Here is a 57,671-nt window from a genome sequence, read left to right on the forward strand (position 1 = left end):
CGAATATGGACGAATTCGCAATGGGTTCTTCAACGGAACACTCGGCATTCGGTCCAACTCGGAACCCGTGGGATACCAACCGGATTCCCGGCGGTTCAGGCGGCGGATCTGCAGCTGCCGTCAGTGCATATCTTGCTCCGTGGGCGCTGGGTACCGATACTGGCGGTTCAATCCGGCAGCCATCCTCCGTCACTGGGACGGTCGGAGCGAAACCGACTTACGGTAAGATTTCCCGATACGGTGTAGTTGCAATGGCGTCATCACTTGATCAGGTCGGTCCGGTTGCCCGTTCAGTGGCAGACGCAGCAGCATTGCAGGAAATTCTCTCGGCATACGATCCTTTTGATTCCACTTCACTTCCGGAAAAGGATTTAGATTTACATACTGGTGTTGCTGCTGCCGGTTCTGCTTCTGATTTGGCGGGTAAACGCTTCGGCGTTGTCAAGGAACTCATCACTGGCGGATATGAGCCGGGTGTGATTGCTGTTTTCGAGCAGATCCGCGCCCAGCTTGCAGCGCGCGGTGCACAGATAGCGGAAGTTTCATGCCCGTCGTTCGAACACGCACTCGCGGCATACTACTTAATCATGCCGGCGGAAGTTTCTTCGAATCTTGCCCGATTCGACGGCGTACGTTACGGGAATCGAGTTCTCCCGCAGTCTGGTCCGATTACGGCTGAGACAATGATGAGCGCCACCCGTGAAGCGAACTTTGGTGCGGAAGCGAAACGCCGGATTATTCTCGGCACTCACGTCCTTTCGGCAGGATATTTTGACGCTTACTATGGTTCGGCACAGAAAGTACGCACGCTGGTACAGCGCGATTTCGCAGCTGCATTTGAACAATGCGACGTGCTGATTTCCCCAACCTCTCCGGTGGTTGCATTCCCGTTCGGGGCAAAAGCAGACCCGATGGCAATGTACATCAACGATATTGCAACAATTCCGGCAAATCTTGCTGGCGCACCGGCAATGAGCGTCCCCGGAGGTCTTTCGGAAGGCTTACCGGTGGGAGTGCAAGTGATTGCTCCGACACATCAAGATGCGCGGATGTATGAATATGCGGCAATGGTAGAGGCCGTGGCTGATCCCGCAGGTGCGCGGTGCCCGGCAGCGAAGCTGGAGGTGGCTGAATAATGGATGAACTTATGGAATATGCAGATGTTGTAAAGAATTATGATCCGGTTCTTGGTCTTGAAGTGCACGTCGAACTCGGTACAGAAACGAAAATGTTTGATGCTGCTCCAAATGCTTTCGGAGGCGAACCAAATACTTTCGTCACGCCGGTGTCGCTGGGGCTTCCTGGTGCGCTTCCCGTCGTTAATAAAAAAGCAATTGAATTCGCAATTCGTCTCGGTCTGGCGTTGAACTGCAGCATTGCTGAATCTTGCCGTTTTGCCCGGAAGAATTACTTCTATCCGGATTTGTGTAAGAACTTTCAAACTTCCCAGTCAGATGAGCCAATTGCATCCGACGGATATCTTGATGTGGAGTTGAGCGACGGCACGGTATTCCGTGTAAATATCGAACGCGCCCACGTTGAAGAGGATGCGGGAAAGAATACGCACGTCGGCGGTGCCGGGCGAATTCAAGGTGCGGATCATTCGCTTGTTGATTACAACCGCGCCGGTGTGCCGCTGGTCGAAATTGTAACCCGGCCGATTGAAGGTGCCGGTGCGCGTGCGCCGGAAGTTGCTGCCGCCTACGTGCAGGCGATTCGTGATATTGCCCGTGCAATTGGGGTGTCGGAAGCACGAATGGAGCGGGGAAACGTCCGGGCGGATGTGAATGTTTCACTGCGCAAGAGTCCGGATTCGCCGCTTGGTACTCGGACCGAGACCAAAAATGTGAATTCTTTCCGGTCGATTGCAAAGGCGGTCGAATTTGAAATGTGCCGGCAGGCTGCCGTACTTGAATCCGGTAAGTCAGTATTGCAGGAAACACGGCACTGGCAGGAATCGGACGGAACTACTTTGCCGGGCCGAATCAAGTCTGATGCGGACGATTACCGTTACTTCCCGGAACCAGATCTTGTTCCGCTTGCGCCGAGCCGTGAGTGGGTAGCAGAGATTCGTGCCGCGCTTCCTGAGCTTCCGGCAGTAAAACGTAAACGGTTAAAGGAAGAATGGAATATCTCCGATTTGGAGATGCGCGATATCGTTAATGCTGGCGCGTTAGGAATCATTGAAGACACTGTAAAAGCCGGAGCTACGGCAGCTGGCGCTCGAAAATGGTGGATGGGCGAGTTAGCGCGGTACGCAAAAGATAACGAGCTCGAGCTAGATTCTGTGCCCGTTACAATCGCGCAAGTAGCTGAGCTGGATCAGCTTGTGGTAAACGGTAAACTTACTGACAAGCTGGCGCGGCAAGCTCTTGAAGGTGTACTTGCAGGTGAGGGAAATCCAAGTGAAGTTGTGGCGGCGCGCGGTCTTGAGATTGTCTCAAACGACGATGAACTGCTTGCAATTATTGATACCGCCCTCGAAGCACAGCCTGATGTTGTGCAAAAGATTCGCGACGGCAAGCTGCAGGCGAGCCGGCGCAATTGTTGGAGCCGTTATGAAGGCTACCCATGGAAAAGCAGATGCAGCCCGCGCCCGCGAGCTAATTTTGGAGCGAGTAAATAAATAATGAAAAATGTCGTCCCCTCTTATTCAGTAACTATGCGCTGTAAGATTCCTTTTGAATCTCAAGCCACGCCGGAATTAATCAAATTAATTACCCAATACGGCGCTCTCGTTTATGGTGTTGACACTGTGAAAACGAGTGCGCATCATATCACGGTTGACGTTACGACCTACTGTGATGATTTGGCGCATGCGAAATTGATTCGTGATCGTTTGGAGAATCAGGATGATGTGTCCGTTCTTGGTCTTCACGACGCTGTTGCGCAAGTGCATCTTGGCGGGAAGATTGAAATCGGTTTGCGGCGTCCGTTAAAGACACGTCAGGATTTAGGCCGGATTTATACGCCGGGAGTGGCGCGCATATGTGAAGTGATTCAGGAAAATAAAGAAAAAGCGTATAAGTTTACATCAAAACGAAATACGGTTGCAGTAGTGACGGACGGTACAGCAGTACTTGGGCTTGGAGATATTGGTCCGGAAGCGGCAATGCCGGTGATGGAAGGAAAGCTGCGCTTTTCAAAAATTTTGCAAATGTGGATGCTTGGCCGATTTGTCTTGATACGAAAGATACTGAAGAAATTATCTCGATTGTGAAAGCGATTTCTCCAGGATTCGGCGGAATTAATCTTGAAGATATTTCTGCTCCGCGTTGTTTTGAAATCGAGCGGCGGCTGCGGGCGGAACTTGATATTCCTGTCTTCCATGACGACCAGCACGGCACTGCCGTCGTAACTCTTGCGGCGCTGTTTAATGCGTTAAAGGTTGTTGGCAAGAAAATCGAAGATGTGAAAATTGTGGTTTCCGGTGTGGGAGCGGCGGGTAATGCAATTATCCGGCTCTTGATTAAGGAAGGTGCAAAAGACATTATCGGCTGCGGCCGCGCAGGTGCGCTGGGGAGTTTCCGTCAGGAGAATGATCCGGATCGCCAGTGGCTGGCTGAGAATACTAATCCGCGTAATGTTGAAGGGTCGCTGAAAGAAGTTTTAGTCGGCGCAGATGTATTTATTGGTGTTTCTTCAGGAAATATCTTAGATCCGGAAGATATTGGGACTATGGCGTCTGATGCAATCGTTTTTGCGATGGCGAACCCGACTCCGGAAGTTGACCCGATTGCGGCAGCAAAGTACGCGAAAGTTGTTGCTACTGGGCGTTCGGATTTTCCGAATCAGATTAATAACGTGCTTGTATTCCCGGGGCTTTTCCGCGGGCTGCTTGATCTTCGCGCAAAGTCAATCGATATTGATTTGCTTTCGGTGGCTGCGCGTGCGATTGCGGATGAAGTTGAACCTGATCAGCTGAATTCGAATTACATTGTGCCTGGTGTGTTCCATCCTGATATGGCGTATCACGTTGCAGAGGCAATTAAGGGTGCGTTCGAAAAGGAAGAATAGGTTTCATTATTGTGATCTATTTTATTGCCGCATAATTTTGAAAGGTTTAACGGGTGGATGATTGCAATTTCGGTTTGTCGGAGGATTTATTTATGCTGCGGAGAATCGGATTTGCTGAAAGTGTTTCGCTTAGTTAGGACTTGAAAAAATAACCTTTTCTGTAGCCCCAGTCACTTTGGCTGGGGCTGCTAATTTTTATGACTCGATAAAACGGCGTATTTACAAGGTTTTCCGGGATTGAAATTTTCTTAAAAAATATGTGGTGGGGGTCATGTTGTTTTGGTTTGGTGTTTTGGTTTGTTTGTGTGTAGAGTATTTATTCGTTGCGAGGGCGATGGTGATTGGCTGTGATGGTGGTTTTGCTGCTTGAGTGGTTGTGATTGTTGTTTTTGTGATGTGTCTGACTGGGTTTTGATTTGACTTTTGTTGGTTGGGTTGGTAGGCTTGGTTGGGTTGCTGCTTTGGATGGCTGTCCTGGTTTTGGGGTGGTTGTTTGGGTGTTGGTGTGTTGTTTGGAATCTCAATAGTGTGTCAGCTTTTTATGATGATGTTTTTGGTTGACTGGCTTTTGATGTGGGCTCTTTTTGGGGTTTGTGTTTTTGGTTGGTTGATTGTTTTTGCCTGGCTGATTTTTTGGTTGGGTTTTTGTTTTGCCAGATTGTTCTGGTTTTTGTTGAGTCTGTTTTCGGGCTTTCCTTTTATGGATTGGATGCCTTTTTGGGTGTTTGGTTTTTGTTTGGAGAGTTTGATCCTGGCTCAGGACGAACGCTGGCGGCGTGCTTAACACATGCAAGTCGAACGATGAAGCGGAAAGTTTTCTTTTGTGGATTAGTGGCGAACGGGTGAGTAATACGTGAGTAACCTGCCCTCTTCTCTGGGATAAGCCTTGGAAACGGGGTCTAATACTGGATATTCTGCTTTAACCGCATGGTTTTTGTTGGAAAGGGTTTCTGGTGGGGGATGGGCTCACGGCCTATCAGCTTGTTGGTGGGGTGATGGCCTACCAAGGCTTCGACGGGTAGCCGGCCTGAGAGGGTGACCGGTCACATTGGGACTGAGATACGGCCCAGACTCCTACGGGAGGCAGCAGTGGGGAATATTGCACAATGGACGCAAGTCTGATGCAGCGACGCCGCGTGGGGGATGAAGGCTTTCGGGTTGTAAACTCCTTTCAGTACAGAAGAAGCGTAAGTGACGGTATGTGCAGAAGAAGCGCCGGCTAACTACGTGCCAGCAGCCGCGGTAATACGTAGGGCGCGAGCGTTGTCCGGAATTATTGGGCGTAAAGAGCTCGTAGGCGGTTTGTCGCGTCTGCTGTGTAAGACCGGGGCTTAACTCCGGGGCTGCAGTGGGTACGGGCAGGCTAGAGTGCGGTAGGGGTAACTGGAATTCCTGGTGTAGCGGTGGAATGCGCAGATATCAGGAGGAACACCGATGGCGAAGGCAGGTTACTGGGCTGTTACTGACGCTGAGGAGCGAAAGCATGGGGAGCGAACAGGATTAGATACCCTGGTAGTCCATGCCGTAAACGTTGGGCACTAGGTGTGGGGCCTTTCCACGGGTTCTGCGCCGTAGCTAACGCATTAAGTGCCCCGCCTGGGGAGTACGGCCGCAAGGTTAAAACTCAAAGGAATTGACGGGGGCCCGCACAAGCGGCGGAGCATGCGGATTAATTCGATGCAACGCGAAGAACCTTACCAAGGCTTGACATACACTGCGACATGCTAGAGATAGTGTGGCCTTCGGGGTGGTGTACAGGTGGTGCATGGTTGTCGTCAGCTCGTGTCGTGAGATGTTGGGTTAAGTCCCGCAACGAGCGCAACCCTTGTCTTGTGTTGCCAGCACGTTATGGTGGGGACTCACGAGAGACTGCCGGGGTTAACTCGGAGGAAGGTGGGGATGACGTCAAATCATCATGCCCCTTATGTCTTGGGCTTCACGCATGCTACAATGGCTGGTACAGAGGGATGCGATTCCGTGAGGTTGAGCGGATCCCTTAAAGCCAGTCTCAGTTCGGATTGGGGTCTGCAACTCGACCCCATGAAGTCGGAGTCGCTAGTAATCGCAGATCAGCAACGCTGCGGTGAATACGTTCTCGGGCCTTGTACACACCGCCCGTCACGTCACGAAAGTTGGTAACACCCGAAGCCCGTGGCCTAACTTTTGGGGGAGCGGTCGAAGGTGGGATTAGCGATTGGGACGAAGTCGTAACAAGGTAGCCGTACCGGAAGGTGCGGCTGGATCACCTCCTTTCTAGGGAGCCTTTTGGTCGCTGTTTTTGTCTAGTTTGGTGGCCGGCTTTGGATTTTTGTTCAGGGTTTTGGTTTTCTTTTTGTGGGCGTCATTGTTTTTGGTTGGCATGCTGTTGGGTTTCGGGGTAACACCTGGTTTTTGCTGCCTGGGCTGATGGATGCTTTTTGGTGTTTGTTGGTTTGGTGTTGGTTTGGTGGTTGAGAATTGTATAGTGGACGCGAGCATCTTTGGTTTGTTGAAGAAGCATGTTTTTATGTTTTTTGATTTAATTGTTTTTTGTTTTGTAAGTGTTTAAGGGCGTTCGGTGGATGCCTTGGCACGCATGGCCGATGAAAGACGTTGTAGCCTGCGATATGCCTCGGGGAGTTGGCAAACGAGCTGTGATCCGAGGATTTCTGAATGGGGGAACCTGGCTGGAGTTGTGTCCAGTTACCGGCATCTGAATGTATAGGGTGTTTGGGGGTAACGCGGGGAAGTGAAACATCTTAGTACCCGCAGGAAAAGATATTGCGTTAGTAGTGGCGAGCGAAAGCGTAGGAGGCTAAACCGGGTGTGTGTGATAGCATCGGGCGTTGCATACTCGGGGTTGTGGGACCGTCTTAGACCTTCCGATAAGGGTCTGGCGAGTTATAAAACCAGGGCATAGATGAAAAGGCTGGGAAGTCTTACCGTAGAGCGTGATAGTCGTGTAGTTGAAATGTTTTGGTCTTGTTGGCGTGTTTTCCCAAGTAGCACGGGACTCGTGAAATTTCGTGTGAATCTGCAAAGACCACTTTGTAAGCCTAAATACTGTGCGTGACCGATAGTGGATTAGTACCGTGAGGGAATGGTGAAAAGTACCCCGGGAGGGAGTGAAATAGTACCTGAAACCGGACGCTTACAATCCGTCAGAGCCTTCTTGGTGGGGGTGATGGCGTGCCTTTTGAAGAATGAGCCTGAGAGTTAGTGGCATGTAGCGAGGTTAACCCGTGTGGGGAGTCGTAGCGAAAGCGAGTTTTAAAAAGCGTTTAGTTGCATGTTCTAGACCCGAAGCGGGGTGATCTACCCATGGCCAGTGTGAAGCACGTGTAAGAGCGTGTGGAGGCGCGAACCCACTTCAGTTGAAAATGGAGGGGATGAGCTGTGGGTAGGGGTGAAAGGCCAATCAAACTCCGTGATAGCTGGTTCTCCCCGAAATGCATTTAGGTGCAGCGTTGCGTTTGCTTGCTGGAGGTAGAGCTACTGGATGGCTGATGGCCCTTATCGGGGTACTGAGGTCAGCCAAACTCCGAATGCCGGTTTAAGTTTAGCGTGGCAGTGAGACTGCGGGGGATAAGCTCCGTAGTCGAGAGGAAACAGCCCAGATCATCGGTTAAGGCCCCTAAGCGTGTGCTGAGTGGGAAAGGATGTGGAGTTGCTGTGACAACCAGGAGGTTGGCTTAGAAGCAGCCATCCTTGAAAGAGTGCGTAATAGCTCACTGGTCAAGTGATTCTGCGCCGACAATGTAGCGGGGCTAAGTACACCGCCGAAACCGTGGCAGCAATTTTTTATTGTTGGGTAGGGGAGCGTCGTGCATGAGGTGAAGCAGCCAAGTGATTGTGTTGTGGATTGTGTGCGAGTGAGAATTCAGGCATGAGTAACGAATGAGGGGTGGGAATCCCCTCCGCCGTATGACCAAGGGTTCCAGGGCCAGGTTGTTCCGCCCTGGGTTAGTCGGGTCCTAAGGCGAGGCCGACAGGCGTAGTCGATGGGCAACCAGTTGTTATTCTGGTACCGGCGAAGAACCGTCCGTGCTGAAGCTTGTGATACTAACCATCCAATCCTGGCTTTCTTCCTTTTGGGTTGAGAGTTTTGGTGCGCGTGGGAACTGATCTTGTTGTAGGCAAGCGTGTTAACAGGGGTGACGCACAGTGGTAGCTTCCGCGTGGCTTATGGCTTGCCACGTTTAACAGCGCAGCCCGTTTCTTAGGTAAATCCGGGAGACTTTGTGGGTGAGGCTGGATGATGACCGTTTTTACGGGAAGTAGGGTGATCCTGTGGTGCCAAGAAAAGCCTCGACGTTAGGTTCTAGCCGCCCGTACCCTAAACCGACACAGGTGGTCGAGTAGAGTATACTAAGGCGTTCGAGTGAATCGTGGTTAAGGAACTCGGCAAAATACCTCCGTAACTTTGGAAGAAGGAGGACCAGAGACTTGAAGCTCTTTTACGGGCTAGGGTTGATGGTGGCACAAACCAGGGAGAAGCGACTGTTTATCAAAAACATAGGTCTGTGCGAACACGTAAGTGGATGTATACGGACTGACGCCTGCCCGGTGCTGGAAGGTTAAGAGGACTGGTTAACCCTTTTTTGGGTGAAGCTGAGAATTTAAGCCCCAGTAAACGGCGGTGGTAACTATAACCATCCTAAGGTAGCGAAATTCCTTGTCGGGTAAGTTCCGACCTGCACGAATGGCGTAACGACTTCTCCACTGTCTCAACCGCGAACTCGGTGAAATTGCATTACGAGTAAAGATGCTCGTTACGCGCAGAAGGACGGAAAGACCCCGGGACCTTTACTATAGCTTGGTATTGGTGTTTGGTACGGTTTGTGTAGGATAGGTGGGAGACTTTGAAGCATTGACGCTAGTTAGTGTGGAGTCATTGTTGAAATACCACTCTGATCGTGCTGGATGTCTAACCTTGGACCATGATCTGGTTCAGGGACAGTGCCTGGTGGGTAGTTTAACTGGGGCGGTTGCCTCCTAAAATGTAACGGAGGCGCTCAAAGGTTCCCTCAGCCTGGTTGGCAATCAGGTGTTGAGTGTAAGTGTACAAGGGAGCTTGACTGTGAGACCGACAGGTCGAGCAGGTACGAAAGTAGGAACTAGTGATCCGGCGGTGGCTTGTGGAAGCGCCGTCGCTCAACGGATAAAAGGTACCCCGGGGATAACAGGCTGATCCTGCCCAAGAGTTCATATCGACGGCATGGTTTGGCACCTCGATGTCGGCTCGTCGCATCCTGGGGCTGGAGTAGGTCCCAAGGGTTGGGCTGTTCGCCCATTAAAGCGGCACGCGAGCTGGGTTCAGAACGTCGTGAGACAGTTCGGTCCCTATCCTCTGCGCGCGTTGGAGAATTGAGAAGGGCTGTCCCTAGTACGAGAGGACCGGGATGGACGAACCTCTGGTGTGCCAGTTGTACCGCCAGGTGCATGGCTGGTTAGCTACGTTCGGGAAGGATAACCGCTGAAAGCATCTAAGTGGGAAGCCTGCTTCAAGATAAATTCTCCCGGACACATTAGTGTTGAAAGGTCCCCGGCAGACTACCGGGTTGATAGGCCAGAAGTGGAAGCATGGTAACGTGTGTAGAGCTGACTGGTACTAATGACCGATCACTTAAAAACAATAAATCATAAACATTTTGTCCTCGCGTCTGCTATACATATCTGGACCACCACAACCAGTAAAAAACACACACATACAGCAAAAACACAACACACAAGAAGACTTGTTCTCATGTTGTTACTCCAAAGCTTTGACGGTGGTCATAGCGGTAGGGAAACGCCCAGCATCCATCCCGAACCTGGAAGCTAAGCCTACCAACGCCAATGGTACTGCCCCCGCGAGGGAGTGGGAGAGTAGGAAACCGCCGTCACCAAACCAAAAAACAATTTTAAAGCCTTAACCCACAAAAAACAGGGTTAAGGCTTTAAAACAACACAAAAACAAAAATCTGTTTTTTAAAGCTGGTCATATTGCGAATATCAGGTTTCCAAGTTACACCTTTATTTGCAGTGCTCAAACAGCAGAATATATTTTTTTGTTTACATTTTTTTATTCGCCTGTGCCTTGTAATAACACATTCCGGAAATTTGATTCAAACTTGCGTTATACAAAGATTGGTTTCACGCTTGAATAAAAACAACCCATATACCCATATCGGAGCTGCGCGGCAGGCGTATATTGACGTACGCCCGCAATATCCTGAATCATTGATTGATTCTCTTGAAATTAATTCCGATTCCACAGTTTTAGATGTTGGGGCAGGAACTGGAAAACTTACCGCACAGTTGTATTCCCGCACAAAAAAATATGGGCACTTGAACCAGCTGCAGAATTTGCGAAAGCCTTTTTTCAAGTTTTACCATATTTTCCACGTGAAAAATTTATTACCGCAATTGCGGAAGAAACCACACTTCCGCGTAGAATATTTGATTGCATAACTTACGGACAATGCTGGCACTGGCTTGATGCACCCGCAGCAAGCCGAGAAGCCGCACGAATTTTACGTCCGCATGGAAAAATAGGAATATTCTACAATCAACTCGATGTATCTGTACCATGGGTACTGCAGCTTACACGGATTATGCGTTCAGGTGATGTCCAAAAGATTGCGAAACCGCCGCAGCTCACCCGTGATTTTTTCAAACCTCAGCTCAATCTGGAAACCTGGACTGACGAACTTACAGTTGAAGAAATACTGCAGCTTGGAACCACCCGCACATCTTGGCTTAAGTCGAGTTTGGAAAATCGCCAAAAAATGCAAAACAACTTGCGTTTCTACCTTTATGACGAACTCGGATACGGAGCAGGCGATTTGGTAAAATTACCGTATCAAACTCAACTTTGGACAGCAGAAAAACGGTATTAAATTCAGCGCGTCCGCTTTCGGCAGCCTGCTGAATATGCTATTTCTGCAGAGCAGATGACGTTTAACTGTTTAAGTTTGCAGAAATCCCACGAAAATTTTGTTCCGGGAATTAATATTAATTTCACTCTTTGAACGCGAAAAAATTTCAGATAACGCAGATATAGGATAGTTGCAATAAAAATTATAAGGAGAAAAAATGGTGCAGCTTCGATCCGCAACTTCCACTTCTGGAAGAAATATGGCTGGTGCACGTGCCCTTTGGCGGGCTACAGGCATGAAATCTGAAGATTTTGGAAAACCAATTATCGCCGTCGCCAATTCTTTTACCCAGTTTGTTCCCGGACATGTGCATTTGAAAGATTTAGGGCAGCTAGTAATTACCGCCATCGAAGAAGCTGGCGGTATCGGAAAAGAGTTCAACACTATTGCCGTAGATGACGGAATCGCGATGGGACACGGCGGCATGCTTTACTCCCTTCCGTCACGTGAATTGATTGCTGACTCCGTAGAATATATGGTTAATGCGCACTGTGCAGATGCCCTTGTATGCATTTCAAATTGCGATAAAATCACTCCTGGAATGTTAATGGCTGCGATGCGCCTCAATATTCCAGTAGTATTTGTTTCCGGCGGACCGATGGAAGCTGGAAAAGCAGTTTCTGGAGTACTGAATCATAAAATCGATCTTGTTGATGCAATGGCAATTTCTGCTAATGAGAATATTAGCGATACAGAACTTGATCGGGTGGAGATGAATGCCTGCCCAACTTGCGGATCTTGCTCCGGGATGTTTACTGCAAATTCGATGAATTGTTTAACTGAAGCACTTGGTCTTTCGCTGCCGGGAAATGGATCTGCTTTAGCTACCGCCAAGCGGCGAAAACAGCTTTTCCAAGACGCTGGAAAACTGATCGTCGAGTTATGCAGGCGCTACTATGAAAATGATGATGAATCTGTACTTCCGCGTTCAATTGCCACTCGTGAAGCATTTTTGAATGCGATGGCGATGGATATTGCCATGGGCGGATCTACCAATACTGTGCTGCACACACTTGCTGCAGCGCATGAAGGCAAAGTTGATTTCACAATGGCAGATATTGATGCAATTTCTCGTCGTGTCCCATGCTTGGCAAAAGTCGCACCAAACAGCACTCAGTATCATATGGAAGATTTCCATCGTGCCGGCGGGATTCCAGCAATCCTTGGTGAGCTTTATCGTGCCGGTCTGTTAAACAATAACGTTCATTCGATTCATGCCGGCGATTTAAAAACTTGGCTTGAAAATTGGGATATTCGCGGCACTGCACCGAAAAAGCCGCTTTCGATCTGTTTAGTGTGGCTCCTGGCGGTGTGCGTACCACGGAAGCTTTTTCACAGGATAATCGCTTTCACGAGCTTGATACCGATACCGAAAATGGGTGTATTCGCTCTGTGAAACACGCTTATACCAAAGACGGCGGGCTGTGTATGCTCTTCGGCAATCTTGCGGAAGACGGTGCAGTGATTAAAACAGCTGGTATCAGTGCGGAACTTTTCCATTTTTCAGGTCCGGCACGTGTGCTTGACTCACAGGAACAGGCGATAGAGTACATTCTCGGAAACAAAGTGAATCATGGAGACGTAATCGTGATCCGCTATGAAGGCCCTAAAGGCGGCCCAGGAATGCAAGAAATGCTCTACCCGACATCTTTCTTAAAAGGGATGGGGTACGGCAAAACTTGTGCCCTAATTACCGACGGCCGTTTTTCTGGAGGTACCTCTGGTTTAAGTATTGGACATATCTCGCCTGAAGCTGCTGCCGGCGGATTGATTGGCCTAATTGAAGACGGCGACACAATCGTGATTGATGTTCCCAGCCGGAAACTTGAGCTGAAAGTTTCAACGGAAGAAATTTCCCGGCGCCGGAAAGAAAAAGGCGCATTGCCGTGGTCTGGTAAACGAGAGCGGAATGTTTCAAATGCGCTCAAAGCCTATGCGGCAATGGCTACTTCAGCAGCCTTTGGCGCGATTCGGAAACTTCCAGAGTGAAGCAGCCGCTTGATTCGGAAATTGTTTAGCGCATAGTTCCGCTCATTTTAATGCTGCAGTATATTCGGCGGAATTAAAATAAGCTGTGAACACAACATCCGGAATTGAAAATAGTGCTGCGTGATACTAGATTCAAAGGTCTTTGTACTTATGAAATTCTTGAGTTTGTGCTATAAACTCGTGAGCGGTAAAAGCAGGCGCAAACTTCCGGAGTTAAACCAGAAAATGAACGAAAAAGAAGTAGAAACAATAGCGGAAAACCGAGAGACACTTCGTGAGAAGTCGCAGGTGCTTTTGCTTCTCGGAACAATGTTGCTGAACTGCGGTGCCGGTGCATACCGTGTCAAATCAGCGATGGCACGGGCAGCAAAAGCACTCGGGCTGACAAAACACGAATCACATGTTTCACTCTACGCAATAACCACGATGTCCTGGCAAAATAAAGAATCGTGTGCAGGATTCGCTGAACAGCACTTTATCGGGGTTAATTCTGAAAAATTAGATCGGGTCGCAAATCTTGTATCAACACTTGGAGAAAAGGTTACAGCTTCAGATTTGCGTTCTCGCCTGCAAAATATTTCAAAGCACGATTGGCATTATGGTCTTTGGAAAACCGTTTTTGCATCCGCAATTGCTTGTGCCGGGTTTTGCTTTTTAAATAATGGCCGGATTATTGAATGCGCACTAGTGTTTCTCGCTGCAGGGTTCGGACAGCTCGTGCGGAAACTTTTACTCCAACGCCATGCGGCTCATTTCTTAATTTGGGTAATCTGCGGTGTAGTTTCCACGATACTTTATGTTGCCGGGCTTGCGATTATTGTTCACACGGGGCTGGGAGAGGCTGGAATGCATGAGTATGGAATTATTTCCTCAGTGCTCTATCTTATTCCCGGATTCCCGCTTACTACCGCGATGCTTGATTTTGTACGCGGAGATTTTCAATCAGCAATTAATCGATTTGCATACTGCTTCATGGTTCTCGGTTCAGCGGGACTCGCAATTTGGTTTGTGGCGCATATTTTTGCCTGGAACGTAAATGAAATCGCTTCTGATCCGCTCAGCACACCGGTGCTTTACGGCTTACGAATTCTTACTTCTTTTGTTGCAGCGTATGGTTTCGCAGTTTTATTCAACGCAACTTGGAAAGTTTGTTTAGCAGCGGCAACAGTAGGAGCGTTTGCAAACACCGGGCGGCTATTCTTGCAAGAATTTGCAAATGTTCCATGGCAGATCGCCGTTGGAATCGCCGCTTTCGTTATCGGTGTAATTGCGACTACTATTGCTTGGCGAACTGCGCATTCGCGTGTTTCACTATCTGTGCCTGCCGTTGTCATTATGATTCCGGGTGTGCCGTTTTACCGCGGGCTTGTTGCAATGAATGAGGGAGCAATTAACTTCGCTTTACAAAATATTTCCGAAGTTATTTTCGTGGTATTGGCAATTGGCATGGGGCTGGCTTTCTCACGAGTGCTGCTTGACGACGGATGGCGTAAAGACATGGATACGTCGAAATTGCCGGAAAAACTGGAAATAACTCGTTCTGATAATGTTTAAATCATTTCAGCTGCGAAATCGAAAATTTAATATTGGAACAGCATAAATAGATTTGCTGTTTTCACGTGCGGCGCAAAATCGGGATAGCCTTGATTTTGCGCCGCACACGAATATGCTGTGCAGTGATTTCTGCTGGAATCCGGAAGCTCTATCAGTCAAGAACTTTCAGAAAAATCGTTTTCCGATTCTGGTAAGAGTGCTGATTTTAACTAGGCATCTTAACCGGCTGGATGACTACATTGCACCGAACGATCCAAGAATTTGGGCGATAAAGATTTTCGCAATCATCGCAACCGGGTATACCATCGCATAACCCAAGGCAACCTGCGGATTAAACTTGGTGCGGTCATTAGCAAAAGCAAGCACTGCTGGTTGAGTTTGCGTTCCGCCTAGCGCTCCAGCAATCTGCATTGCGGGAACACGTGTGAACATTCGCAGCGAGAAGTAGAGAGCTGCGCCAACAATTGTCGTAATAATTGCTCCGAGGACAAAGATTTGCAGCCATGCCCCGCCGGTAAAAGCATTCAAAATCTGCGAACCGGCCGTCGTTCCGGCATACGCCAAAAAATCAGTAATCCAAGTTCGGAAAGTACCTGACAGGTGGTGAATGGAATTGTTGTAACAAGCTTTCCGATTCGTCCAATCCGCCCCATTATCAACCCAATAATTAATGTGCCGGCGGCAGAGCCAATCGAGAAAGTCAATCCGGATGGAGTGAGGAATTTGAACTCACCAATTAAAATCCCCAGTGCCATCCCGATACCGAGAGCAAAAGGATTGATATCTGTAAGACCGCGTGAAGAATCTCCAAAATATGCAGAAATTTTCTTCATAGAATCTGTTGGAGCGATTACGCGAAGACGGTCGCCGATATATACAGGTTCATCGCGTGTTGCAATAATATCAGTATCGCCACGGCGAATTCGTGAAATTGTACCGCCGAACTTCTTTTCTAAACTGAGTTCTCCCACTGTTAAACCAGAGAGTTTCCCATTAGAAAGCGTAATTCGGCGAAAATCAATATAATGGCGATTTTCGAGAAGCGAATGGCTCGATCCATGTCCCATTAACTCGACTGCGCGTTTCACATTATTTTCCGGACCAACTACGGTAATTAAATCGTCCTCGAATAAGATATCGTCTTCCGTCGGAATATAAATTGGCCCAACTTCACCGTGGCGGATACGGGAAACTTTCAAATCTGACCCGAGTTTTGCCAAAATATCAGAAATCTTTGGATTATCTTTGCGTTCCACACGGATTGTGCGGTTCTTGATTTCCTGCTGCGCAGCGATGTCTGCTTTCGCTTTTGAAAGTGCAATTGCGGACCAAATCAGCATCCCAATTACTCCAAAGAGATAGGCGATTGCATATCCGACGGTAGCAGCTGCAGGATTGCCTGAAGCTGAACCGGCAGCCGAGAGCGCAGGCGTATTTGTGGTAGCTCCGGCGAAAGTTCCGGCAATCATTGCCCAATTCATTCCCATTGCTTTTCCAATACCTGCGGCGGCACCGGCAGCAACCGCAAAGGCGGCAATCATGAAGAGTACGGGTTTGAGGGCTGAACGAAGCGTATTAAAAAATCGCGGACCTGAAGAAATACCGATAGCGAAAGCAAAGAGCGCCAGCCCAAGAACTCCAAGATCATGTTCGACTTTCAGTTCGTATCCGTCAGCTAAAGCCCAGGCCGTGAGGAGAATTGAAAAGAAAAGAACGGCTGCTGCACCTAAAGATACGCCTTTAATCCGGATCCAAGAGAAAACAATACCGATGCCGATTAAAACAAACAGCAGGAGGACTTGGTTTTCAGCAAGCGTTTTAAAAATTAAGGACATTTCTTTCCTTTGTTTTAATTTGGGAGATTCCAACTTCGTTGTAGGAATGCGGGCATTCGAAGTAAAAATAACGTGCGTGATATTTCCATGCCCGCATATTTAATCTACTCCATTCTATACTGTTCTGTGCCCTATTGTGCAGCCGATTCTAATCCGGATAATTAATGGTTCTGCGGAGTCAACCTGATTTAAACTTTATTGCAAATTAAATGCTGGAAAAGAGCAGGCGTGTTTATATTCCACGTTAAACTCATTGATTCGCTGTATGCCGGAAAGTGCGAAAGAAATTAGTTTTGGCGGAAGCAGAAGTATCTGCATCACAGACGAGATATCCACAATATAAGACAAATCAAGATTAGCTTTTCAGGTAATAAAAAACCGGATATTCTAAGTAGCATGGAAACTAAGAATCTAGTCGTCGTCATTATCTAGCGCATCAGCAGATGTGACGATTGCTGGTGCGCTGCCCCTCGAACCATATCGAGGGGTTTTTGCTACCCGAAGGAATTCTGCTTATTGCTGGATAATCTCTCGAATATCTCAGTTGCAAAAGTGTTTTATCGGCACTTCTGGAGAACCTAAGCGGTGGTTTTAGTAAGGCGTAACAGCGTTACCGCGCACTTATTGCTGCGAGCAGCGAGAAAGGAAAAGCTATGGCACTGGCTGAAACCGCGAATGAAAAGAATAAATACAGTATGTTTGCGCAGATTGCTGCGGCGCTTGCGAAACCTGAAATCCGTGAGCCAGCTACCGGTGCACGCGCAATTATCCGCTCTCTTGAAGAACTTGGGGTGACTGATGTTTTCGGATTACCTGGCGGAGCAATCCTGCCAACTTACGATCCGCTGTTAGATTCGAATCAGATTCGCCATATTCTTGTACGGCATGAACAAGGCGCTGGCCATGCCGCACAAGGTTACGCAGTTTCTACTGGAAAAGTTGGTGTTTGTTTTGCCACTTCTGGTCCGGGTGCAACTAACCTTGTTACCGCATTACTTGACGCAAATTTAGATTCGGTGCCAATCGTGGCAATTACCGGGCAGGTTGCAGCTTCTTCAATCGGCACCGACGCTTTCCAGGAAGCAGATATTGTTGGGGCATCGCTGCCGGTTACAAAACATTCCTATCTGATTACCGAAGCTGCGGATATTCCACGGTGTATTGCGGAAGCATTTTACATTGCGCAATCAGGGCGTCCAGGGCCAGTGCTTGTGGATATTACAAAGTCGGCACAAAACGCTGAATGTGATTTCGTTTGGCCGCCAAAATTCGTTTTACCTGGGTATCGCCCGAACTATCACGTTTTAGATTCGAAAGTCGAAACAGCAGCGGCAGCGGTTGCTGCTGCGCGGAAACCTGTGATTTATGCAGGCGGAGGTGTAATTCGTGCTGGAGCTTTCCGGGAGCTCCGTGAATTCGTGGAATTAACCAACATTCCAGTTGTGACGACGCTCAATGCGCGGGGCGCATTTCCGGATAACGATTCACGATGTCTGGGAATGCCCGGTATGCACGGCACTGTACCTGCTGTTGCGGCACTGCAAAAGTCTGATCTCATTATTTCTTTTGGGGCCCGATTTGATGACCGCGTAACTGGAAAAATTGACACTTTCGCTCCGCGGGCAAAAGTCATTCACGCTGATATTGATCCGGCTGAGATTAACAAAATTCGCCATGCTGATTATCCGATTCTTGGTGATATCCGTGAGACAATATCTGCGCTGAATCGGGTTTACCCGCGTGCCGTCGAAAAATTTGGCACGCCTGACCTCAAAAAATGGTGGGATTTTATCGACAGGCTGAAAGAAACTTATCCAATCGGATATGAGCTTCCCGAAGACGGCCTGATGAGTCCGCAGTTCGTAATCGAACGTTTAGGGATGCACGCTCCGAATGCAATTTTTACTACGGGAGTAGGGCAGCATCAGATGTGGGCGCAGCAGTATCTTAGCTGCAATAATCCGCGCAGCTTTATCACTTCCTGCGGTGCGGGAACGATGGGGTTTGGGATTCCGGCGGCGATGGGTGCGCAGGCAGGAAATCCAGACAAAGTTGTGTGGTGTATCGACGGCGACGGATCATTCCAAATGACTAATCAGGAATTGGCAACCTGCCGTTTGAACAATATCCCAATAAAAGTTGCGTTAATTAACAATTCATCACTCGGGATGGTCCGGCAATGGCAGAAGCTATTTTATAATGAGCGTTACTCGAATACAGATTTGAATACGGGGCGAACACTTTACGAATTCCAAATTTTGAAAAACTTGCGGAATCGTACGATTGTGCAGGAATTCTGGTCGAAAGTCCAGATGCGGTTGACAGCGCCATCCAGCGTGCAATGGAAATCAATGACCGTCCAGTAGTGGTTGAATTTGTGGTCTCGCCAGATGCGATGATTTGGCCGATGGTACCGGCAGGTGTTTCGAATGACGAAATCTATTACGCACGGGATATGCGGCCCGATTTCGGTGCAGAGGAAGAATAAAGGAACTGAGAAATGAGTACACGTCATACTTTCACAGTGTTGGTAGAAAACAAACCAGGTGTACTGGCACGCGTCTCCGGGCTTTTTGCCCGGCGTGCTTTAACATCCACTCGCTTGCTGTCGGTCCGACGGAAAATCCGGCATTATCCCGAATTACGCTCGTGGTTGATGCGGCGCAGATTCCGTTGGAACAACTCAAACATCAGCTGAATAAGCTGATTAATATAATTCACATTGAAGAACTCGCGTCAGACACATCGGTACTGCGCCGGCTGCTGCTGGTGAAAGTCAGTGCAAATGATCAGAATCGGACACAGGTGATGCAGGTAGTGGAGATGTTCCGAGCACACATTGTTGATGTGGTACCTGACGCGGTGACGATTGAAGCAACCGGTTCCGAGCAGAAGATTAAAGCATTCTTGACCGCACTTAGTCCATACGGTGTGAAAGAAATTGTCCAATCGGGCAGCGTTGCAATTGGGCGCGGATCACGTTCAGTTTCGGAACAGGTTTCGGCTGAGATTCATGGTGAAGAGTGAAATTATTTACTGATTCCGCAGCGATATGCGGAGAAGAAAATCAAACTAAAAAATCCGATTAGCGCTTTCCGGCTGCTAATCCAAAAATTTCAAAACAAACACACAAGGAGATGTAAAATGGCGAAAGTTTATTATGATCAGGATGCGAATCTGGAAGTGCTGCAAGGTAAGAAAGTTGCAGTTATCGGATACGGGTCGCAAGGCCATGCACATGCCCTGAATCTGCGTGATTCAGGTGTGAGCGTGGTAGTGGGCTTGCGGGAAGGATCAAAGTCGATTCCGAAAGCTGTTGAACAGGGCTTGGAAGTTGCCTCCGTTGAGGAAGCTGTAAAACAGGCAGATGTGGTGATGATTCTGGCTCCGGATCAATATCAGCGCACTATTTATACTGAGCAGATTGAACCGAATCTGAAACCGAACGCCGCGCTGTTCTTTGCCCACGGTTTCAATATCCGCTTTGGTTATATCAAACCCGGTGCCGGTCATGATGTGTGCATGGTAGCTCCAAAAGGTCCGGGGCATACGGTTCGGCGGCAATTCGTGGAAGGCCGAGGTGTGCCCAATATTGTGGCCGTCGAGCAAGATGCGTCCGGAAATGCTTGGGATTTGGCTTTTGCATATGCAAAAGCAATCGGCGGCACTCGGGCCGGCGTAATTAAGACTACTTTCACTGAGGAGACGGAAACAGATCTCTTCGGTGAGCAAACAGTGCTTTGCGGCGGCATTTCGAAGCTGATTCAGTATGGTTTTGAGACTTTGACGGAAGCTGGTTATCAACCGGAAATCGCATATTTTGAGGTGCTCCACGAAATGAAGCTTATCGTTGATTTGATTAACGAGGGCGGGCTTTCAAAGATGCGGTGGTCGATTTCTGACACAGCGGAATATGGTGATTACGTTTCCGGTCCGCGTGTGATTACTCCGGATGTGAAAGAAAATATGAAAGCTGTGCTGGATGACATTCAAAATGGGGTATTCGCGAAGCGTTTCATTGATGATCAAAATGCCGGCGCGCCGGAGTTTAAAGATTTGCGCAGCGCAGGTGAGGGACATGAAATTGAGAAAGTTGGTGTGGAGCTGCGCAAGATGTTCGCGTGGGAAGCCAAGGATGAAGATTATACCGACGGGCAGGCGGCACGGTAATTTTTATTCGTATTTTTCTCAGCTTCGGATTTCGAGCTGAGAGGAATCTTTCCTGAGAAATATTTCAGGAGCAACAGCGGTGATTGCAGCGGCTGCTGAGTTTACTTCGGTGCGCTTGGCAGCCGTCGGCAGATTTTCAAAATGCTCTTGCCGTCATATGCTGGTAAAACGCAGAACTTTGCAGAGCTTGAGGATATTAAAGGCATGAATAAAAAGAATCGGAATGAAGTTGAGTTTAAAAACCGTCGCTTCAACGCAAACTGGTGGCATGGATGCTGATTTTTGCGCTTGCCGGGTCGGCATTGATTAGTGCTGTTGCGCTGCTAGTAAACTAAGAGCGGCACTCACCGGAAATCATGTGCTGCGCGCAACGCTTTCTGTGAGCACTCGCGATACAGTTTCCGCAAGGAATTCACAGGAGAGCTGCGCTAATTTCTTTCGAAAAGATCTCTGCTTTACAGCACACTTCGCGAAACTGCAGATTAGATGCGTTCTTTGCATAACGCTTGCCATTTGTTTGCTGCTGTGAGCGGATTAAGGAGCGGCAGATGAAAGGTATTCCGCAAAATACTGATGGAAGAAAATCGGTAAGCCAGCTCATAATGTGGTGCAAAAAATGCTAAGCAAAGCAAATAGTTAGAATCGCGGTATGGAAAAAGATGAATTGCCAAATAATACTGGAAATGGTGCCGGGAAGATAATTGCGCTGGCAGTTATTCCCGGAGACGGAATTGGGCCGGAAGTAATAGCTGAAGGGGTAAAAGTGCTGAAAAAGTCAGCACGAACTCAGAAGTTCTTTTTAACCTGGAATATTACGATTTCGGAGCGAAACGTTTTCGCGAAACGGGAGACGTTCTCCCAGAAGCTGAGCTTGCCCAAATCAAGGAAAAGGATGCGATTTTGCTTGGCGCCGTCGGTGATCCGGCAATGCCTTCGGGCGTGCTCGAACGCGGATTGCTCTTGAAACTGCGGTTTGATCTTGACCACTATGTGAATCTGCGCCCGGCGAAATATTATCCGGGTGTTTCCTCACCTTTACGCTCTCCGGAGGGTACAGATTTTGTGGTGGTACGTGAAGGTACGGAAGGACTATATTGCGGAAACGGCGGGGTGATTCGTGTTAATACGCCGCATGAAGTCGCGACGGAAGTTTCAGTTAATACCGCGTATGGCGTAGAGCGGGTAGTGCGTTTTGCTTTCGCACAGGCAATGAATCGGCGGAAAAAACTCACGCTGGTACACAAACATAATGTGTTAGTAAATGCAGGGCACCTTTGGCGGCGCACCGTTGAGCGTGTCGGATTTGAATACCCTGAGGTGACAGTGGATTATTGCCATGTGGATGCAGCAACGATTTATCTTGTAACAAATCCGCAGCGCTTCGATGTGATTGTTACCGATAATCTTTTTGGTGATATTTTGACTGACGAAGCCGGTGCGATTACTGGCGGAATCGGGCTGGCGGCTTCAGCAAATTTGAATCCGAGCCGTGAATATCCGTCGATGTTTGAGCCGGTACATGGATCGGCTCCCGATATTGCGGGGAAGCAGACAGCCGATCCGACGGCAGCGATTCTCTCGGTCGCTTTAATGCTTGATTTCCTCGGATTTACCGAACTTGCGCAGCGGGTGGAGCAAGCCGTCGAACAGGATATGCAAACACGCGCCCAGGCGCAAGCAGCGAAGAAACCGCTAATTCGGAGGACTAGCGAAATCGGTGATGCGATTGCCGGGTTAATCTGATTCTCCGGTTTCCACGCTTTTCCGAAGTTTCCGGATGTGTTTTCGCGGTATAGTTTTCGTTGTAAACAGCGCAGCTATTTTCGGTTTGGCACATGAAAATAGTTTTCTTGAAAACTGATATTCGGAAATATCGTTTGAAAAATATTTAAAAACTGCAACGAGGAATTTTCGATTCAGCTCTCATCATGAAAACATATTCGGAATCGGATTTATTGGGACTAAACTTAATGGCAATCCGATAATAGGTTTATCTGTTTTGCAAAAACCTAAAGATTTATAAAAGTGAAGAAGGGTGAAAATGGCACACGAAACCACTGAACTAGAGCAACTGGCACGTCAGCCGCTGCAAAGTGCGGCCGAAGCAGCGCAGCGCTTCCCGTAGCGCCGAATGTGCAGCGGAAAAGCGACGCAGAATATCAGCGAATTATGCGCGAACTCGGCTTTGGTGCAGATTTCACAGACCATATGGCACATGCTGTTTGGACTCCGGAAACTGGGTGGAGCCAAAAGAAATCGCGGAATATGGTCCGCTTTCACTCGATCCGGCAGCTGCTGTATTGCATTATGGGCAGGAAGTTTTTGAAGGAATTAAAGCTTATCGCCATGCCGACGGATCAGTTTGGACTTTCCGCCCGGCATATAATTCGGCGCGGTTAAATATGTCGAATCGCCGCCTTGCAATCCCGCAGCTTCCGCTTGAAGATTTCTTAGGTTCAATCGCTGCTTTGATTCGTGCCGATAAGAAGTGGGTTCCGGAAAAAGAAGGATCTTCGCTCTACTTGCGTCCGTTTATTGTCGCTACCGAAGCTTTTCTTGGTGTCCGTGCAGCGAAGAAATATGACTATTTAGTAATCGCTTCACCGTCGGGTCCGTACTTTAAAGATGGTTTTACTCCGATTAACGTTTGGGTGGATCAAAAATATCATCGCGCCGGCCCAGGCGGTATGGGGAATGTAAAGACTGGCGGTAATTATGCAGCTTCGCTGCTGCCGAAGGTGGCGGCGCATGAAGCTGGTTATGATGAGGTACTTTTCCTTGACGCAGCAACAAATACTAATCTCGACGAACTCGGCGGAATGAATGTATTTGTGGTGATGGCAGATGGGAGCGTGCGTACTCCGCAGCTTAATGGAAATATTCTTCCCGGCGGTACGCGTGCTTCGATTATCGAATTTCTCGAAGATGAAGGCGTGCAAGTGGAGGAAACCACGATTTCACTTTCACAATTACTTGCACAGCTCCAGAGCGGGGAGGCTGTTGAAATGTTTGCTTGCGGTACAGCTGCTGTGGTCACTCCAATCGGTTCACTTTCTGGAAATGATTTTCAGGTTGCGGTTCCGACGGGAGAGCTGACGCGCCATGTATATGATGAGCTGACTTTAATCCAACTTGGAAAAAGGAAGACCGATTCGGCTGGCTATACAAATTAGCCGACTGAGGAAATAATTGGATTCCGAAATATCTGCGGATTAGCGCGGCATATATTTTGTGCAACAGTGCCGTACTGCGGGAAAGCGCGGTTTTTAGTGGCGGCGGACTTAATTTACAAGTTCGCCGCCATCTTTCTTTGTGCAGCTGTGGGAATTGCACGATTAAAACGGGACGTTAGGCTCATGTCGTGTGTGAAGCGTATCGCGTCTGGCGAACTCGCACGGAAACATGCCGGATACTGGATGTGAACTGCGTCGGATTAATGCTACTAGTCGGTAATTTTGTATAGACTTAAGTTATTCGAATCAACGAACGCTTTCAACATCGTGGCGAGAGCGGATTTTACGAATAATTGCTGCGAAATTTTTAAAGCGCCTGCTGGTTCAATACAGATTCGACGATAACTCGAAGATGAATTACACGAAGATATTAAGGAGCGATGCTCGTGACTGACGTAGCAGCTGCCGAGGCTTCCCAGGAATTTGCCGGATGGGCAGAATTTAAGGGTGAAGCTTGGAAGAACGCAATTGATGTGCGTGATTTTATCCAGCAGAATTACACCCCATACGAGGGTGATGATTCTTTCCTTGCAGGTCCGACTGAAAAGACTCTGAACCTGTGGAAAGCACTTGATGAAAAGTATCTTTCCGTAGAGCGTAAACAGCGCGTTTATGATGTAGATACTGAAATTCCGGCTGATGTAGACTCATTTGGTCCCGGATACATTTCCGAAGATGACGATGTAATCGTCGGTCTGCAAACAGATGTTCCGCTAAAGCGTGCAATGATGCCTAACGGCGGTTGGCGCATGGTGAAACAAGCAATTCACGAAGCTGGGAAAGAAGTAAATCCGGAAGTCGAAAAGATTTTCACCCAGTACCGCAAGACCCACAACGATGCTGTCTTCGATATTTACACTCCGCGAATTCGCGCGGCACGTTCCTCCCATATCATCACTGGTTTGCCGGATGCGTACGGCCGCGGTCGGATTATCGGCGATTACCGCCGTGTGGCACTTTACGGTGTTGATTACCTGATTGAAGAGAAACAGGCTGCGAAAGATTCGATTGCAAACCGGCCGTTTTCTGAGCATTGGGCACGCTTCCGTGAAGAACATGCCGAGCAGATTAAAGCTCTGAAGAAACTAAAGAATATGGCAGCGAGCTATGGCTTTGATATTTCTCAGCCGGCAACTACCGCGAAAGAAGCCGTGCAATGGACTTATTTCGCTTACCTTGGTTCAGTAAAGAGTCAAGATGGCGCTGCAATGAGCTTTGGACGTCTTTCCGGATTCTTTGATTGCTACTTTGAGCGGGATTTGCGCAATGGAGTGATTACTGAAGAAGAAGCTCAGGAAATCATTGACGCATTGGTAATTAAGCTCCGAATCGTACGCTTCCTCCGCACAATCGATTACGATCAGATTTTCTCCGGCGATCCGTACTGGGCTACTTGGTCCGACGGCGGTATGGGTGAAGACGGCCGAACACTCGTAACAAAGACTTCGTTCCGTTTGCTGCAGACGCTCCGGAACCTTGGTCCGGCTCCGGAACCGAATATCACTATTTTCTGGAATGAAGATTTACCGGACGGATACAAGCGTTTCTGTGCGGAAATTTCAATCCTCACTTCTTCAGTTCAGTATGAAGCCGACGAGCAGATTCGCTGCCATTGGGGTGACGATGCGGCAATTGCTTGCTGTGTTTCCCCGATGCGGGTGGGCAAGCAGATGCAGTTCTTCGGTGCACGTGTTAATACCGCGAAAGCACTGCTCTATGCAATCAACGGCGGCCGTGATGAAGTTTCCGGCAAGCAGATTGTTACCGGTTATACGCCGATTGAAGGCGACGGGCCGCTTGATTTCGATGAGGTCTGGCAGAAATATGAGGAAATGCTTGACTGGGTGGTCGGCACTTATGTAGAAGCGCTCAATATCATCCATTACTGCCATGATCGTTATGCTTATGAAGCAATCGAAATGGCACTTCATGATTCCGATATTATGCGCACTATGGGCTGCGGAATTGCAGGTCTTTCGATTGTTGCCGATTCGCTTTCGGCAATTAAGTATGCAACCGTCACACCCGTGCGGGATGAAACCGGTCTTGTTGTTGATTACAAGACGGAAGGTGAGTTCCCGCGTTACGGCAATGATGATGATCGTGCAGATGATATTGCTGCAACGATTGTGCATACTGTAATGGACAAGATTAAGCAGATTCCGATGTATCGCGATGCAGTCCCAACTCAGTCTGTGCTTACAATCACTTCAAATGTGGTGTACGGAAAGGCAACCGGTTCATTCCCATCCGGGCACCTCGCAGGTACACCATTTGCTCCAGGTGCAAACCCGGAAAATGGAGCAGATACGCACGGAATGCTTGCTTCGATGCTTTCTGTAGGGAAACTTGATTATGATGATGCACTCGACGGTATCTCGCTGACAAACACTATTGTTCCATCTTCCCTCGGCCGTAATCTCGACGAACAGATTACGAATCTTGTTGGAATCATGGACGCTGGTTTCGTTCCGGAGAACTAATCCAGTTTATTAGCTGAAACTTGCGGTAACGAATCTGCTGCTAATAAAGGGAGATCCGCAAACGGGGGCAGATTCGTTATCCAAAACTAATAACTTAATACAACAAACACAGAGAAATAAACAGGACGCTGCTCAGGATACTGAGGAGTGCGGGGTTTCCCGAAAGGGAAACAGAAAACAGGAGTAAGAAAATGACTATGACCTATGCAGAGCGCGAAGCATCGATGAAAGCTGCACGCGAAGAAAAAGACGGAACCAAGGGTCTGTACCACGCAAACATTAATGTGCTGAACCGTGAAACTCTCGAAGATGCAATGGAACACCCAGAGAAATATCCGCAGCTTACTGTGCGCGTTTCCGGGTATGCTGTAAACTTCGTGCGGCTCACTCGTGAGCAGCAGCTTGATGTAATCTCACGTACCTTCCATCAAGGTATGTAATTTCGTTTGCTTTCCGTCGGGGAAATCTGCAATACGTTGCGCTTGCAGATTCGTCTCGGTTAAGAAATGAAAATTTAACTTTCATAGTGGCTAGTGCGGCGGCAAATATGCCGTCGCACTAACTATTCTGACGGCAACAATCTCTTGCACAATAAATAGTTTGCAGGCTGTATCTAGGCAAACTCAGGTGCAGCAGTTTTATAACGACTTACATCAATAAATAAAACTGCGCACCATTTGAATGCATCTGCAGCACACAAAGATGAGCAGAGAAATCTTTGATTCTGCAAAGCTGTTGCCGTTTATGAATAAGTAGCAGAAATGAATAATTTGGAGTGAGACGATATGAGTAAAGTGCCGATTCGATTTTCGTCAGAAGGTTCTACAGGTGAATATCGTCCAGAACCATCTGAAATTGAAGTTCCGCGTCTTGATGGAGCAGGTATTGATGGGATTACACCTGCTGAAGATCTTGGCCGGAAAGAGCATTTACGAGCAGTACGTGCTGGAGAAATTGGATCAATCCACTCTTGGGAATTGGTAACGGCGGTAGACGGCCCTGGCACACGGATGACCACATTTTTTCCGGTTGTCCGTTACGGTGTGTATACTGTCATAACCCGGACACGCTGCGGATGCGTGATGGGAACGCCGTAACTGCACAAGCACTGATGGAAAAGATTAAACGTTACCGTGCTGTTTTCCGTGCAAGCGGCGGAGGCGTGACTTTTTCAGGCGGCGAGCCATTATTCCAACCAGCTTTCTTAGCACGGCTATTGCGGGAATGCAAAGAAAATGGTATTCATACGGCAATCGATACCTCTGGTTTCCTTGGTGCTGCGCTTACTGATGAGATGATGGAAAATCTTGATTTGGTGCTGCTTGATGTGAAGAGCGGTATCCCGGAGGTATATAAGCGGACGACTGATCAAGAACTCGCGCCGACACTTCGCTTCGGGAAACGGCTTGCAGATGCAGGAAAGCCGATGTGGATTCGTTTTGTTGCAGTTCCCGGCTGGACTGATGCGCCAGAAAATGTGGAGGCGGTCGCCGATATTGTTGCAAAGTGGGGAAGCGTAGAGCGAGTAGAAGTACTGCCATTTCACCAGATGGCTCGCGACAAATGGGACAATCTTGGGCTCGAATATCAACTGGACGATGTGGAGCCGCCGTCGAAAGAAGCGGTGGAAAAAATACGTGAAGTGTTCCGTTCCCGTGGAATTTTAACGTTCTGATTCTTCTTTGATTTAAATATTTTATCGCACTGAATTCGCAGCTGACGGTATATCGGAAAATAAGCAGCACGGGCAAATGGGCATTGAATAATCCGGTTCACTGCCCATTTTGCTCATCTTTTGCTTATTGTTTTGGGCGCGCACCAAAAATGGCGGTGCCGATGCGGATAAGCGTCGAACCGGATGCAATAGCTAAATCAAGATCAGCACTCATTCCCATCGAAACTTCGCGTGCATTTTTGAGACCAGGAATTTCCTGCAGCTGCTGCGAGAGCTTCCGTGTAAGTTCAAAGAACGGATAATTGCTTCGCGTTCAGGAGTGTGCGCACCGATAGTCATCACTCCTTCAATTTTCAACTCCGGAAGGTCAATGATTTTATTCGCCAATTCAATCAAGGCAGTTGGTTCACAACCGAATTGCGACTCAGATCCGGAAGAGTTTACCTGCAGCAAAATCGGGTAAGGGGCGTTTTCTTTTCCTTCCTGGATTCTTGCCGCTTGCCGGCGTGCAATACGCTGCGCAAGTTTCAACGAATCAACAGTGTCGATTCGGGAAGCAAAGTCCATCGCTGCTGACAGCTTGTTTGACTGTACATGCCCGATCATTGTTGTAGTGTGCGGGAAATCAGCGATTTCTGATTCTGCCGACTGGAGCTGCTGTACCATATTGTGCCCAAAAGCGTCGCTCCGGCAGCAATGGCTGCGCGTAAATTTTCACCTGGCTGATATTTTGCGGCAAGCATTAATTTGATTTCGTTTTGGCGTCGTCCTGAATTTTCGGACGCGGCAGCAATCTTTTGCGGACTTTTTCGATATTTTCGGCAATTAACTCTGCCGGAAGTATCGGACTCAGCTGTGCAGAGCTCGCATTTAAGGGAGCTGAAATTTGCCGCGGCAGGTTCGATTGCGATTTATGGTTATTTTGTAATTTCGTCATTTTAAGCGCCTAAATTTGGAACAAGATAGTTTATATTCCGGAAAAAATAGCAAGTAATTTTAAAATTTCTGGAAAATTCTAGAGATGCAGTAAGCCTTTCGCAAGCGTAATTCACTGCCGTCGAACATAATTCAGATTAGCTCATTCCGGATCGAATCAGATAACGATAATCCCTGCAGTTTCATTTTTGTTTTCTGCCGGAAGTATTTCGAAAACCCAAGCTTAACGCGGTCCAAAGTTAACCAGTTCTAATACAAGTTTCCCGGCCGCATCAGAAGCATCCAAATCTGCATAAGCCCAAAGCGCCCAAGCCAAATCGTTTTCTCCGTCGTCAAGCACTTGAATCACAAGCCAAACCCTGCCGCTTTGATGTGTTTCAAGAAGTGTGACTGCCGCTTCATCTTCCATCCCGGCCTGCAGCAAATCTGCAAGCGAAGGATCCGTGAGTACCTGAAAGTAGTTCTCTGAACGGGCAGCTGTATCAATGCCAAGATAGTCGTATTCGGCAAAATAGTCATCGGCAGCGTCCGCCCATCGGTCGAGGTTCCAGCCTTGCGGCGAATTAAGTGCGGCAAGATATTCAAGGTCATCGCGCTCAATAGCTTCCACAAACGAAAACATTTTATTTCGCACAGCACGCCGGAAACTGTGTTTATTGCGGGAAAAACTGATTTCCCCGTTAGAATCCGCACCGAACACCAGCTCTGTACCCAACGCACTCTCATCCGCAGCATAAAGCTCGGCGCCGTCAACTAAATCGAATACTTCTGTATCTGATTCGCTGCGGGCGAGCGCTTCCCATTCACTGAGCAGTGAAGAATCGATTGAACGTACAAGCCGGCTGAGCCAATCAATAATCGCCTCGACCTCAGCGGTGCGCACATCACTTGGTAAAATCTGGCGCAGCGCCCGGTAAGTATCGGTGAGGTACCGCAGCAGTATCCCCTCAGAACGTGCCAAATCATAGCGTGAAACGAACTCGGTAAAAGTCATCGCCTCCTCCACCATTTGGCGGACGATTGATTTTGGCGAAAGCTCATGCCCGTGTACCCACGGATTTGTTTGCGCATAAATATTCAGTGCTGGTTCAAGCAGTTCTGCTAATGGTTTCGGATGTGTTACATCGTCAGCAATCCGCATCCGCTCATAATAATCAACCCCTTCATTTTTTAAGCGGTTAATCATTTTTGCACGTTCAGATTTTTGCTGTGCAATCAGCACTTGCAGCGGATCTTCCTGCACGGATTCAATAACGGAAACAACGTCGAGCGCATATGCGGGCGCCTCACGATCAAGTAAATCGAGTGCTGAAAGCGCAAACGGAGAAAGCGGAGTGTTAAGCGCGAAATCGCTTGGCACATCTTTCGTAAAATGAATTGCGCTGGTAAATGCGCTGCCGCGGGAGGGAAGAATACCGTCGGCAGATTGCGGATTTTGTGCAAACGGGACGCCGTATTCATCGCACGCATATTCCTTGCGCCAATTCCGATTTTCATGATGAATCACCGCGGCTCGGCGCAGTGAAGAATATATTTCAAGCGCCTGGCGAATCAAAAGATTACGTTCTGTGTTCGGTTCATGGTTTTGTGTGAGTAAACGCTGCGCTGCGCGAACTGGATTTGGACGCTGCAGCAAATTGAGTATTGTCGCGTGATTTATCCGAAGTTGTGATTTAAGTACTTCCGGTGCTTTAGTTTGGAGCGTCTGAAAAGTTTTTTCAGACCAAATTATTTTCCCTTCCTCAGGTTTAACTTTTTGTACCCGCTTAAGTTTTGCCGGATCATCACCAGCATTGCGGATCCGCCGGGCATTCTCAATTTCATGCTCCGGTGCCTGTGCTACTACATATCCGACGGTATCGAATCCGGCACGTCCAGCTCTCCCCGCAATCTGATGAAATTCGCGTGCGGTAAGATGCCGCATTTTAGTACCGTCGAATTTCGTTAAACTGGTAATCAGCACGGTACGTATCGGCACGTTAATTCCCACACCCAAAGTATCCGTCCCGCAAATAACGTTAAGCAGCCCGGCTTGGGTGAGCTGCTCAACAAGCCGTCGATACCGTGGAAGCAGCCCGGCATGATGCACGCCAATGCCTTTGCGCAGCAGCTTTGAAAGCATCTTGCCAAATCCGGCACCGAATTTGAAACCATCTAGTGCAGTTTCAATTTTCGACTTCTGTTCTTTCGAAATCAGACTCATAGAAAGTAGTTCCTGCGCAGCAGCGACGGCTTCTCGCTGCGAAAAATGTACGACATAAACAGGAGCCATATGGGTTGCCACAAGATCTTGAATAACTTCGTTAACTGGCATCACCGACCAGCTGTAATGTAACGGAACCGGGCGGATAGCATCATTTACAAGCATTACGGAACGTCCCGTTCTGGCACTGAGATCTTTTTCCAGCCATTGCGTATCGCCAAGTGTTGCTGAAAGGAGGACCTGCTGGGCTTGCGGGAGTTCAAGCAGCGGAACCTGCCATGCCCAGCCGCGCTGCGGGTCAGCGTAGAAATGGAACTCATCCATCACAACCATTTCGCAGTCAGCTGTTTCTGCCTCGCGCAGAGCAATATTTGCAAGGATTTCTGCCGTCGCGCAGACGATTGGCGCATTAGAATTAATTGATGAATCACCAGTTATCATCCCCACGTTATGCGCACCGAAGTATTTAATCAATTCGAAGAATTTCTCAGAAACAAGAGCTTTTAATGGCGCCGTATAATAGGCGGTACGGCCAGTGGCGAGTGCTGTGAAAAGCGCCTGCATTGCGATTAATGATTTGCCTGATCCTGTCGGTGTAGAAACAATCACATGATCCCCGGCAACAATTCCAAACAAAGCTTCGGCTTGGTGCGGATACATCGTTTTTCCAGTGTTTTCGACCCAAGCGGTGAAAGCCGCTTCGATTGCTTCCGGCGGAGGATTCATCCCATATGTGTCTTCAAGCTCATCAAGAGCAAGATTTAATGTTGGGGTATTTGCGGATTTATTCAGATTTGTCGATTCCATCTTCTTGATTCTATCGGCTGCAGTAATATTTTTCGTCAGTTAGTGCGATATGGTGCGTTTGCGGAAAACATTTTCAGGTTGATTTTTCTGATGCTGTAAGCGGAATAATTTCTCATTCTAACGTGGCTTTGGTCTGATAAGTATTCATCTTTCTGCGGTAATGTGAGAGTTAAGTTATCCGACGGCTGGCGACGGAGCCGACCGTCGGACAACGAAATAACAATTTTGGATTACTTGTGTCGTGTTCCGTCGTACAAGAATCGGTGTTTTACCCTGTAACTAAACCCGATTTCTAAGTACAGGAAAATATGATTGCAAAGAAATGAGAAAAGCTTTAAACCAAGCAAACAAATTTATTTCAGGTATTTATGCCGGAAAATATTCCAGACAAAGAAGCGGAGTAAAAATGAGTAATATTGAATCTGATTACAAACCATTCGTGGTAGGTGCTTATGCGGCGCTGCCTGATGGACGGCAAGCGCAGGAAATGTTTTACACGGCGCTCGCGGATACCGGATACGTGACTGGGATTGAGATTCCGGTTCGTGCAGGAAGCCTTGATTTTGACAGTCCGGAATGGCTTGCGAAAACATTAGCTGGGCGGTTTCCGGATTCGGTGATTACAGCAATTCCGGATACGATGCGAAATTTAGGAACTGATCCAAATTTTGGGATTGCTTCGCCTGATAAAGACGGGCGTGCCCGCGGTATTGCATATATTCGGGAAGTTATTAATCTTGGTGATAATTTCAACGAAACGGCCGGGACACAAGTGATTAATCGCCTTGAACTGCATTCTGCTCCTTCAAAGATTGCGCAGGAAGAATGGCTTGTAAAATCACTTGAAGAATTATTGGATGATGCGAAACGCTCTGGAATCGAACTCGTTCTTGAACATTGCGACGCGCGCGAGGGAAATTGTATCGGGTGCGGAGTCGGCCCTGGGGAAAAACAGTTCCTTCCGTTCGCAGCTGAAGTCGCAGCATGCAGTGCCGTCGGTATCCCAATCACAATTAATTGGGGGCGTTCAGTGGTGGAATCGCACGATCCGGATACGCCGGCGCAGCAGGTTGCAGAACTCAGAAAACATGGGATACTTGGCGGAATAATGTGTTCGGGTGCTGGTGCGGAAGCCACACAGTACGGTCCGGTCTGGGGTGATGCGCATTTGCCGCTGCAAGATGATGAGCCAACTTCATGGATGAACGCTGAACGTGCGGCAAAGTTTATCGCTGCCGCGGAAGGTGCTGAACTTTATCGCGGGATTAAAATTCAGACTCCGCGTAATTTTGATGTGCCTGCACGTATTGCGGCGATTAATCGGGTTTATCAGGCGATGGTGCAATAAACGAAACGGAAATATGCGTTCGTCTGGTTTAGTTTTTCAGATTAAGGGAATCGCCTTGACGAATACTTGCGCAAACTTCTAACATTGAACCATAACTGATTCTCAGTAAGCCTTACCATGTTTGTAAGGTTGAATGCTCCGCCGGTTCGCCGGTAATTTCAAATTGGCTTGTGTGATTCTGCACAAGCCAATTTATTTTTTGGCATAATTGCTTTATGAATGCAGATATAAATTTTCGAGTTGGTGTTGACGTCGGTACTAATTCTGTTGGGCTTTCGGCGATTGAAATTGGAAGTGACGGACTTCCATCACGAATATTAGATTCGGTGGTGATGGTGCATGATTCAGGTGTTGATCCGGATAAACAAAAATACTCTATTACACGGCTAGCTAATTCGGGTGTTGCACGCCGCACGCGGCGGATGGTTCGCCGGCGGAAACGTCGGCTGCAAGCACTTGATGCTTTCTTAACGAATAACGGCTATCCGATTGTGAATCTTGAAGAGTTTGCAGATCCTTATGCACCTTGGGATATTCGAGCGGAATTGGCTGTTAAGAAAGTTTCTGCTGCAGAACTTCCAGAGCTGCTTTCGGTGGCGGTTCGCCACATTGCACGGCATCGCGGCTGGAGAAGCCCATATATGCGGGTTGAAGCGCTGCATAATCCTGCTCCTGCGTCTGATGAGATGGCAGCACTAAAACAGCGTATAGCGGAAGTTACTGGTGTTTCGTACCCGCAAGATGCGACCCCTGCAGAATTATTAATGGATGTAATGCGTCCAGCTACGAAGATTCGCGGACCAGAGGGAATCCTGCGTGGAAAACTCAGACAAAGTGACTATGCGAACGAATTGCGGAAAATTGCGCAGCGGCAAGATATTAGTTCTGAATTTTTAAATAAACTTATTGACCATGTGTTTTATGCTGAATCACCGAAAGGATCGGCTGCAAAACGAGTGGGATTTGATGAGCTTCCCGGGCAGAAGAAATATCGGCGTGCGGAGAAAGCTTCACTAACATTTCAAAAGTTCCGCATTATTTCTGTCGCGATGAATTTGCGTATTGCCGATAGCGATACAGGAGAAATTCGGCAGCTTAACCGCGGTGAACTTGATAAAGTAGTTTCTTTTCTGATGAAAGCATCTTCTGAGGACGCTGTTACGTGGGAAGATATTTCTGACTTGCTAGATGTGGAACGCGATCAGCTCAGCGGAACTGCGGCAGCGAGTGTTGAAGGAGAGCGTCCATACTCTAATCCGCCGGTAAATGTGACGAATCAACGTATTTATGATTCAAATATTAAGCCCTTAATTCAGTTCTGGAATGCGGCAGATGACGATGTGCGCAGCGCACTGATTCGTGAACTTTCTAATGCTGAAGAACAAGACGATACCGCAGCTGGATTTGAAACAGTGCAGGATTTTCTTTCAAATCTTGACGACGGAACTCTCGAGAAGCTTTCAAATATCAATCTTCCTGCAGGGCGGGCTGCATATTCTGAAGATTCGATGAATCAGCTCAATTCACGGATGCTTGAGTATGCGGAGGATCTTTTCACAGCGCGGAAAAATGTGTTTGGAGTAGCTGATGATTGGAAGCCAAGCCCTGACCCAATCGGATTACCGGTTGGGAATCCAGGAGTCGATCGAGTACTCAAAATTGTGAACCGCTGGTTAATGGGAATCGAAGCTAAATATGGCATACCTGAAGCAGTGAATATTGAACATATTCGCGGTGGATTTAGCTCAGAACTTATGGTTCGTGAATATGAGAAGGAAAATAATCGACGATATGAACGAAATCAGAAAGTTGTTGAAAAGATTTTGGAGGAGAATGGTGCTCCAAAACGAGTACGGCGTTCAGATGTGTTGCGCTATCTCGCAGTCAGCCGGCAGGACTGTAAATGCGCGTACTGCGGTGAACCTATTACTTTCACGAGTTGTGAAATGGATCATGTAATTCCGCGGAAGGGTGTTGGATCGACAAATACTCGAGATAACCTTTTGGCAGTTTGCCGTCGGTGTAATCATTCGAAAGGAAATTTGCCGTTTGCAGTGTGGGCGCGGCAGCAAGCTAATCCGGAAATTTCGCTTGAGAAAGCAAAAGAACGAGTGCATTTCTGGAAACAGGATGATGGATATAAACCCAAACAGTGGCAGAATTTTAAGCGTGATGTTGTTATCCGGCTTTCACGAACTGCTGCGGACGAGGAGCTTGATACTCGGTCAATTGAAGCAGTCGCATGGATGGCGCGAGAATTGGCTAATCGGATTTTCGGGCATTACCGAGAACAGGGAGCTGATACTTCGGTGAATGTCTTCCGCGGTGCAATCACTGCGGAAGCGAGAAAAGCGTCTGGTTTGGAACGAAAAATCGAGATGCTTGGCGAGCGCGGAAAAACGCGGTTAGATCGCCGACATCATGCTATGGATGCGAGTGTAATTGCATTGATGCACCCTTATGCGGCTCAAGTTCTCGCTGAGCGGATCAATATTCGTGATGCGCAGCGCTATGCTGGTGAAGCAGAAACTTGGAGAGAATATCGCGGTTCTGACTCGGCCCATCGTATCGGCTATGGAAAATGGTTGAATTCAATGAACCGCTTGGTTGTGGTGTTTAATGATGCGCTGCGTAGTGATTCGATTCCAGTGATGGAAAATCTGCGGCTGCGCTTAGGGAATTCTGCTGCGCATGATGCCAAAATTAGGAAGCTGAAACAGAAACGATTGGGAGATGCTTGGTCGCTCACGGAGATTGATCGCGCGTCGACGCCGCAGATGTATGCAGCTCTCACACGATGTGAGGATTTTGATTTAAAAGTTGGTTTACCAGACAATTCAAATCGAAAAATTCGTGTGAAAGGTGAATGGTTTAACGCTGACGATCGGCTTGGGATATTTGGATCTGGCGCTGCCGCTATCGCTGTACGCGGCGGATATGCGGAGATTGGCGGAACGATTCACCATGCACGAGTGTATCGGATTAATGGGAAGAAACCCGTTTTTGCAATGATACGAGTATTTTCTTGTGATCTTTCCGGTGCCCGGGATGAGGATTTATTTACGGTACCGTTAGCGGAGTGTTCGATTTCGTTGCGTACGGCAGAACCGAAACTGCGAAAGGCTCTTGCTGATGGCGCTGCTGAATATCTTGGATGGATTGTCGTTGGAGATGAACTGGAACTTGATTTAACTGACACCAAGTTCTCAACGGGAGGTGTTGGAGAGTTAAGAAGAGATTTTCCTGAGATTAATAGATTTAAGGTTGATGGATTCTCTGATAAAGACAAATTAAGATTACGACCAATCTTATTGTCTGCCGAAGGTATTAAGGAAACTCATTCCAAGGGAACTGTTGATATTGTCGCTAAATCGGGTTGGCGTCCTGCAGTAAATGTTTTATTTAGCTACGGAAAAGTGCAAGTGGTTCGCCGTAATGCACTTGGAGAGATTCGTGAAGCTTCTAACGCGCATCTGCCTATTTCTTGGCGGGTGTAAAAGATGGCGGGGTACTACGCTGAAAAGTGGCGGGTTTTAGATTTTTCCGGATTTCAAGGAGAGATTCGTGCTGAGCGTGGTGCGCTAAGCGTTGAGTCTGATGGTGCTGATGCTGAAGTAAAAGTGCCTGTTGCTGATGTTGGAGTAGTGCTTATTGGAGTGAATACGCGGTTTTCAGCTGGAGTGATTCATCGGCTTGTTGAAAATGATGTTGCCGTAATTTTCTGTGATTGGAAAGGGTGCCCGTATGGAGGTGCGTACGGGTGGAGTGATCATTCACGTGTTGGGGCAAGGCATCTTGCGCAAGCTCAGCTTTCGTTGCCGCGGAAGAAAGCTGCTTGGACCCAGCTAGTGAAAGCTAAAATTCACGGGCAAGCTAATGTGCTTGCATGTTTATCTGAAACTGGTGCAGGATTCTTGAACCAGATTGCGAAAGCTGTGAAATCTGGTGATATTTCAAATAGTGAGGGGCAAGCTGCTCGTTATTATTGGAGTAAACTCTGGGGAGAAACTGGTTTTAGGCGTAATCCTGGTATTCGTGATCAGGAAAATCCGCAGAATTCTCTTTTGGATTATGGATATACGGTACTGCGCGGGCATGCGATGAGAGCAGTATGTGCTGCTGGGCTTTCTCCTGCTATTGGGGTGTTTCATCATGGACGGTCAAATTATTTTGCTTTGGCGGATGATCTGATTGAGCCATTTCGTCCGGCGATAGATTTTTGTGTTGCCAAGCTAGGAACAGATACGAGTCGCGATAGCAGGGCTGTAAAATCTGCTCTGGTGGAAGCTGCTGGAGGTGCTTTTAATGGTGTGGGTGATTCGATTCCGACGGAGATGACGGCACTTGCGCAGCGTCTTGGGATGTATGTGGAAGGGGAGAAGCAGAAGTTAAAAGTTAATATTTGGGATTCTGTTGGGTTAGAAGCACGGAGACTGTGGTGAGTATTCCGATGTGGTGCCTCGTTATGTTTGATTTACCGACGAAAACTAAGGCACAGAAGCGTGAATACTCAAATTTTAGAAATGCTTTATTAGATTTGGGTTTTTCAAAAGTGCAGTACAGTGTGTATGCCTACTATTCACCATCCGGGCTCGTGGGGACTCGTATCGTGAAAGCAATTAAACTTCAGCTTCCGCCTGGCGGAGAAGTAAGAATTTATCATATGACGGATAATCAATGGGCAAAAGCTTTTCGGTTTCGCAACGCTTTAGAGGAAAAATCGGAATCTGAACCGAAACAGCTGATGATTTTTAATGAGTTTGTGGCTATATTTAGGCTAAATATAGCCACAAACTCATATTCCCTAAGTATATCAGGGAAATGTATAACTGATTCCCAGCGAACCCGATTTCACTATTTACGGATGGGTTAAGTATATCAGGGAAATGTATAACTGATTCCCAGCAGTTCAGCCGACGCCTAGTGCAAGTGTGTAAGTATATCAGGGAAATGTATAACTGATTCCCAGCACCAAACGGGGGATAAAGACGCGCAGAATAAGTATATCAGGGAAATGTATAACTGATTCCCAGCGCGTAGCTACTACAGGTGTATTGGCGGCTTAAGTATATCAGGGAAATGTATAACTGATTCCCAGCCTGAGGCTTATCTATACGGCGCCGTGGGTAAGTATATCAGGGAAATGTATAACTGATTCCCAGCTCAGTATAAGTCTTATCAGGAAAAGGACTAAGTATATCAGGGAAATGTATAACTGATTCCCAGCACGATGCCTGATGAGGTGCGCGAAAAGTTAAGTATATCAGGGAAATGTATAACTGATTCCCAGCTTATCCGACGTGACATAAACACTCACCTTTAAGTATATCAGGGAAATGTATAACTGATTCCCAGCAGACCGGCTCTATGTTTTCTCCACATCCTAAGTATATCAGGGAAATGTATAACTGATTCCCAGCGCGTAACATCCACATCCAGAAAACTGGCTAAGTATATCAGGGAAATGTATAACTGATTCCCAGCGGTGCGTGATGCTTTTGAGAAATATTTTTAAGTATATCAGGGAAATGTATAACTGATTCCCAGCGCGTAACATCCACATCCAGAAAACTGGCTAAGTATATCAGGGAAATGTATAACTGATTCCCAGCGGTGCGTGATGCTTTTGAGAAATATTTTTAAGTATATCAGGGAAATGTATAACTGATTCCCAGCAACCAATCGAGCACTGGCACCTAGCCGATAAGTATATCAGGGAAATGTATAACTGATTCCCAGCGATTAACGTTTTAGACACACTGTGATATTAAGTATATCAGGGAAATGTATAACTGATTCCCAGCCTATACGAAACTCGCTAAAGACTATCCGGTAAGTATATCAGGGAAATGTATAACTGATTCCCAGCTGGTGCGGTAAGCAGCTGAATATTCTTGTAAGTATATCAGGGAAATGTATAACTGATTCCCAGCTGTGGGACACCGTGAAAAACAGTCTTTCTAAGTATATCAGGGAAATGTATAACTGATTCCCAGCTAAGTGCGAGCATTGTTTGAGCACACGTTAAGTATATCAGGGAAATGTATAACTGATTCCCAGCTCAAGCGCATATCGTAGGTTGTGTTGTTTAAGTATATCAGGGAAATGTATAACTGATTCCCAGCTCTCATAGACTGCCTAGGAAGGTTAGAGTAAGTATATCAGGGAAATGTATAACTGATTCCCAGCTCTCATAGACTGCCTAGGAAGGTTAGAGTAAGTATATCAGGGAAATGTATAACTGATTCCCAGCGACCACGGTCGGTGCGTAAAGCTGCGCATAAGTATATCAGGGAAATGTATAACTGATTCCCAGCTAAGGCTCATTCGGTTGAGGTGAATAAGTAAGTATATCAGGGAAATGTATAACTGATTCCCAGCCTGTTCAATACCAAGAATATTCGCTGGTTAAGTATATCAGGGAAATGTATAACTGATTCCCAGCCCGCGTCGTGGGGTGGGTGGGATGGTTGTAAGTATATCAGGGAAATGTATAACTGATTCCCAGCCTTTCCCAAAAACCTAAGCGGCACTGAATTTGCTATGCTGAATGGGTGAATAATTTCTCTGCACAGAATAATCCGATTGTCTGGATCGATTGTGAAATGACCGGTCTAAATCTTGAAGTTGATGAGCTTTGCGAGATTGCCGTCGTTGTTACTGATTCGGAACTTAACCCTTTCGATACCGGACTTGACCTCGTTATTAAGCCAAGCGAAGCTGCCGCTGCGCAGATGAACTCATTTGTCCGGCAGATGCATACCAAAACTCATCTTATTGACGAATGGGATGATGGCTTTAGCGTAGAAGACGCCCAGAAACAAGTGCTTGAATACATACAACGCTTTGTTCCGGAAAGCGGTAAGGCACATCTTGGCGGAAATTCCGTCGGTACTGACAAGACTTTTCTGATGAAGCAGATGCCGGATCTGGTGGATTATCTCCACTATCGAATTATTGATGTTTCATCAATCAAAGAGCTTGCAAAGCGTTGGTATCCGCGCGTTTATTTCGCTGCTCCGGAAAAAACAGGCGGACATCGTGCTCTCGGTGATATTTACGATTCTATTGATGAACTTCGTTATTACCGTGGTGTACTGATGCCGGCAGGAGAAGGGCCGAGTACTGATGAAGCGAAAGCTATTGCCGACGATATTCTTGCTAATCTCACTAAAGCCCGTGCCGAAAAAGCGCATTCACAACTATCTTCGGCCTCGGATGACGAAGCTGCAGATTAGATAAATATATTTTTAGACAAATGTATTTTGAAATGGTCTAGATTTTTTCCGTTTGGGTGGATGGGAAAGTCTGGGTTATGCCGAAGAAGTTTGATCAGGATGCTAGGGATTGGGTTGTCCGGTTAGTTTAGAATCGGATTCTTGCTGAAGGGATTTCGATTCAACGGGCGTGTATGGTTGTGTCTCCTATGCTTGGGGTTTCCTGGCACACAGCTCGTCAGTGGCTGAAAGAGGCTCGCAAGACGGGTCCGAATCGTGCGTGCTGAGGAATACGTGATTGCGGAGAACGCCCGGCTGCGCCGGGAGAACCAGGAGCTGCGTGAGACGAACGAGTTATTGAAAGCCGCTTCGGCTTTTTCGCCTCCGTTCTCGACCCGAAGCGTCGGAAATGATCGCTTTTACCGACCACTATCGTGATCGTTTCACAATCGAGTTCATCTGCACGACGCTGAGCCGAGAGCGTGAGGGAGGGGTTTTCACCTCGCGTGGTTAGCAGGAGGCGAAGAGGCGTGCCCGTCGGCTCGCCAGGTACGGGACCGTGAGCTGGTCGAGATTGTTCGCGAGATACACGCTGAAAACTATGGGGTCTATGGGGTGCGGAAGATGTGGCACGCCCTGAAAAGTCGCGAGATTGTAATCGGGTGTGAGCAGACCAGACGAATTATGGCCCTCGCTGGTGTCAGGGGTAAACGTAAGTGGTAAGAACCCCGTCACGACAGGCAAAGGTAAGGACGTCGGTACTCGCCCGGATTTGGTTCAACGCGATTTTACCGCTACAACTCCGAACCGGTTGCGGGTCGCTGGCATTGCCTACGTACGGACTGCCAAGGGTTTCGTGTATGCGGCGTTTGCCACTGACGTGTTCTCGCGTCGTATTGCTGTCTGGCCTCTCTCGGATTCCATGAAAACTGGGCCCTTACCGTTACAGACGTTGAAGCGAGCGATCTGGAACACTCGCTTCAACAACGGGCCTGGTTCATCATAGTGACCACAGGTCTCAATACGTGTCTTTGACCTATCATCAGTATTTGGTTGATGCTGGGATCGCTGAATCCACGGGAAGCGTGGGTGACAGCTACGATAATGCTTTGGCAGAGAATGTGAATTGCTCGTACAAGAACGAGGTCATCCGCACCCGTGCCTGGGCTGATGTTCTCGAAGTAGAAATCGCTACCTTCGAATGAGTGAATTGTTGGAACATCAAGTACCTCAATGAGGCTCTGGGTTACCGCACGCCAGAAGAAGTAGAAATCGAGTATTGGCAGCAACACCAGCTGTCAATAATAAGAAGAAGCAGGGTAAACACCTAGGAAGAAAACCCGGAGCATTTCGATGGATGTGCTTTCCGAAGCTGCGGTCAAATTCCTCGAAGAACTCTGCCGCGATCTCTGCAAGAACAGCGGGAGAGACTGACTTCTCCATCGTCCCGATTTGGATAAGCGATTCTTCCGGACAGGTATTCTTGTCTTCCCAGAGATCTTTCGTTGATTGGCCGCAGCTAGTGTGTCCGGTTTTATGGTTTCGCTCATGCTGTGCTTTGCAGAAATCGTCATATTAACTCCGCCAAGGGGAACCGCGTTCCCCTTGACCCCTTGCTCCGGCATTCTTGAATCTCCCGTTTGCCCGACGGCTTTTTCAGTTCTTCCGGTTTTGCGGAACCGTTCGCAGGACGTTCCCACCAAAATAGCCGCTGATCGTTTCGCTGCCATCCGCAAATGAGCGGCGAGCGAAGTCTCAACGGCTTCCTCATCTGACTCAGCCAGGGCGGCAGCCTAAGCTGAGTCAGATGAGGTTTTCACGGATCGCTGCGCGACCGATCCTGTTTGATGGGCAAAACAAAAGCCCTCAATTTTTTACGGTTGAGAGCCTTTGGTTTGCTCACTATTGCACTTATGGCAGAAGAGATCCCATACCTGCCATACATAGAAGAAACAGTATCACCATTCCGATAAATCGCCGTATCATAATTCCCCTACCCATCGCATTCTTATTAAACAATGCGGCAAAGAAATTACCGATACATTTGAACGGTGAGGCCAAGTCGCTTCCTAAGCATCGAAAAAAGATGTAACAGGTGATTGCGCCTGATGAACCGCGGCGAACTGGCCGTTTTTCCTGATGTGCGCTACCGAAATCAGTACAAGAATCAGATATAAGATTGGCGAAACAAGGAAAAAGATGCTGAAGATACCAGCCATACTATTGTGCGCCATTGCTAAATCAAGCATGGTTTTGCCGCCAATTCCAAATAAGAACAAGCTTAACAAAAGAGAAACAAACCCGCCAAGGAAAAATCTTCGAAGTACTGACAATACTCTGGTCATACTTCCCCCCCTATAGATGTTATCCAAAAATCACTCGCCGTAAGCGATGATAGTTTTCAAGAAATCAACTGAAACAAAATAAGGATTGTTTTTATCTCCGACCTTCTCAATAAGAATAGCATCGTCGGCAGACTCAAGAACACGAATCTTATCACCTGTTTTAAAAACAAGACCTTGTTCGTCCGTTCCATCGTTTACAACTGTATATCCCTTAATCTTAGCCTTATTGTCGGCTCTGACCTTTTTGACTTTCTTGTAAATGATTTTTCCGCCGGCTTCGACTGCACGTAATATTACATAGCCTCCACCAGCAATTGCTGGAACCAACTTGCCCGGGCCGCCAACCTTTTTGCAAATGTTGTTAGAAGCTGATATCCCCCAAGATTACTCATAATGCATCCTACAGTTCCTCTTCGGTATGCCCAAACATATAGTCCTCATCCTTGCTGTTAGATGCCCAAATCAAAGCAGCATCATATACGCTGATTGATTCACTTTCATCAGAATCATCGTCATCATCATCGAGTCCGGCATGACAATCGTTGCACCACTAATCACTGTAACTGTAGCGTTTGGTCATAGGTTGTCCACAGCGAGGACAAGTCATGGAATCACTTCCATCCCATGCGTACTTTTCGTCCCAGCTTAATTCTTTCTCTTTCTTTTTCTAAATCCAAACAATCCCATCTCGTACTTCCGCTCAGTCTCCCGAATTAAACTCTACCAGTTTCTTCCAATCAATACTTCCATCTTCCTTACAGAAGTCATTGGAAAACTACCTGACCAGTCTATTGAACGCTTTGTGTAGCTTTCTTTGTCAGAGCAACATACTGCTCGGGAAGGGTGCCCATGAAGCTGATGATTTTGATATAGAAGTTTCCATCACCTGTTAGCTCTGTCGGTTGCAGTGAAATCAGTTCCTGCCAAAATATGTATGGGGTTTCGCCGGCATGTTGAATGAATTTGACACTATTTTCCATGATTTCGACGGTAATGGATGGTTGCTGAAGCGGCGCAGTGGTGAGCGGCGCAGTGACGCAGGAGCACAATAGCGAATCAGAAAACCTGTTTTGATTCTTCAGAAGTATCTACCTGCTTCGCAAATCAAGAAACATCCGCCGGTTTTGCGGACTGAGAAACACGTGCCTGCCTGCCGCGCTCGGCTAAACCTAGCCAATCAAATCCTGAGCAGATATTGAATACAACCGGGATGAAACCAGAACGAAATCATGCCGAGTAAAATATTCTTCACAAAACAATGGTTGCCGCATACTCGCCGTGTACTAGCTGTGCATCCGCCGCATACTTGCTGTCCCGTCAGTCCCGCGCAAACAAACGAAGATGCGGAGAAATGTGTAAGTGTAAAAGAATCGCAACCAGAAAATGGCCGCGATTCTTTCAGGTATTAAGGATTATCTGACAATGATGAATATTGTAAACAAGTCATTGCAAAAATGGGGGTGGCTAACGGGACTTGAACCCGCGACCCCCTGGACCACAACCAGGTGCTCTGCCAACTGAGCTATAGCCACCACGTTTGCTGCAGAAATTCTCTCCAGCAACGAATAGAAACTATATCAAATGCGATGCCGTCCCGCCTAATTAGCAAGACGGGAGGTACGGGTGAAAGTCGTCACCAAAAGACGCGGGTTTGAATCGCGTCAGCAAAACGGTTCAAATGTTCTTCGTTAGCAGAAAGGTATAGCGAAGAGTCGATGAGTGATATTTCCATTACGTAGAAATCTGACTCTGAATCTGTGTCCCCGCGAACAATGTCAACTCGATTGAAGAGGAGCAGTTCATCGTGTCCGGAAATTTCTTTGATGTAAGAGTGAAGTGCGGAACGGATCTTTTCACCCCAGCGCCATGTTTCCTCGGAAGCATTTCCGATATGTGTAATTTCATCAACCACATTTGTCTCTTCAACAGTGCGGAAGCGCGGGTGGAGCATTGGCTCTTTTTCAACCTGATAGGAAGCTAAACCGTTAAGGTAAATTAAGGAAGTTTCACCTTGGCGGTCGATTACGTCGAGATAACGCTGAATCATTACTGTGCGGCCGTGGCGGAGCTCGTGCATTGCGTGGTTAATCGCTTCGCCGCGGGAACGCGGATCGGTTGCCGTGTATCGGCCTGTTCCGCGTCCGCCAGACGAAATTGCTGGTTTTACTACGAAGTCGCCAGAGGCTGGGAAACGTGAGTGAATTTGTTGCTTTGAAAGATTCTGTTCGGGTTCGAGCCAAAGTGTGGGGATGGTTGGTAGGCCGTGTTTTTGCAGTGCTTGCAGGTAGTGCTTGTCGGTATTCCACGCCATTGTGTCGGCAGAGTTGAGGATGCGCGGTACGGAACGTGCCCACTGTACAAACTTGTTTCGGTCGCGGGCGTAATCGCGCACAGAGCGAACCACTACCGTGCCCGCATCGTTCCAATTTACCGACGGGTCGTCCCATATGGCAATGCGTGGTTCGATGCCGCGTTCACGCAGCGCGTCTGGGAGATTTTCCTCATCCTTGTCGAGGTTAGGGAACTGTGAACTTGTTGCGAGAGTAACGATTGGAGTGGTCACGTTGCCTATGCACCTACCTGTTTTATGTTCATGGCATCTCAATATTTGAATTAAGATCCTGTCGATTGAAAGCTGACTTAATGCCTTGTGAAAAGGTAATTTGATTTTATTCTACAGTGCTTATTTTTGTGTTTATGCGATTAACGCACGTTAATATTTTCCAGATTTTTGAATATGTGCAATTTTTTTGGTTTTACGTGATGACTTTTGGTTTAACGTAAAGGTGTTAGTGTATTTCTCGTTTCTCGTTTCTCGTGCAATAGTGTCTTGTTTGGTTTTACTTTCGCACGGCTGCTTTGGCGGTTTTCTGTATCTGCTCGTCTGGATGATTGCTGAATTGTATCCCACAACAAGTATCTACGTGTTTGAAATCACGTTTCATTTTGGGTTGGGAATTTGCGAAAGTTTGTTCTGTTTATTAAAGTATCTTTTTGTTGCGCACCGCTAGCTCAACTGGCAGAGCATCTGACTCTTAATCAGAGGGTTCTGGGTTCGAGTCCCAGGCGGTGTACAGAATCGGGAACGGCACTCGGCTTCGGCTGGGTGCCGTTCCTTGTATCTGGATTGTAATTTGACGGCACGCTTAGTTGCCAAGGTTCAATTCCAAATACGTCTGCAATCCTGCCAATATCTTCGATAGGCCATGACCTCCGACCATTCCAGCGTAACGATATTGTTGCTGGTTTGAGACCTAGTTTTCTTGCAATGTCGCTCTGATTCATCGAACGACGCGCAGCCTCTACGCGAATGTTTTCAGCGACAATTTGCGCGTATTCGTAACCGCTGTCGAATAATTCTTTAATTGCTAAATTCATGTTTTCTATAATAGCAGATTTTTACGTAACGTGAAAAAGATTTACTACATATTTTCATTTTCATTAAATTGCAACACGCCGACGTGTGTAAATAGTAGAATATTTTAACGAAACGTAACAAAATTCAATGTATGGATATTTATGTATTAAAAGTTAATTTTGCTGTGAAGCAGTTTGTGCGCAACACCGGCATATCTTCTAGCAAATTAGCTAGACAACTAGGGATAAAGCCGTCGACGTTTTATGCAAGGATGTGTGGCGCGCGTCCTTGGCGTGTTGATGAGCTTGCACGCCTTGCTGATATTGGCGTGCAAGTCCCATCATTTAACTTTTCAATGAAAGTGCATAAAGAACAGTTATGAGACTAGAGGGTAGCTTTGATTCCAAATCTCGGGTGTTTGGAATCTGTAAGCCTGTTGTAGATTCGCGCTCTGGTGGCAACCCGCTGCTTTTTACTGCCTGTTTCCTGCCAGCGATTCCAGACTTCCTCAAACATTGTATCTGGAACAGCTCCAAGCTTGATACCGTCGTATTCAACCCAAATCTCAAGATGAAGCGTCGTATTAGCTTTCTTGTTTCGAGAAAAAGTGAGGAAGCAATCTACGTCTACGGCATCCCAGTCTTTATTCAGGTCTCCGCCGTGCATCTTGTAGACCTTTTCAAGATTCCACTGGTGGTCAGATACGCCCCAGAGCCAGATAGTCTCTGCGTCATCGTTATCATCTATCCAGGCGGCCGAAGCGAGTTTATCTTCGTAGGCTGCTTTGCGCTCTGCTGCTTTTTGTGCTTTGCGCTCTTTGCGGCGCTCACGGTAGCTGTTTACTCCATCGATCACAGTAGAAGTAATATCCGTTGTCTTTTCAATCCAATTATTCAAATTCATACAAGAAATCTATCAAATCAATCGGTCTTGGAGGTATCGAATGGTTCCGAAGAATGAGCTTAATTTCATATATGACCTTATCGCACTCGGCGTTTTCGCTGTTTTTGTCTTTGTTGGAGGGGTAGTAGTTGGCTTCCTATTTAAGGCTGCGCCAGGAGAGATTTCACTCGTTACCAGTTTCTTTATTTTCGCTACTGCTTTCCTGCTTGGACAGAGGGTTAAAGAGCGTGAGCTTAAGGAGAGTAAGCGTAGTGACTCGTAGCTTTATCGTGTTCTTGATCGTGTTAATTTTATGTATTTTAGCGTGCGTTATTGCTGGTGTTGTGCTTGCCGGTATCGCTTGGTTTGTCTTTGAGCTGATGCAGGCTTGGCTGGTGATTATGGCGGTAAGTTCATGAGTAGATGTTTGACTGCGCGGGCTCCACTTCCCTCACTTTTGCGCTCACTTTCACGCGCAGGTTGGGGAAGTCTTATTGAGGAGATTCCAGGAGTTCGTCTAACACTGCGCGGGCTTTCAGACCTAGTAGAAGATTATTCAGCTCGCGCGCTTGTAACGGCTGTACAGCTTGCTGACGTGACTGGGCTTTGCGAGAGATGGGTACGTCATTCACTCTCGCGACTGGAAGAGCTTGGGATTATCCGCTGGGTGCGAGGGGGATTGTTGATGGTAAGCCTTTCCCAAGCTTTATCGAAGTCTCTAAGACTGCTCTGGTGGAGCTTATAAAGCTCGCGCGAGTCAGTATTGAGGAAAAGCGTGTAGAGCGTAGGGCTGCTACTGCTGAGCGGCTTAAGGCGTTTGAGGGTCGTACGGTGTTTTTGAAAAAAGACGCAAAAACGCAGGTCAAAACATGCGGAAGTGTCTACTAGCTTTCTCTCTCCTACGGAGGAATCCTCAAAGGATTCCATCCGTGAAAGGGCTTTAATTCTAACCGCAGCTGAGCGTGCGCAAGAGCAATCCTGGCATGAGCATCGAGAAAAGATGAGGACTGATCCAAGTTATAAGAAGCGGCAGCAGACTATTAATGCTCAGGGATTGATTTTATTGAAACAGGCTATGAGTAAATTGCGGAAAGGGTGTTGATAATGAGTGCTATAAATGAGCAGCAGTTGTTTCTACGTCGTGCGGCGCAGATGAAAGCTAATAGACCGGTGACTCTTTCAGGTACTCAGATTCGTATCCGGCATACTCAGATTCGTAATGTCTTGCGTGTAATACATACGCTCTTTAAGTACACTCCGCAAGAGGCTGCAGGTACACGCAGCGTGAAGCAGATAGAAGAGCTTTTACAACAAGTCGAAGATTTAGTAATGGAATTGGAGCTAGAGAAATGACTATCAGCGGGCGGGCTGTAAGAGATACTATGCTACTACTCTATTCGGTATATGGAACTAGGTGCGCTAAGTGTGGGCAGCCAATCAACATTAATTTGCGCTACCCACATCCACGCTCAGGCAGTATTGGGCATCAACTCCCGCGCTCAAGAGGTGGAAGTGATAATGTTTCTAATCTCCGCCCCGAACATCTACGCTGTAACATTAGCTCGGGTAATCGCTTAACAAGCAAATCAAGACTGACACATATCGATAGCTCTTTTTCCGATCCCTACCACAGGAAGCCCCGCCTGATAGCTTTTATCCCTCCCTGAAACGAATATAAAACGGGTAAAACAGCTAAAAACGGCGCAATACGCACCGAAAAGTACACACTTCTCAGAAAAAATTAGGAATTTTCAATGGCGCAGCCTGCTTTGTTTGTTGTAGACCGTCCGAAAGATGAGGACGGTCCTAATCTATCTGCTTTGAATGTTTTATTAGCTGAGCTAGAAGAATCTGGGCAGCTTGTAGGGAAGTGGCGTGCACTGGGTGAATCACTTAAATCTACCGCGCAGGCTGTGGATGACGGCATGAGATGCGGTAAAGTCACAGTCGCTACCGCACAGCTAAATAAAATGCTGATTGACGGGATAAGCCAAATGCCAGAACCGCGCAGGCAAGACTCGGGAGACGCATACGATACTCTGCAGGCAATTATCGCGGGCATGGTACCGGAAATTCTAGCGGGGAGTGACGATGCCCCAGACTATTAAAGCCCGTCCGAAGTATTTCACCCACCGCAACAAATCCCGTCCGACTTTAGGACCGATAGTTGCTGAAATCGCGAAGATTATTCGCGGGTATGAGCTTATGCCCTGGCAAAAATACGTCATCAATGTTGCCTGGGAGCTAAACCCTGAGCACCCTGGAGAACTATGGTACACCGAGGGAGATATCTCGGTACCACGCCAGTCCGGAAAATCCGATTTAATCGAGGCTGCACACCTAGCGGGCGCGCTAATGTTTAGCGAGTGGCAATCATGGATGACCGCGCAAACCGGTAAAGACGCAGGCAAACGATGGAATAATCTAGTGAAACATTTGAAGCTGTATCAAGGCTCTCGTGCTCATGACTGGAAAATAGCGCGTTCTAAAGGCTCTGAAGCAGCAATCTACCTCCCGCAACTATCGAGTATCGCGCCTTTCGCTCCAACAAACGATGCGCTCCACGGAGATAGAAATAATTTCATTACCCTGGATGAAACTTGGGCGTTTACTCTCCTAGAGGGTACAGCTCTTGAAACCGCGGCTAAACCAACATTCCTCACCGCTAAATTTACCCAGCTTATGAGAGCTTCAACTATGGGAACCGCGAACAGTGAATATCTTAACCGTTGTATCGAGCTAGGACGTGCAGCAACTAAAGACCCCGAATCGCACCGCTTCTATTTCGAGTGGTCAGCAAACGAGAAGCTTGCCGAATCTGACCCTTATAGTGATGACACACTTAGCTTTCATCCGGCAATTGGGTATACACAAAGCGCGCGCAGGATTAGAGATCTTGGACGGGATATGCCGATAGGGGATTGGCGACGATCTTATTTAAACCTGGCTACTCAGACAGCTGAGACTATTATCGACCTTGCGCGCTGGGACTCCCTCCGCTGGAATTATGAGCCAACCGAAGCTGAACGCTACCGACCAGCACGCGGTGAAGACATCATCATCTGTTGGGACATCGCAGCAGATGGTTCTTCCGCATCAATCGTTGCATCCTGGCTCCAAGATAATGAAGCTGGGGACCCGGCAACGGCGCTAGTAGCCTCCGCGTCAGGAACATCATGGCTTCCAGAGATGCTCTCAAATCTTTCACAGCAAGGATACCGGCGAATTGTGGCTGATGACGCAGGACCTAACCGCACCATGCTCCAAGAACTGAAAGCCCGCACAATCCCGACCCAGGCAATCTCTTATCCAGACTACGCTACCGCCTGCCAAAGCTTGCTTGATAGGATTCGCACCGGCGCGCTCGAACACGATGGAAACAAAATCTTCGCGGAACAAATTTGCAATGCAGAACTAAAAGAATCTGGGAAAGTTAGCATCCTCGACCCGCGCAAATCAAGCGGAGCAATCGACGCACTCAGAGCACTAGCCATTGCTCAGGACACAGCAGTACGCACACTAGGCGCAGAAATATTCCAACTATACTAGACGGTATATGCACGTAGCGTGATAAAATGCAACAATACGTGTAAAACTGCTAGACAGTGAGAAAAATAAAGACGATGATTCTCGCATGGGAATCATTAATGCAGCGCAACGTCTTGGAATTATCACCCGCTCAGAAGCGAGTGAAAACCATACGGTCACTATGGAAGACGTCGCGCCTTTGACTAATGCTCCCTTGATTCCTCCTAGAGTCTCTGCGCCACGTGACCCACGCTCACTCGATGCCGTTTACCGCGCAATTTCTATCCTAGAGACGCAAACACGACAGCTATCGATTGACGTTTGGCGCGGAGGACTCAAACTTCCCCTTCAATGCGCCCGTCATTCTTGAATCTGCCATCAACCAGGCTTCTATCTTTCGGGCAATTCACAGCTGAAACAGTGTCCAGCTTGGCGCAAAGAGGGAATGCTTTCTGGAAAATCATCCGACAAGGGTACGAGATTCTTGACTTAGAAGTATTAAACCCGCTGCGAGTATGGGCGTGGGATGATGAAAAAGGACGACGCCACTACTCAATCGACGGCAAAGAAATCAAACCAACCGATTTGTGCCACTTAAGATTAACACACATGCCAGGCGAAGTAATGGGAGTCGGTCCAATTCAAGCATGTGCGCCAGCAATTCAAGGGGCTGTTGAAACTGACCGATACGCAGCGCAGTGGACATCCACTGCCGGAGCTCCACCCGGAATCCTGACTACTGACCAAGACTTATCCAAAGAGCAAGCTAACAAGTACAAAGCCCAAGCAAACCAAACGCTCCAATATAATCAAGGCATCGCAGTAATGGGCAAAGGACTCCAATACAAGCGTCTGATATTTACACCCGCGGAGCTGCAATTCATCGATGCGCAAAAGAATTCTGTTACCCGTATCGCCCGTATGTTTGGAATCCCGGCAAAGATGCTGCTTGCATCAGTAGACGGCTCATCCGATACCTACTCGAATGTGGAAACCGAAAATCAACAATTTCTCCGACAGACAATAATGTGCTACTTGGCAGAAATAGAAGACGCTCTTACATGGCTTGCACCACGCGGGCAACACGTGCGCTTCAACGTTGACGGATTGCTTCGCTCCGATACAAAAACCCGCTACGAAGCGCATCAAATCGGACTGAACGCAGGATTCCTCTCAGTCGATGAAGTACGTGCGATAGAGGGACTCCCCGCAGCCAAGATTACCACAGAAAGCGAACCGAATAATGCAACAGCTTGAAATCCGCTCAACCAACCTAGACTCACTAACGTTAGACGAACAAGCACGCAGTTTTGAAGCGCGAGCTGTTCCCTACAACACTTGGCAAGAACTAACTCCAAGTGTTAAAGAACGCTTCGTGTCAGGAGCCCTACAAGCATCAAGCCAGGGAATCAAGCTTCGTCTTGAACATGAAATAACGATCGGCGTAATTATTTCCCTAGAAGAACGGGAAGATGGAGCCTACATAGTGGGGCAAATCTCGCAAACAACAGCAGGTAACGACGCATACACGCTGCTGCGCGACGGCGCACTTACAGCCGTATCAATCGGATTTATACCTGACGAACTTACCGATGAAATCACAAAAGACGCAGATGGAATTGCAATTACCCGTCATAAAGCCGAACTTCTTGAAGTTTCCCTTGTAAGTTTCCCAGCCTACAGGGACGCAAAAGTAACCAAAGTTAGATCAAAGGAAAACCAAATGGAAAACACTAACCTTGCAACAAGCGAAGAAGTAACTGAACTTCGCTCTGTAGTAGACGAAATCGACCGCCGTGTGAAACTCATTGGAGATACCCGAGATGAGAGCGCGGTATCTGAGCTAATGAAATTCCGCTCAGCCGGAGAATTTTACGAAGCATTTGTGGCAGGAGAATTTGAATTACGTGAAGACCAAGAATTTGCAGCTAGCGCAGGTGTAATTGCTGATTCAAGTCCTCAACCCGTATGGCTTGCGAAAACTATTAATCTCATGGTAGCAAAACAGTCAATCACTAACCTTTTCACACATTCATATACTCTGCCTAAAGAAGGTACTTCTATCTCATTCCCAAAGCTGGCAGCCAATACAATAACCGTAGGCAAGCAAGCAAAAGAAGGCGATGAGCTAGTAAAAGGAAAGATTACTTTCAAAAACGGCTCATCCGATGTTGAAACATACGGCGGGTTTGCTGAAATCTCAAAACAAGTAGTAGACCGTGCGGGAGCGGCATACTTATCAACTTTGCATCGCGCGCAAGCAATTGCTTATGCCACCCAAATCGAAGCAGCAACAGTATCAGTATTCAAGGAAATCGTTAAAACCAATACGGAGACTTCGCAGATTACATCTTCAATTGCACTGAACAGGCTAAACGCTGATTCTCTCGCCGATATCATCATTGATCTAGTAGATTACTATGACGAATTTGTCCTTTATCCATTCCAGGGCTTACTGATTTCCACGAATCTATTCAAAGCTTTCGCAAAAATCAATGAATCACGTAAAGCACTACAGTTTATCCCAGCACCAGACAACAAAGTCGGTACGCTCTCTATCACTGGGCGCGATGGACAAATTGCAGGTGTGAAAGTTCAGCGCCTGCCAAAGTCTGCTGGAGAAGATATTCTTACAGGATACTCATCGGCTGCAATCGAAATACTTGAATCTCCAGGCGCACCTTTGCGACTGTCCCAGGAATCAGCCCGTAATCTCACCGAAGTATTTTCCGTATACGGATATGCTTCGCATCTAACCCCAGCTGCTGAAGCAATCGTACCGGTAAAGGTAAATTCTCTTGGATAATCTCGACCAATCAGAGCTTAACCGGCTAGCAAAACTATTTGCTCAGCTAGCCGGACGTGAACCGGATGAAAATACAAAACAATACATTCGCGAAGCCCAAGCATTAATCTATAACTTCTGCGGATCTCAATCTGTGAACGTCCCAGAGCCCCTCTTAACGCAAGCAATACTAATCGTGACTCGCGAAATAGAAACCCGCGAAAAATCACCAGGAGGAATCTTTGCAGCATTTGGAGAACAAGACGGAGCAGTGCGTCTCGCACGCGATCCGATGACAATGGCATACCCGCTTTTAAGACCATTTCTCGGAGGCGGATTCGCATGAGCAACCACTTCACAAAAGACCGGCAGCAAATCACATCCACACTAGAGTCAATCGGGATGAAAGTAGATGCGAACCAGCCAGAAGTGATTTATCCTAATCAGATTTTGCTGGAATCAGCTTCATATAAAGCTGGACAAACTTTCAACGCTTTTGAAGCAACCTATCGCGCAATAGTAGTGCTAAAAGCACATGATGCACAAAGCGCTTTGAAAGCTGCAGATACTGCCATAAACGCTATATGCGATGCTACAGCTAAATCTTACGCTGCAGACCTAACCGAAATTAGCGAGCTTTATAACCTCCAAGACGGACAAATGAACATCTATCCAGCATTCAATATCACTTTAATATCTCAAATCGACTTAAATGAAAGGAAATAATAATGGGATCCATACGACTCAAGGGAACTAAACTATCACTAAAAATTGATGAAGTGGAATACAAAGGAGACTTAATTTCCTACAAAATCACCAACGAAGAAAAAGACGCCGACGTCACCACATTCGAGGACATGGAATCAGGGAACACAGCCCAATTCATCCTCACAATTGGAATGATACAATCTACCGCACAAAACTCGCTTTTCGCAAAGTTCTGGGAAAACACTGGCAAAGAATGCGAATTCATTCTCGCGCCACACGGCAACGCCCAAGCTAGCGCAGATGAACCGCATTATAAAGGATTGCTTACAATCCCGAACCCACCAGAATTTGGCGGTGAAGCAAGCAATAGCGCATACACCTCCGAAGTGAGTTGCAAACTTAGCGCAAAGCCAGAAAAAGTTACTAACTCCGAAATGTAAACATGGTTAATCATGTCAGCGGAGACTTTACAGTACGCGCTGGAGACGTAAGGCTTCAAGTACGCGGACTAACACGCACTCTACAAGCAATGGACAAAGCAGGAGCTGACGCCCAAGAAATGCGCAAGCTAATGCACGAGCTTGGAATGATTGTCGTGCGTAAAGCCAAAGCAATCGCTCCGCGCGGAGAAAATAGAAAACTCCTTAAGACAATCCGCGCGGGACGTGGAAAAACAAAAGCCGTAGTCCGCGCCGGTTCCCGTGCTGTACCATACGCCGGAATAACGCATTATGGCACTCCTCCAGGCTACCACCGTCCAGCTAACCGTCGCCCGCTACCAATAAAAGCTAATGAATACCTTGTGAAAGCACTTCAAAGCACACAAGACGAAGTATATACCAAGCTAATTCAAGGAATTAGCGATATTCTAGACAAGAACGGACTCTAAACATGGAAGAAACAAATATTGAAATTGAACAGGTAATCGACCAAGAAAAGCTTGCTGCTTTTATTAACTCGATGACAAATCTGGAAATACAGATATATAAACGCGCGTCCGGAAAAGACTTCTCCGACCTTTCCGAAGATGACTACATGAACTCACTCTCCGCATTCGTAGTTGTAGCAGCAAATCGCCTTGGACATACAAAAATCACGAAAGCCGATATTGACAGCATCTCGTTCTTAGATCAATTCGCGATTCTAGACAAAGCAGCAAGCATAAAACCATTCCAGAACAAGCGGACCCGAGATTTACTTGCGGAAGTGTCAAAATAGGAGCCTCCGAGCTAAGCGAAATGGCTGATTTCTGCATAGCTCTCAAATGGAGGCCTATCGACTACTGGATGCTCACTATCGCAGAACGCGAAGCGATCATTACAGCCTGGAACCGTGCCAACAGAAAGTAAATACATGCCTAAAGGGAAACAAACAGTCGTAGTTTCAGTCCTCGCAAATACAGGCGCGTTCAAACGCGCAATGAGTGATGTGGCAAAGAACTCTGGTTTAACTAAACTAGCTGGAACCGTGAAAAAGCTTGGCATCAGCCTAGCCAAAGCTACTGCAGCTGCTAGCGCTCTTGCTTTAGCAGTAGGGGTAAAAGCAGTTAATGCAGCATCAAAGCTGGAGCAGTCTGCAGGCACGATTGATGATGTTTTCAAACAGGCAGCAAAATCTATGCATGCCCTTTCAAGTGCTGCAGCAAAAAGCGTAGGACTTTCAAAAAATTCTTACAATGAGCTTGCATCAATTATCGGTACACAGCTGAAAAACGGCGGAGTGTCGATAGATAAACTAGCGGGAAAAACTGACGAACTAATCCGGCTTGGTGCAGACTTGGCTGCAGGATTCGGCGGAAGCACAGCAGAGGCAGTAAACGCCCTATCCTCTGCTTTAAAAGGCGAGAGAGATACAATCGAACGCTACGGAGTCTCACTGCGCCAAAGTGCTATTGATGCCAAAGCAGCAGAACTCGGATATAAGAAAGTAAACGGCGCACTTTCGCAAGAAGCATCCAATGCTGCAACACTCGCACTCGTAATGGAACAAACTGCGGATATGCACGGAAAATTCGGGCGCGAAAACTATACCCTTGCACACAAAATTGAAGTGCTTAAAGCGCAGCTGGAAAACACTGCAGCAACAATAGGACAATACCTCATCCCAGCAGTCTCATCCATCGTAGGATGGCTCTCAGAACGTCTTGAACCAGCCTTGCAAGGAGTCAAAAAATGGGTAGACACCTCCCTAATCCCTGCCTTGCAAACAATGAAAGGCTATATACAAGAAAATATCCTGCCAATCCTGGAACAGTTCTGGAACCGGCTAAAAAATAAAGTCATTCCAGCGCTGCAAGACTTCACCAAATGGGTTCAAGAAAACGCGGTGCCTGCAGTAGGAGAGTTTGTCAAAAAGCTTGCACAATCACGCGATATCATCATTCCGCTAGCAGTAGGAATTAGTGCCGGAATAGGCGCATATAAAACGTATGCTGCGGTAATGAACACTGCTGCAGCAGCGCAACGGGCTTTTGCTGCTGCAGCAGCCTTAGCTGGAAAAGCAAAAGCAGCCGGCAGTCTTGGGAAAGCAATCGGGCTGATTGCAAGCCCTACGGGACTAGCAATCGCAGCTATAGTCGCGCTAGTAGCTGCAATAGTAATCCTTTACAAAAAATCTGAAACATTCAGAAACTTTGTTAACGGTGCGTGGGAATCAATCAAAAACACGGTTTCTGCCGTCGTAGACTGGTTTAAAACCAATATTGCGCCACCCCTTGACGCTATCTGGCAAGCCATCTGGTCAGGACTGCAACTCTTATCTACTATCTTCAGTCAAATCTGGAATCTTATCACCAATATCGTGTCAATAGCAGTCACCACGATTAGCACAATCCTTTCACCAATCACCGGGCTAATCGGTGGAATCTTTAACGCCATCTGGCAGCTAGTTACTGCAGTGTGGGGTACTGCTTGGAATTTTGCAGGGTCTATCGTATCTAGCGTATGGAATACGATATCGAGAAGTATTCAAATAGTATTCAATTTCATTTCAGGAATTTTTCAAGCAATCCGTGCGCTAATCCAAGGAGATTTCGCCGGGGCATGGCAAATTGCGAAAGCCACAGTCAGTAATGCTTTTTCCGCAATCAAAAGTGCGGTATCGGGCGGAATCAGCACGGTAGTTAGCTATATTGCCGGGCTTCCAGGCAGGATTCTTTCAGCACTCGGCTCACTCGGCTCGCTGCTATATAACGCCGGGAAAAGCGTCCTTGATGGGTTTCTTAACGGAATCAAATCGATGTGGAATAGCGTGAAAAATAGTCTTTCCGCGCTCACTGACTGGCTACCAGAATGGAAAGGCCCAGCCAAAAAGACGCCACCTTGCTCACCAAAAACGGTCAGCTAGTTATGCAAGGATTCATTAAAGGTCTAGAATCCAGATTCTCTCAAGTGCGCGGGACACTCCAAGGTCTAACTGCAGACATTCCAGGAATGACTCTCCAAAACGGCACGATTAATCTCAACACCAGGCTAAATCCAGCATCCACGCCACCCAATAAATTAACGAAGATAACCATTAATCTCCAGACGCTAAATCCAAGCCTGGAAACAGGACGGCTAATTGTCTCGGCAATTAAAGATTATGAGCGAGCAAACGGGCGAGGGGTGATAGCATGATAAGGAGCAACCGGCAGCCGATAATACTTAGCGATTTCACTACAGATACCGCTGGAATCGATATCCATGACGGGCAATTCCT

The 57,671-nt window shown here is 47.5% G+C and carries 37 protein-coding genes, 2 tRNA genes, 3 rRNA genes, 11 pseudogenes and 1 CRISPR repeat array (2 of these 54 only partly in view); of the genes and pseudogenes, 43 read left to right on the top strand and 10 right to left on the bottom strand.

The window, feature by feature from the left end; genetic code table 11:
- The 10 genes and pseudogenes from gatA to RQN30_RS10505 form a co-directional block, all read left to right on the top strand.
- Nucleotides 1-1,136 carry the 3' portion of an Asp-tRNA(Asn)/Glu-tRNA(Gln) amidotransferase subunit GatA gene (gatA, locus tag RQN30_RS10460; protein WP_353060435.1) on the top strand. Its footprint begins 376 nt before the window's first position, so only the last 1,136 of its 1,512 coding nucleotides appear in the window; the start codon falls outside the window, past its left edge; its stop codon occupies nt 1,134-1,136.
- A pseudogene (gatB, locus tag RQN30_RS10465) lies at nt 1,136-2,630 on the top strand (Asp-tRNA(Asn)/Glu-tRNA(Gln) amidotransferase subunit GatB). The gene gatA and the pseudogene gatB overlap by 1 nt, the downstream one beginning before the upstream one ends.
- Nucleotides 2,630-4,017 (top strand): annotated as a pseudogene (locus tag RQN30_RS10470) (NAD(P)-dependent malic enzyme). Before gatB ends, RQN30_RS10470 begins: the two co-directional pseudogenes overlap by 1 nt.
- A 733-nt stretch (nt 4,018-4,750) precedes the next feature.
- A 16S ribosomal RNA gene (locus RQN30_RS10475) occupies nt 4,751-6,270 on the top strand.
- Between the two features lie 281 nt (nt 6,271-6,551).
- Nucleotides 6,552-9,630: ribosomal RNA gene (locus RQN30_RS10480) — 23S ribosomal RNA — on the top strand.
- 133 nt (nt 9,631-9,763) lie between these two features.
- A 5S ribosomal RNA gene (rrf, locus tag RQN30_RS10485) occupies nt 9,764-9,881 on the top strand.
- The 16S, 23S and 5S rRNA genes sit together here, the layout of an rRNA operon.
- Before the next feature lie 435 nt (nt 9,882-10,316).
- Nucleotides 10,317-10,520: pseudogene (locus RQN30_RS10490) on the top strand (methyltransferase domain-containing protein); the annotation flags it as partial.
- Nucleotides 10,521-10,592: 72 nt separating this feature from the next.
- Entirely contained in the window at nt 10,593-10,877 is a 285-nt protein-coding gene (locus RQN30_RS10495; RefSeq protein WP_353060436.1) for a hypothetical protein, read from the top strand.
- A gap of 238 nt (nt 10,878-11,115) precedes the next feature.
- Nucleotides 11,116-12,905, top strand: a pseudogene (gene ilvD, locus RQN30_RS10500) (dihydroxy-acid dehydratase).
- A 225-nt stretch (nt 12,906-13,130) separates the two neighbouring features.
- Nucleotides 13,131-14,459, top strand: coding sequence for a threonine/serine exporter family protein (locus RQN30_RS10505; RefSeq protein ID WP_353060437.1), 1,329 nt, complete (start codon nt 13,131-13,133; stop codon nt 14,457-14,459).
- A 234-nt stretch (nt 14,460-14,693) separates the two neighbouring features.
- Here RQN30_RS10505 and RQN30_RS10510 read toward each other — a convergent pair.
- A pseudogene (locus RQN30_RS10510) lies at nt 14,694-16,294 on the bottom strand (aspartate:alanine exchanger family transporter).
- A gap of 695 nt (nt 16,295-16,989) precedes the next feature.
- On the opposite strand from RQN30_RS10510, the pseudogene RQN30_RS10515 reads away from it, so the two are divergent.
- The 8 genes and pseudogenes from RQN30_RS10515 to pflA all read left to right on the top strand — a co-directional run bounded on the left by RQN30_RS10515 (nt 16,990) and on the right by pflA (nt 27,855).
- Nucleotides 16,990-18,782, top strand: a pseudogene (locus RQN30_RS10515) (acetolactate synthase large subunit).
- 12 nt (nt 18,783-18,794) lie between these two features.
- Nucleotides 18,795-19,321: pseudogene (gene ilvN / locus RQN30_RS10520) on the top strand (acetolactate synthase small subunit).
- A 117-nt stretch (nt 19,322-19,438) separates the two neighbouring features.
- Nucleotides 19,439-20,464, top strand: coding sequence for a ketol-acid reductoisomerase (gene ilvC / locus RQN30_RS10525; RefSeq protein WP_353060438.1), 1,026 nt, complete (start codon nt 19,439-19,441; stop codon nt 20,462-20,464).
- A 649-nt stretch (nt 20,465-21,113) separates the two neighbouring features.
- Nucleotides 21,114-22,207: pseudogene (locus RQN30_RS10530) on the top strand (3-isopropylmalate dehydrogenase).
- Nucleotides 22,208-22,505: 298 nt separating this feature from the next.
- Nucleotides 22,506-23,645, top strand: a pseudogene (locus RQN30_RS10535) (branched-chain amino acid aminotransferase).
- Nucleotides 23,646-24,083: 438 nt separating this feature from the next.
- On the top strand, nt 24,084-26,180 hold the full coding sequence (gene pflB / locus RQN30_RS10540; protein ID WP_353060439.1) for a formate C-acetyltransferase: 2,097 nt from the start codon (nt 24,084-24,086) through the stop codon (nt 26,178-26,180).
- A 191-nt stretch (nt 26,181-26,371) separates the two neighbouring features.
- On the top strand, nt 26,372-26,620 hold the full coding sequence (gene grcA2 / locus RQN30_RS10545; protein ID WP_353060440.1) for an autonomous glycyl radical cofactor GrcA2: 249 nt from the start codon (nt 26,372-26,374) through the stop codon (nt 26,618-26,620).
- 345 nt (nt 26,621-26,965) lie between these two features.
- Nucleotides 26,966-27,855 (top strand): annotated as a pseudogene (gene pflA, locus RQN30_RS10550) (pyruvate formate-lyase-activating protein).
- A 210-nt stretch (nt 27,856-28,065) separates the two neighbouring features.
- Here pflA and RQN30_RS10555 read toward each other — a convergent pair.
- From RQN30_RS10555 to RQN30_RS10565, 3 genes are all read right to left on the bottom strand, one after another.
- The gene (locus RQN30_RS10555; RefSeq protein ID WP_353060441.1) at nt 28,066-28,521 is read right to left on the bottom strand and encodes an alanine racemase; all 456 of its coding nucleotides are present in this window, start codon (nt 28,519-28,521) and stop codon (nt 28,066-28,068) included.
- 76 nt (nt 28,522-28,597) lie between these two features.
- The gene (locus RQN30_RS10560; protein ID WP_353060442.1) at nt 28,598-28,792 is read right to left on the bottom strand and encodes a hypothetical protein; all 195 of its coding nucleotides are present in this window, start codon (nt 28,790-28,792) and stop codon (nt 28,598-28,600) included.
- A 222-nt stretch (nt 28,793-29,014) separates the two neighbouring features.
- Entirely contained in the window at nt 29,015-31,801 is a 2,787-nt protein-coding gene (locus tag RQN30_RS10565) for a DEAD/DEAH box helicase (RefSeq protein ID WP_353060443.1), read from the bottom strand.
- A 406-nt stretch (nt 31,802-32,207) separates the two neighbouring features.
- Here RQN30_RS10565 and RQN30_RS10570 point away from each other — a divergent pair, with 406 nt between their 5' ends.
- The 6 genes and pseudogenes from RQN30_RS10570 (at nt 32,208) to RQN30_RS10595 (ending at nt 41,089) form a co-directional block, all read left to right on the top strand.
- Nucleotides 32,208-33,149, top strand: coding sequence for a DUF4862 family protein (locus RQN30_RS10570; protein ID WP_353060444.1), 942 nt, complete (start codon nt 32,208-32,210; stop codon nt 33,147-33,149).
- Nucleotides 33,150-33,364: 215 nt separating this feature from the next.
- The gene (gene cas9, locus RQN30_RS10575; protein WP_353060445.1) at nt 33,365-36,646 is read left to right on the top strand and encodes a type II CRISPR RNA-guided endonuclease Cas9; all 3,282 of its coding nucleotides are present in this window, start codon (nt 33,365-33,367) and stop codon (nt 36,644-36,646) included.
- Between the two features lie 3 nt (nt 36,647-36,649).
- On the top strand, nt 36,650-37,591 hold the full coding sequence (gene cas1 / locus RQN30_RS10580) for a type II CRISPR-associated endonuclease Cas1 (protein ID WP_353060446.1): 942 nt from the start codon (nt 36,650-36,652) through the stop codon (nt 37,589-37,591).
- Between the two features lie 8 nt (nt 37,592-37,599).
- A pseudogene (gene cas2 / locus RQN30_RS10585) lies at nt 37,600-37,860 on the top strand (CRISPR-associated endonuclease Cas2); the annotation flags it as partial.
- Nucleotides 37,861-37,954: 94 nt separating this feature from the next.
- Nucleotides 37,955-39,658: direct repeats of the CRISPR family, unit length 36 nt; unit sequence TAAGTATATCAGGGAAATGTATAACTGATTCCCAGC.
- Nucleotides 39,659-39,703: 45 nt separating this feature from the next.
- Entirely contained in the window at nt 39,704-40,387 is a 684-nt protein-coding gene (gene orn, locus RQN30_RS10590) for an oligoribonuclease (protein ID WP_353060447.1), read from the top strand.
- Between the two features lie 594 nt (nt 40,388-40,981).
- Nucleotides 40,982-41,089 carry a hypothetical protein gene (locus RQN30_RS10595; protein WP_353060448.1) on the top strand — a complete coding sequence of 36 codons (108 nt, stop codon included), beginning with the start codon at nt 40,982-40,984 and terminating at the stop codon, nt 41,087-41,089.
- 1,346 nt (nt 41,090-42,435) lie between these two features.
- On the opposite strand, the gene RQN30_RS10600 is transcribed toward RQN30_RS10595, so the two are convergent.
- The 4 genes from RQN30_RS10600 to RQN30_RS10615 form a co-directional block, all read right to left on the bottom strand.
- Entirely contained in the window at nt 42,436-42,738 is a 303-nt protein-coding gene (locus RQN30_RS10600; protein WP_353060449.1) for a hypothetical protein, read from the bottom strand.
- Nucleotides 42,739-42,741: 3 nt separating this feature from the next.
- Nucleotides 42,742-43,038, bottom strand: coding sequence for a hypothetical protein (locus tag RQN30_RS10605; RefSeq protein WP_353060450.1), 297 nt, complete (start codon nt 43,036-43,038; stop codon nt 42,742-42,744).
- A 1,128-nt stretch (nt 43,039-44,166) separates the two neighbouring features.
- Nucleotides 44,167-44,244: transfer RNA gene (locus RQN30_RS10610), tRNA-His, on the bottom strand.
- Between the two features lie 100 nt (nt 44,245-44,344).
- Entirely contained in the window at nt 44,345-45,274 is a 930-nt protein-coding gene (locus RQN30_RS10615) for an ATP-grasp domain-containing protein (protein WP_353060451.1), read from the bottom strand.
- Between the two features lie 438 nt (nt 45,275-45,712).
- Between RQN30_RS10615 and RQN30_RS10620 the strand changes: the two genes are divergently transcribed.
- A tRNA-Lys gene (locus tag RQN30_RS10620) sits at nt 45,713-45,785 on the top strand.
- On the opposite strand, the gene RQN30_RS10625 is transcribed toward RQN30_RS10620, so the two are convergent.
- Complete coding sequence (locus tag RQN30_RS10625) at nt 45,751-46,089, bottom strand: helix-turn-helix domain-containing protein (protein ID WP_353060452.1); 339 nt, start codon at nt 46,087-46,089, stop codon at nt 45,751-45,753. The two genes, RQN30_RS10620 and RQN30_RS10625, sit on opposite strands and share 35 nt — an antisense overlap.
- 131 nt (nt 46,090-46,220) lie before the next feature.
- On the opposite strand from RQN30_RS10625, the gene RQN30_RS10630 reads away from it, so the two are divergent.
- On the top strand, nt 46,221-46,451 hold the full coding sequence (locus tag RQN30_RS10630; RefSeq protein WP_353060453.1) for a helix-turn-helix domain-containing protein: 231 nt from the start codon (nt 46,221-46,223) through the stop codon (nt 46,449-46,451).
- Between the two features lie 2 nt (nt 46,452-46,453).
- On the opposite strand, the gene RQN30_RS10635 is transcribed toward RQN30_RS10630, so the two are convergent.
- Nucleotides 46,454-46,972 (bottom strand): hypothetical protein, encoded by a 519-nt coding sequence (locus RQN30_RS10635; protein WP_353060454.1) that lies wholly within the window; start codon nt 46,970-46,972, stop codon nt 46,454-46,456.
- 40 nt (nt 46,973-47,012) lie between these two features.
- On the opposite strand from RQN30_RS10635, the gene RQN30_RS10640 reads away from it, so the two are divergent.
- From RQN30_RS10640 to RQN30_RS10720, 17 genes are all read left to right on the top strand, one after another.
- Nucleotides 47,013-47,234 carry a hypothetical protein gene (locus RQN30_RS10640; protein WP_353060455.1) on the top strand — a complete coding sequence of 74 codons (222 nt, stop codon included), beginning with the start codon at nt 47,013-47,015 and terminating at the stop codon, nt 47,232-47,234.
- Nucleotides 47,224-47,370 (top strand): hypothetical protein, encoded by a 147-nt coding sequence (locus RQN30_RS10645; protein WP_353060456.1) that lies wholly within the window; start codon nt 47,224-47,226, stop codon nt 47,368-47,370. Before RQN30_RS10640 ends, RQN30_RS10645 begins: the two co-directional genes overlap by 11 nt.
- Nucleotides 47,367-47,696, top strand: coding sequence for a hypothetical protein (locus tag RQN30_RS10650; protein WP_353060457.1), 330 nt, complete (start codon nt 47,367-47,369; stop codon nt 47,694-47,696). The genes RQN30_RS10645 and RQN30_RS10650 overlap by 4 nt, the downstream gene beginning before the upstream one ends.
- Before the next feature lie 383 nt (nt 47,697-48,079).
- Nucleotides 48,080-48,304: a hypothetical protein gene (locus tag RQN30_RS10655; protein WP_353060458.1), complete on the top strand. Its 225-nt coding sequence runs from the start codon at nt 48,080-48,082 to the stop codon at nt 48,302-48,304.
- A gap of 29 nt (nt 48,305-48,333) precedes the next feature.
- Nucleotides 48,334-48,618 carry an HNH endonuclease gene (locus tag RQN30_RS10660; RefSeq protein ID WP_353061842.1) on the top strand — a complete coding sequence of 95 codons (285 nt, stop codon included), beginning with the start codon at nt 48,334-48,336 and terminating at the stop codon, nt 48,616-48,618.
- Nucleotides 48,619-48,705: 87 nt separating this feature from the next.
- Nucleotides 48,706-49,059 (top strand): hypothetical protein, encoded by a 354-nt coding sequence (locus RQN30_RS10665; RefSeq protein ID WP_353060459.1) that lies wholly within the window; start codon nt 48,706-48,708, stop codon nt 49,057-49,059.
- Nucleotides 49,043-50,500: a hypothetical protein gene (locus tag RQN30_RS10670; RefSeq protein WP_353060460.1), complete on the top strand. Its 1,458-nt coding sequence runs from the start codon at nt 49,043-49,045 to the stop codon at nt 50,498-50,500. Before RQN30_RS10665 ends, RQN30_RS10670 begins: the two co-directional genes overlap by 17 nt.
- Before the next feature lie 300 nt (nt 50,501-50,800).
- Nucleotides 50,801-51,736, top strand: coding sequence for a phage portal protein (locus RQN30_RS10675; protein WP_353060461.1), 936 nt, complete (start codon nt 50,801-50,803; stop codon nt 51,734-51,736).
- On the top strand, nt 51,723-53,285 hold the full coding sequence (locus tag RQN30_RS10680) for an HK97 family phage prohead protease (protein WP_353060462.1): 1,563 nt from the start codon (nt 51,723-51,725) through the stop codon (nt 53,283-53,285). The genes RQN30_RS10675 and RQN30_RS10680 overlap by 14 nt, the downstream gene beginning before the upstream one ends.
- Entirely contained in the window at nt 53,278-53,610 is a 333-nt protein-coding gene (locus RQN30_RS10685; protein WP_353060463.1) for a hypothetical protein, read from the top strand. Before RQN30_RS10680 ends, RQN30_RS10685 begins: the two co-directional genes overlap by 8 nt.
- Nucleotides 53,607-53,990 (top strand): hypothetical protein, encoded by a 384-nt coding sequence (locus RQN30_RS10690; RefSeq protein WP_353060464.1) that lies wholly within the window; start codon nt 53,607-53,609, stop codon nt 53,988-53,990. The genes RQN30_RS10685 and RQN30_RS10690 overlap by 4 nt, the downstream gene beginning before the upstream one ends.
- Nucleotides 53,991-53,992: 2 nt before the next feature.
- Nucleotides 53,993-54,412 (top strand): hypothetical protein, encoded by a 420-nt coding sequence (locus RQN30_RS10695; RefSeq protein ID WP_353060465.1) that lies wholly within the window; start codon nt 53,993-53,995, stop codon nt 54,410-54,412.
- Between the two features lie 2 nt (nt 54,413-54,414).
- Nucleotides 54,415-54,861: a phage virion morphogenesis protein gene (locus tag RQN30_RS10700; protein WP_353060466.1), complete on the top strand. Its 447-nt coding sequence runs from the start codon at nt 54,415-54,417 to the stop codon at nt 54,859-54,861.
- A 2-nt stretch (nt 54,862-54,863) separates the two neighbouring features.
- The gene (locus tag RQN30_RS10705; RefSeq protein WP_353060467.1) at nt 54,864-55,190 is read left to right on the top strand and encodes a hypothetical protein; all 327 of its coding nucleotides are present in this window, start codon (nt 54,864-54,866) and stop codon (nt 55,188-55,190) included.
- Between the two features lie 135 nt (nt 55,191-55,325).
- A complete protein-coding gene (locus RQN30_RS10710) occupies nt 55,326-57,317 on the top strand; it encodes a phage tail protein (protein WP_353060468.1) in 1,992 nt (663 codons plus the stop codon).
- 44 nt (nt 57,318-57,361) lie between these two features.
- A complete protein-coding gene (locus RQN30_RS10715; protein WP_353060469.1) occupies nt 57,362-57,589 on the top strand; it encodes a hypothetical protein in 228 nt (75 codons plus the stop codon).
- On the top strand, nt 57,586-57,671 hold the beginning of the coding sequence (locus tag RQN30_RS10720) for a hypothetical protein (protein WP_353060470.1). The gene runs 742 nt beyond the window's last position; only the first 86 of its 828 coding nucleotides appear in the window; its start codon is at nt 57,586-57,588; its stop codon lies off the right edge, out of view. The genes RQN30_RS10715 and RQN30_RS10720 overlap by 4 nt, the downstream gene beginning before the upstream one ends.

It is taken from the genome of Arcanobacterium hippocoleae (genome assembly GCF_040360365.1).
Taxonomy (GTDB): domain Bacteria; phylum Actinomycetota; class Actinomycetes; order Actinomycetales; family Actinomycetaceae; genus Arcanobacterium_A; species Arcanobacterium_A hippocoleae_A.

What these genes read in the sequence shown, in the direction of transcription:
- RQN30_RS10665 (WP_353060459.1), top strand. Translation starts at nt 48,706, where the DNA reads ATGGCGCAGCCTGCTTTGTTTGTTGTAGACCGTCCGAAAGATGAGGAC.
- RQN30_RS10565 (WP_353060443.1), bottom strand. Translation starts at nt 31,801, where the DNA reads ATGGAATCGACAAATCTGAATAAATCCGCAAATACCCCAACATTAAAT.
- RQN30_RS10705 (WP_353060467.1), top strand. Translation starts at nt 54,864, where the DNA reads ATGGAAGAAACAAATATTGAAATTGAACAGGTAATCGACCAAGAAAAG.
- RQN30_RS10495 (WP_353060436.1), top strand. Translation starts at nt 10,593, where the DNA reads ATGCGTTCAGGTGATGTCCAAAAGATTGCGAAACCGCCGCAGCTCACC.
- RQN30_RS10560 (WP_353060442.1), bottom strand. Translation starts at nt 28,792, where the DNA reads ATGACGAAATTACAAAATAACCATAAATCGCAATCGAACCTGCCGCGG.
- RQN30_RS10690 (WP_353060464.1), top strand. Translation starts at nt 53,607, where the DNA reads ATGAGCAACCACTTCACAAAAGACCGGCAGCAAATCACATCCACACTA.
- RQN30_RS10570 (WP_353060444.1), top strand. Translation starts at nt 32,208, where the DNA reads ATGAGTAATATTGAATCTGATTACAAACCATTCGTGGTAGGTGCTTAT.
- RQN30_RS10695 (WP_353060465.1), top strand. Translation starts at nt 53,993, where the DNA reads ATGGGATCCATACGACTCAAGGGAACTAAACTATCACTAAAAATTGAT.
- RQN30_RS10670 (WP_353060460.1), top strand. Translation starts at nt 49,043, where the DNA reads ATGCCCCAGACTATTAAAGCCCGTCCGAAGTATTTCACCCACCGCAAC.
- RQN30_RS10700 (WP_353060466.1), top strand. Translation starts at nt 54,415, where the DNA reads ATGGTTAATCATGTCAGCGGAGACTTTACAGTACGCGCTGGAGACGTA.
- RQN30_RS10710 (WP_353060468.1), top strand. Translation starts at nt 55,326, where the DNA reads ATGCCTAAAGGGAAACAAACAGTCGTAGTTTCAGTCCTCGCAAATACA.
- grcA2 (WP_353060440.1), top strand. Translation starts at nt 26,372, where the DNA reads ATGACTATGACCTATGCAGAGCGCGAAGCATCGATGAAAGCTGCACGC.
- ilvC (WP_353060438.1), top strand. Translation starts at nt 19,439, where the DNA reads ATGGCGAAAGTTTATTATGATCAGGATGCGAATCTGGAAGTGCTGCAA.
- RQN30_RS10635 (WP_353060454.1), bottom strand. Translation starts at nt 46,972, where the DNA reads ATGAATTTGAATAATTGGATTGAAAAGACAACGGATATTACTTCTACT.
- RQN30_RS10680 (WP_353060462.1), top strand. Translation starts at nt 51,723, where the DNA reads ATGCAACAGCTTGAAATCCGCTCAACCAACCTAGACTCACTAACGTTA.
- RQN30_RS10555 (WP_353060441.1), bottom strand. Translation starts at nt 28,521, where the DNA reads ATGGTACAGCAGCTCCAGTCGGCAGAATCAGAAATCGCTGATTTCCCG.
- RQN30_RS10630 (WP_353060453.1), top strand. Translation starts at nt 46,221, where the DNA reads ATGGATATTTATGTATTAAAAGTTAATTTTGCTGTGAAGCAGTTTGTG.
- RQN30_RS10505 (WP_353060437.1), top strand. Translation starts at nt 13,131, where the DNA reads ATGAACGAAAAAGAAGTAGAAACAATAGCGGAAAACCGAGAGACACTT.
- RQN30_RS10660 (WP_353061842.1), top strand. Translation starts at nt 48,334, where the DNA reads ATGCTACTACTCTATTCGGTATATGGAACTAGGTGCGCTAAGTGTGGG.
- RQN30_RS10650 (WP_353060457.1), top strand. Translation starts at nt 47,367, where the DNA reads ATGAGTAGATGTTTGACTGCGCGGGCTCCACTTCCCTCACTTTTGCGC.
- cas1 (WP_353060446.1), top strand. Translation starts at nt 36,650, where the DNA reads ATGGCGGGGTACTACGCTGAAAAGTGGCGGGTTTTAGATTTTTCCGGA.
- cas9 (WP_353060445.1), top strand. Translation starts at nt 33,365, where the DNA reads ATGAATGCAGATATAAATTTTCGAGTTGGTGTTGACGTCGGTACTAAT.
- RQN30_RS10640 (WP_353060455.1), top strand. Translation starts at nt 47,013, where the DNA reads ATGGTTCCGAAGAATGAGCTTAATTTCATATATGACCTTATCGCACTC.
- RQN30_RS10625 (WP_353060452.1), bottom strand. Translation starts at nt 46,089, where the DNA reads ATGAATTTAGCAATTAAAGAATTATTCGACAGCGGTTACGAATACGCG.